At 69.0% G+C, this 56,438-nt stretch carries 48 protein-coding genes; 29 read left to right on the top strand and 19 right to left on the bottom strand.

Annotation, left to right across the window (positions count from 1 at the left end; all coding sequences use genetic code 11):
- The first annotated feature begins 210 nt into the window (after positions 1–210).
- Positions 211–969 (top strand): class I SAM-dependent methyltransferase, encoded by a 759-nt coding sequence (locus ACFYRU_RS39125; protein ID WP_387668920.1) that lies wholly within the window; start codon positions 211–213, stop codon positions 967–969.
- 16 nt (positions 970–985) lie between these two features.
- On the opposite strand, the gene ACFYRU_RS39130 is transcribed toward ACFYRU_RS39125, so the two are convergent.
- From ACFYRU_RS39130 to ACFYRU_RS39150, 5 genes are all read right to left on the bottom strand, one after another.
- Positions 986–1,636, bottom strand: coding sequence for a hypothetical protein (locus ACFYRU_RS39130; RefSeq protein WP_387668922.1), 651 nt, complete (start codon positions 1,634–1,636; stop codon positions 986–988).
- Positions 1,637–1,878: 242 nt separating this feature from the next.
- Complete coding sequence (locus ACFYRU_RS39135) at positions 1,879–4,992, bottom strand: chromosome segregation ATPase (RefSeq protein ID WP_387668925.1); 3,114 nt, start codon at positions 4,990–4,992, stop codon at positions 1,879–1,881.
- Positions 4,989–5,645, bottom strand: a complete 657-nt coding sequence (locus tag ACFYRU_RS39140) for a hypothetical protein (protein ID WP_387668927.1) — start codon at positions 5,643–5,645, stop codon at positions 4,989–4,991. The genes ACFYRU_RS39135 and ACFYRU_RS39140 overlap by 4 nt, the downstream gene beginning before the upstream one ends.
- Positions 5,638–6,264, bottom strand: a complete 627-nt coding sequence (locus ACFYRU_RS39145; RefSeq protein ID WP_387668928.1) for a hypothetical protein — start codon at positions 6,262–6,264, stop codon at positions 5,638–5,640. Before ACFYRU_RS39145 ends, ACFYRU_RS39140 begins: the two co-directional genes overlap by 8 nt.
- Positions 6,261–7,451, bottom strand: coding sequence for a hypothetical protein (locus ACFYRU_RS39150; protein WP_387668930.1), 1,191 nt, complete (start codon positions 7,449–7,451; stop codon positions 6,261–6,263). The genes ACFYRU_RS39145 and ACFYRU_RS39150 overlap by 4 nt, the downstream gene beginning before the upstream one ends.
- A 253-nt stretch (positions 7,452–7,704) precedes the next feature.
- Here ACFYRU_RS39150 and ACFYRU_RS39155 point away from each other — a divergent pair, with 253 nt between their 5' ends.
- The 3 genes from ACFYRU_RS39155 to ACFYRU_RS39165 are packed head-to-tail and all read left to right on the top strand — an operon-like array spanning position 7,705 to position 9,862.
- Positions 7,705–8,499 carry a TrmH family RNA methyltransferase gene (locus tag ACFYRU_RS39155; RefSeq protein WP_387668932.1) on the top strand — a complete coding sequence of 265 codons (795 nt, stop codon included), beginning with the start codon at positions 7,705–7,707 and terminating at the stop codon, positions 8,497–8,499.
- A gap of 36 nt (positions 8,500–8,535) precedes the next feature.
- Positions 8,536–9,522 carry an SGNH/GDSL hydrolase family protein gene (locus ACFYRU_RS39160; protein ID WP_387668935.1) on the top strand — a complete coding sequence of 329 codons (987 nt, stop codon included), beginning with the start codon at positions 8,536–8,538 and terminating at the stop codon, positions 9,520–9,522.
- Positions 9,523–9,526: 4 nt separating this feature from the next.
- Positions 9,527–9,862: an iron chaperone gene (locus ACFYRU_RS39165; protein WP_387668936.1), complete on the top strand. Its 336-nt coding sequence runs from the start codon at positions 9,527–9,529 to the stop codon at positions 9,860–9,862.
- On the opposite strand, the gene ACFYRU_RS39170 is transcribed toward ACFYRU_RS39165, so the two are convergent.
- Genes ACFYRU_RS39170 through ACFYRU_RS39180 form a run of 3 tightly spaced genes read right to left on the bottom strand, consistent with a single transcriptional unit; the run spans position 9,853 to position 14,786 of the window.
- Positions 9,853–10,749: a hypothetical protein gene (locus ACFYRU_RS39170; protein WP_387668938.1), complete on the bottom strand. Its 897-nt coding sequence runs from the start codon at positions 10,747–10,749 to the stop codon at positions 9,853–9,855. The two genes, ACFYRU_RS39165 and ACFYRU_RS39170, sit on opposite strands and share 10 nt — an antisense overlap.
- A 25-nt stretch (positions 10,750–10,774) precedes the next feature.
- Positions 10,775–11,998, bottom strand: coding sequence for an SWIM zinc finger family protein (locus ACFYRU_RS39175; RefSeq protein ID WP_387668941.1), 1,224 nt, complete (start codon positions 11,996–11,998; stop codon positions 10,775–10,777).
- Entirely contained in the window at positions 11,991–14,786 is a 2,796-nt protein-coding gene (locus ACFYRU_RS39180; RefSeq protein ID WP_387668943.1) for a DEAD/DEAH box helicase, read from the bottom strand. Before ACFYRU_RS39180 ends, ACFYRU_RS39175 begins: the two co-directional genes overlap by 8 nt.
- 92 nt (positions 14,787–14,878) lie before the next feature.
- Here ACFYRU_RS39180 and ACFYRU_RS39185 point away from each other — a divergent pair, with 92 nt between their 5' ends.
- Positions 14,879–15,859, top strand: coding sequence for a zinc-binding dehydrogenase (locus tag ACFYRU_RS39185; protein WP_387668945.1), 981 nt, complete (start codon positions 14,879–14,881; stop codon positions 15,857–15,859).
- Here the strand turns inward: ACFYRU_RS39185 and ACFYRU_RS39190 are convergent.
- Complete coding sequence (locus tag ACFYRU_RS39190; RefSeq protein WP_387668948.1) at positions 15,845–17,050, bottom strand: diguanylate cyclase; 1,206 nt, start codon at positions 17,048–17,050, stop codon at positions 15,845–15,847. The genes ACFYRU_RS39185 and ACFYRU_RS39190 overlap by 15 nt on opposite strands.
- Positions 17,051–17,278: 228 nt before the next feature.
- Between ACFYRU_RS39190 and ACFYRU_RS39195 the strand changes: the two genes are divergently transcribed.
- Positions 17,279–17,443 carry a DEAD/DEAH box helicase gene (locus tag ACFYRU_RS39195; RefSeq protein ID WP_387668949.1) on the top strand — a complete coding sequence of 55 codons (165 nt, stop codon included), beginning with the start codon at positions 17,279–17,281 and terminating at the stop codon, positions 17,441–17,443.
- 67 nt (positions 17,444–17,510) lie between these two features.
- Here ACFYRU_RS39195 and ACFYRU_RS39200 read toward each other — a convergent pair whose 3' ends face one another.
- Entirely contained in the window at positions 17,511–18,755 is a 1,245-nt protein-coding gene (locus tag ACFYRU_RS39200; protein WP_387668952.1) for an MFS transporter, read from the bottom strand.
- A gap of 414 nt (positions 18,756–19,169) precedes the next feature.
- Between ACFYRU_RS39200 and ACFYRU_RS39205 the strand changes: the two genes are divergently transcribed.
- Both ACFYRU_RS39205 and ACFYRU_RS39210 read left to right on the top strand, forming a co-directional pair.
- Positions 19,170–21,728 carry an MXAN_6230/SCO0854 family RING domain-containing protein gene (locus ACFYRU_RS39205; protein WP_387668955.1) on the top strand — a complete coding sequence of 853 codons (2,559 nt, stop codon included), beginning with the start codon at positions 19,170–19,172 and terminating at the stop codon, positions 21,726–21,728.
- A gap of 124 nt (positions 21,729–21,852) precedes the next feature.
- On the top strand, positions 21,853–22,398 hold the full coding sequence (locus ACFYRU_RS39210; RefSeq protein WP_387668958.1) for a hypothetical protein: 546 nt from the start codon (positions 21,853–21,855) through the stop codon (positions 22,396–22,398).
- On the opposite strand, the gene ACFYRU_RS39215 is transcribed toward ACFYRU_RS39210, so the two are convergent.
- The 3 genes from ACFYRU_RS39215 to ACFYRU_RS39225 are packed head-to-tail and all read right to left on the bottom strand — an operon-like array spanning position 22,399 to position 26,240.
- Entirely contained in the window at positions 22,399–23,781 is a 1,383-nt protein-coding gene (locus tag ACFYRU_RS39215) for a sensor histidine kinase (RefSeq protein ID WP_387668960.1), read from the bottom strand.
- Positions 23,781–25,430 (bottom strand): FAD-dependent oxidoreductase, encoded by a 1,650-nt coding sequence (locus ACFYRU_RS39220; protein WP_387668962.1) that lies wholly within the window; start codon positions 25,428–25,430, stop codon positions 23,781–23,783. Before ACFYRU_RS39220 ends, ACFYRU_RS39215 begins: the two co-directional genes overlap by 1 nt.
- 51 nt (positions 25,431–25,481) lie before the next feature.
- A complete protein-coding gene (locus tag ACFYRU_RS39225) occupies positions 25,482–26,240 on the bottom strand; it encodes a FadR/GntR family transcriptional regulator (protein WP_387668965.1) in 759 nt (252 codons plus the stop codon).
- Positions 26,241–26,430: 190 nt separating this feature from the next.
- On the opposite strand from ACFYRU_RS39225, the gene ACFYRU_RS39230 reads away from it, so the two are divergent.
- From ACFYRU_RS39230 to ACFYRU_RS39265, 8 genes are read left to right on the top strand one after another with little or no spacing between them, the layout of a single operon-like run.
- Entirely contained in the window at positions 26,431–27,936 is a 1,506-nt protein-coding gene (locus ACFYRU_RS39230) for an ABC transporter substrate-binding protein (RefSeq protein WP_387668967.1), read from the top strand.
- Positions 27,933–28,877: an ABC transporter permease gene (locus tag ACFYRU_RS39235; RefSeq protein ID WP_387668970.1), complete on the top strand. Its 945-nt coding sequence runs from the start codon at positions 27,933–27,935 to the stop codon at positions 28,875–28,877. Before ACFYRU_RS39230 ends, ACFYRU_RS39235 begins: the two co-directional genes overlap by 4 nt.
- On the top strand, positions 28,874–29,692 hold the full coding sequence (locus ACFYRU_RS39240) for an ABC transporter permease (protein WP_387668972.1): 819 nt from the start codon (positions 28,874–28,876) through the stop codon (positions 29,690–29,692). The genes ACFYRU_RS39235 and ACFYRU_RS39240 overlap by 4 nt, the downstream gene beginning before the upstream one ends.
- Positions 29,689–30,642 carry an ABC transporter ATP-binding protein gene (locus ACFYRU_RS39245; protein WP_387668974.1) on the top strand — a complete coding sequence of 318 codons (954 nt, stop codon included), beginning with the start codon at positions 29,689–29,691 and terminating at the stop codon, positions 30,640–30,642. Before ACFYRU_RS39240 ends, ACFYRU_RS39245 begins: the two co-directional genes overlap by 4 nt.
- A complete protein-coding gene (locus ACFYRU_RS39250) occupies positions 30,635–31,483 on the top strand; it encodes an ATP-binding cassette domain-containing protein (RefSeq protein ID WP_387668977.1) in 849 nt (282 codons plus the stop codon). The genes ACFYRU_RS39245 and ACFYRU_RS39250 overlap by 8 nt, the downstream gene beginning before the upstream one ends.
- On the top strand, positions 31,480–32,913 hold the full coding sequence (locus tag ACFYRU_RS39255) for an aldehyde dehydrogenase family protein (protein ID WP_387668979.1): 1,434 nt from the start codon (positions 31,480–31,482) through the stop codon (positions 32,911–32,913). The genes ACFYRU_RS39250 and ACFYRU_RS39255 overlap by 4 nt, the downstream gene beginning before the upstream one ends.
- 11 nt (positions 32,914–32,924) lie before the next feature.
- Positions 32,925–33,686, top strand: a complete 762-nt coding sequence (locus ACFYRU_RS39260) for an SDR family NAD(P)-dependent oxidoreductase (protein WP_387668981.1) — start codon at positions 32,925–32,927, stop codon at positions 33,684–33,686.
- A gap of 23 nt (positions 33,687–33,709) precedes the next feature.
- Complete coding sequence (locus ACFYRU_RS39265; protein ID WP_387668984.1) at positions 33,710–35,116, top strand: amidase; 1,407 nt, start codon at positions 33,710–33,712, stop codon at positions 35,114–35,116.
- Here the strand turns inward: ACFYRU_RS39265 and ACFYRU_RS39270 are convergent, their stop codons facing one another.
- Positions 35,117–36,853 carry a glycoside hydrolase gene (locus ACFYRU_RS39270; RefSeq protein ID WP_387668985.1) on the bottom strand — a complete coding sequence of 579 codons (1,737 nt, stop codon included), beginning with the start codon at positions 36,851–36,853 and terminating at the stop codon, positions 35,117–35,119.
- A 144-nt stretch (positions 36,854–36,997) separates the two neighbouring features.
- Here ACFYRU_RS39270 and ACFYRU_RS39275 point away from each other — a divergent pair, with 144 nt between their 5' ends.
- Genes ACFYRU_RS39275 through ACFYRU_RS39300 form a run of 6 tightly spaced genes read left to right on the top strand, consistent with a single transcriptional unit; the run spans position 36,998 to position 44,040 of the window.
- The gene (locus ACFYRU_RS39275) at positions 36,998–38,035 is read left to right on the top strand and encodes a LacI family DNA-binding transcriptional regulator (RefSeq protein WP_387668988.1); all 1,038 of its coding nucleotides are present in this window, start codon (positions 36,998–37,000) and stop codon (positions 38,033–38,035) included.
- The gene (locus ACFYRU_RS39280) at positions 38,032–38,973 is read left to right on the top strand and encodes a 2-hydroxyacid dehydrogenase (RefSeq protein WP_387668990.1); all 942 of its coding nucleotides are present in this window, start codon (positions 38,032–38,034) and stop codon (positions 38,971–38,973) included. The genes ACFYRU_RS39275 and ACFYRU_RS39280 overlap by 4 nt, the downstream gene beginning before the upstream one ends.
- A 1-nt stretch (position 38,974) precedes the next feature.
- Complete coding sequence (gene manD, locus ACFYRU_RS39285; protein WP_387668992.1) at positions 38,975–40,189, top strand: D-mannonate dehydratase ManD; 1,215 nt, start codon at positions 38,975–38,977, stop codon at positions 40,187–40,189.
- A gap of 5 nt (positions 40,190–40,194) precedes the next feature.
- Positions 40,195–41,652: a mannitol dehydrogenase family protein gene (locus tag ACFYRU_RS39290; protein ID WP_387668994.1), complete on the top strand. Its 1,458-nt coding sequence runs from the start codon at positions 40,195–40,197 to the stop codon at positions 41,650–41,652.
- 18 nt (positions 41,653–41,670) lie between these two features.
- Positions 41,671–43,020 carry an MFS transporter gene (locus ACFYRU_RS39295; RefSeq protein ID WP_387668997.1) on the top strand — a complete coding sequence of 450 codons (1,350 nt, stop codon included), beginning with the start codon at positions 41,671–41,673 and terminating at the stop codon, positions 43,018–43,020.
- Positions 43,021–43,029: 9 nt separating this feature from the next.
- Complete coding sequence (locus tag ACFYRU_RS39300; RefSeq protein ID WP_387668999.1) at positions 43,030–44,040, top strand: L-idonate 5-dehydrogenase; 1,011 nt, start codon at positions 43,030–43,032, stop codon at positions 44,038–44,040.
- Here ACFYRU_RS39300 and ACFYRU_RS39305 read toward each other — a convergent pair.
- A complete protein-coding gene (locus tag ACFYRU_RS39305; protein ID WP_387669001.1) occupies positions 43,943–45,187 on the bottom strand; it encodes an MFS transporter in 1,245 nt (414 codons plus the stop codon). The two genes, ACFYRU_RS39300 and ACFYRU_RS39305, sit on opposite strands and share 98 nt — an antisense overlap.
- A 79-nt stretch (positions 45,188–45,266) precedes the next feature.
- On the opposite strand from ACFYRU_RS39305, the gene ACFYRU_RS39310 reads away from it, so the two are divergent.
- Entirely contained in the window at positions 45,267–45,839 is a 573-nt protein-coding gene (locus tag ACFYRU_RS39310) for a CGNR zinc finger domain-containing protein (RefSeq protein ID WP_387669004.1), read from the top strand.
- Here the strand turns inward: ACFYRU_RS39310 and ACFYRU_RS39315 are convergent.
- The gene (locus tag ACFYRU_RS39315; RefSeq protein WP_387669006.1) at positions 45,829–46,836 is read right to left on the bottom strand and encodes a LacI family DNA-binding transcriptional regulator; all 1,008 of its coding nucleotides are present in this window, start codon (positions 46,834–46,836) and stop codon (positions 45,829–45,831) included. The two genes, ACFYRU_RS39310 and ACFYRU_RS39315, sit on opposite strands and share 11 nt — an antisense overlap.
- A 109-nt stretch (positions 46,837–46,945) precedes the next feature.
- Here ACFYRU_RS39315 and ACFYRU_RS39320 point away from each other — a divergent pair, with 109 nt between their 5' ends.
- From ACFYRU_RS39320 to ACFYRU_RS39345, 6 genes are read left to right on the top strand one after another with little or no spacing between them, the layout of a single operon-like run.
- Positions 46,946–48,292 carry an ABC transporter substrate-binding protein gene (locus tag ACFYRU_RS39320; RefSeq protein WP_387669009.1) on the top strand — a complete coding sequence of 449 codons (1,347 nt, stop codon included), beginning with the start codon at positions 46,946–46,948 and terminating at the stop codon, positions 48,290–48,292.
- Positions 48,293–49,204, top strand: coding sequence for a carbohydrate ABC transporter permease (locus ACFYRU_RS39325; protein WP_387669011.1), 912 nt, complete (start codon positions 48,293–48,295; stop codon positions 49,202–49,204).
- A complete protein-coding gene (locus ACFYRU_RS39330) occupies positions 49,201–50,034 on the top strand; it encodes a carbohydrate ABC transporter permease (RefSeq protein WP_387669013.1) in 834 nt (277 codons plus the stop codon). The genes ACFYRU_RS39325 and ACFYRU_RS39330 overlap by 4 nt, the downstream gene beginning before the upstream one ends.
- 3 nt (positions 50,035–50,037) lie before the next feature.
- Entirely contained in the window at positions 50,038–51,942 is a 1,905-nt protein-coding gene (locus ACFYRU_RS39335; RefSeq protein WP_387669015.1) for a glycoside hydrolase family 2 protein, read from the top strand.
- 43 nt (positions 51,943–51,985) lie between these two features.
- Positions 51,986–54,022: a ricin-type beta-trefoil lectin domain protein gene (locus ACFYRU_RS39340; RefSeq protein WP_387669018.1), complete on the top strand. Its 2,037-nt coding sequence runs from the start codon at positions 51,986–51,988 to the stop codon at positions 54,020–54,022.
- 36 nt (positions 54,023–54,058) lie between these two features.
- Complete coding sequence (locus ACFYRU_RS39345) at positions 54,059–54,304, top strand: hypothetical protein (protein WP_387669020.1); 246 nt, start codon at positions 54,059–54,061, stop codon at positions 54,302–54,304.
- Between the two features lie 5 nt (positions 54,305–54,309).
- Here the strand turns inward: ACFYRU_RS39345 and ACFYRU_RS39350 are convergent, their stop codons facing one another.
- The 3 genes from ACFYRU_RS39350 to ACFYRU_RS39360 all read right to left on the bottom strand — a co-directional run bounded on the left by ACFYRU_RS39350 (position 54,310) and on the right by ACFYRU_RS39360 (position 56,212).
- Positions 54,310–54,978, bottom strand: coding sequence for a hypothetical protein (locus ACFYRU_RS39350; protein ID WP_387669022.1), 669 nt, complete (start codon positions 54,976–54,978; stop codon positions 54,310–54,312).
- Positions 54,979–55,746, bottom strand: coding sequence for a L,D-transpeptidase family protein (locus ACFYRU_RS39355; protein WP_387669025.1), 768 nt, complete (start codon positions 55,744–55,746; stop codon positions 54,979–54,981).
- A gap of 100 nt (positions 55,747–55,846) precedes the next feature.
- A complete protein-coding gene (locus ACFYRU_RS39360) occupies positions 55,847–56,212 on the bottom strand; it encodes a GNAT family N-acetyltransferase (protein ID WP_387669027.1) in 366 nt (121 codons plus the stop codon).
- Between the last annotated feature and the right edge of the window lie 226 nt (positions 56,213–56,438).

The raw sequence follows: 56,438 nt of genomic DNA on the forward strand, positions 1-56,438 counted from the left end.
AAGTTAAGCCCTTCAGCGCCGATGGTACTGCGACCGGGAGGTCGTGGGAGAGTAGGACGCCGCCGGACATTCACACTGTTAAGGGCCACCCCCACGGGGGTGGCCCTTAACATTTGCCTCCAAGCACGCCTTCGCGCGAGGACGTAACCGGAGCGCGTGGGCGGACTTTCTGCCATAAGCTTTGCGGTTGTGAGTGAGAGTTTTGATCCCGTGGCGTACAACCGGGCTGCGTGGGACCGCGAGGTGGAGAACAGTAACGAGTGGACCAAGCCGGCTGGGCCGGAGGTCATTGCGCGGGCGCGGGCCGGTGATTGGTCTGTTGTGCTGATCGGGTACGAGGCGGTGCCGCGCGCGTGGTTTCCGGATGAGATGGCGGGTGCGGAGGTACTGTGCCTTGCTTCCGGCGGAGGGCAGCAGGGGCCGGTGCTCGCGGCGGCCGGCGCGGACGTGACGGTGCTGGACAACTCGCCGCGGCAGTTGGACCGCGATCGAGAGGTCGCCACCCGCGAGGGACTCGCTGTCCGTACCGTGCTCGGTGACATGCGCGACCTGAGCGTATTTCCCGATGCCAGCTTCGATGTCGTGTTCAACCCGGTGTCCAACGTGTTCTGCCCGGATCTGGCTCCGGTCTGGCGGGAGTCGTTTCGCGTGTTGCGGCCGGGCGGAATCTTGATGGCCGGGTTCCTGAACCCTGACATCTTCATTTTCGACGTCGCGGCAATGGATGAACGGGGTGAGCTCGTAGTGCGCCACAAGCTCCCGTTCAGCAGCCTTGATCTCCCGGAGTCCGAGCGCCAGCGGTCGTACGGGACCGGGCCGATCGAATACAGTCACACGCTCAGCGGGCAGATCGGTGGACAGCTCGCGGCGGGCTTCACGCTGACTCATTTCGACGAAGCCCCGCACCACGCGGATGCCACCGCCCAGTACATGCCTGGCTACTTCGCCACCCGGGCGATCAAGCCTTAACTGGACTCCCAGGCAGCTATGCCTCGGGGGCGATGCCGACCAGGGCGGCCGCGGCGCAGATGTGTACCGGGGTCAGGTCGATGGGGGAGACCGGTGCCTGGAGGAGCGTGCCGCGTTCGTACGGCGTCAGGGTGATGTCGATACCCGGGGCGCCGGCGACCATGCCGCGGACGTACGTCAGCCAGCCCATCATCGGGATCCCGCGGCGGAATACACCCGCTGCGGCGGCGAGTTCCGTGTCGGCGATGCTGGCCCACTGCGGCTCCCAGATCGTCACGACCGCGCGGAGGACCTGCGCGAACCGCTCCGACTGCTGCAGCGCGTCCTCGTCGCTCCAGTGCAGGGTGAGCTGGTCCGAGACGGTCGTCATGGTGCCGCCCATGGACAGATCGAACAGCCAGGGCAGCTCGCCGGTGCTCTGCAGGTGCAGCCGGGTGGTGCTCGTGCCGTTGGCGAGTACCTTCGTCGTGGCCTCGACCATCTCCTGAAGCGGCGTCGAGCCGTCGGCCTCGAGTACGTGGAATCCCCAGCGCTCGTCCTGTGTCCAGTTGTGGACGTCGGGGAAGGCGACGGCGACGGCCGTCAGCGTGCGACCGACGCGGAGGGCGCGGTGCTCGACGGACTCGTCACGGTGTGACCATTGGGCGCGGAGCAGCCAGGATGCCATTCACGCCCTCCGATCATGAGGCGGCCGATTCGGCGGAGGTGCCGTTGTGTCAGTGCGTGACATGCCGGATGCAGGTGACGGTACGCCGTGATGCGACCGCTTGACCAGAGTTCCGGTCCCTCGCTGCGAGCGGGTACGGCGGCTCTCCGGAAAAGTCACCGCACCATACTGCTGCACTCCCGGGTCCTAGGTCTGCACCGGGGTCCTCTTTTGGTAAGCACGTGTCGAAATCTGGACAAGTGTCAAGCCGTGAGGGTCGGCGACGCCAGCTCGAGGGTCGGGGTGGAGCCGCGGTACGAGGTCATCCACTCGCGGAGCAGTTCGACCCGGGCCGAGTTGTCCTCGTTGCCCTTCACCACGGGCGCCTGGTTGTACGGCATGGTGTCCGAGCTCCGGCGGAGCTTCACGTACAACCGGGAGGAGGCGAGGGCGTACCGCTCCATGTCGTCCTGGAGCGCGCCGATCACGGTGATGTTCCGGTCGCGGCCGATCTGCTCGAATAGCGCCACCGCCTCGCGCCGGTGCTGCGAGCCCAGGTTGCGCCCGAGCTCGTCGAGGATCAGCAGCAGCGGACGATCCGACCCGCCGGCGAGCGCGGCCGCGCACACCAGCTTCACGGCCTTCTCGTCCATCTGGGCGGTGTTGCCCTTCACGTTGAACGCCGAGAACGGGCCGCCCTCGGATCGCCGCCACTTCGGCGTGACCGTCCAGCGCCACGGCTTGTCGGGCTCCGCGGGCGGGTCCGGCTCCGGGAACTCGAGCTTCGCGCCGTACCCGCCGTACTGCTGGTCGAGACGGTCGAACTCCTGCGACACGAGCCGCAGCCGCGCCTTGATTCCGTCGGCGAGCGAGGCGCGGTGGGCGCGGGCAGTGCTCTCCGCCTCGTCGAGGCCCTCGCGGGCGCGTTCGAGGGCAGCGTTCCGCTCGGCGCGCTGGCTGGCGATCTGTTGCTGCTGGAGGCTGTCAAACGTCTCGTGCTGCGCGAGGTGGCTGCTCAGCGTCCGATGCAGTGCCGGGACCAGGCCGACACGATCGCTGAGAGTGCCGTTCGTCCAGCCGTCAGGGCCGTTCAGGATCTCCCACAGCTCGGCCGGGATCTCTTCACGTGAGCGTGCGCTCGGGAAGCAGCGGCGAATGACGTCGTCGAGCTGCGTGCAGGCCTGGTGGTTCCAGTCGGACGTCGTGCGACGTTGCGCGTCGTCGGGGAGCGCGAGCAGGAACTCCTCCGCCTCCGCGGGGGTGCCGCCCCAGGCGGACGTCCGGGTGGTGAGGTCGAGCGCACTCTGCTCCTCGCGCAGTGCGAGCCGGCGTGCGGTGAGCTCGTCGAGGATGCGGTTGTGGTCGCGGCGGGTCGCCTCGAGGTTCTTCAGGCGTTCGTCGCGGACGAGCTGCTGCCCGGCGGCCGCCTCGGCGGACTCCTTCGCGGCCTGCAGTTGCGGTGCGAGCGAGTCGCGGTCGGTCTCGTGCCGGTCGACTGTCTCGCGGAGCGCGAGGATCTGCTCCTGTACGGATTCGGCGTCGGCGAGCGCGCGGGCGGCCGCCGTACGGCGTTCTGCCTGCTCGACCCGCGAACGGGCCTGCTCCAGCGCGGCCAAGGCAATCGTACGGGCCTCGACCGCAGCCTCGACGCGGCGCCGGGCCGCCTCGATCCGGGCCGTCCGGCCGGTGATCGGTTCGTCGAACTGGCCGACCGCGACCACGCCGGCGACGTCGTCGATGTTGTCCTTGGTCGCCCGCTCGCCGATCGCGGCGAAGAACGCGTCCAGTACGAAGCGCTTGTCCGCCGACTTCGGTCCATGGTTCCGGGAGGCACCGGGCCGATTTGCCAGCACCAGCAGGAAACCGGAGTACCCCGCGTCGGCCAGCGCACTCGCGGCGACGGTCGCATCGCCGAAGTCGATGACAACGGCTTCGCGGTACGGCGCCAGTCGCGGCTCCCACTCCGCCCGGTCGGAGGCGGGCAACTCGGTGATGTCCGTAAGCGCCCCGCACTCGATCCCGGCGTTCTCCAGGACCTGCTGCTGCGGCGCCGATACCGTCTGACCGCTCTCGGCCTCACGCAGCTCGGCCGTCGCGGCGTCCACCGCGGAACGCGCAGCGTGGTCGCGACCGATGTGCTCCTCGAGCACAGCGCGGGCCTCGTCCTGTTCCTCGCCGGCCGCCGCCAGGTCCCGGCCGTCGGCCGATCGGCCCGCGTCCAGCAAACGGCGGTGTTCCTGACCGAGCCGCTCCAACTGCTCCCGCACCGAACGCTGCGCGAGGTCGAGCTCGCGGTCGCGGGCGTCCAACTTGTCGCGCTCCTGGCGGGTCAGCTGGACGTCCCGGAGCAGGTTCTCCTCGTTGCCGAAGGCATCGATCTCGGTGGCGATCGCCTCCTTGCGGGCCTCCTGCTCGGCGACCCGCTCGTCGAGCGCGGCCAGCTCCTGGAGGATGTCGGTGTTCCGCGCGGAGCCGTCGATCAGGTGCCGGGCGGACCGCGCCTGCCAGGACTCCTTCGCCGCGGCCAGGGCCTCGCGGGCGGCGGCCCGCTGCAGGATGCCGGCCTCGACGGTCGCCATCTCCTGCTCCCAGCGCTGCAGGTCGGTCGTCGCCTGCTTGGTCGCCTCGCGCTGTGTGTGCTCGGCCGAGCGATGCGCCTGCTCCTGCTCGAGCTCGTGATCAAGACCGGTGAGCGTCGCGATCGCGTTGAAGATGCGGGCCGGGCCGAGCTCGTTGAGCGGCTCGGCCAGCAGGTTCGCGGTCGGGCTCGATCGCACGGACGTCGACAGGAACGAGACGCACCGGACCTGTCCGCCGTACAGCACCTGGGAGAGCTTGTTCGCGTGGAAGTCGGTACGGCCGTTCGAGTGCGGGAGAGCGGCCCACAACGCGTCGGCGCCCGCGGCACGCTCGGCCTCGGTCGCGCCGTACGGGATGTGCAGGCCGTGCTTCCAGCGGAGGTCGATGTACGACGCCTTGCGGTTGATGCGGATCCACACCGTGACCGCGGCCGCCTCGATCTCGTCGAGGTCGGTCAGATCGGCGTCGGAGAACACGCCGACGATGTAGCCGCGGTCGACGTTCGACCAGTTGCCTTCCTGGCCGGCGGCCTCGGCGGTGAACAGCAACTCGGCCGCGCCCGGCGCGCCGCTGGTCAACCGCCACTGGTCGTCCGCGTGCAGCAGGCTGAGGGCGGCGATCCACGACGACTTGCCCGCGCCGTTGGAGTCGGTGGGGCCCTGGCCGGCCACCGTGATCAGGCCGCGGCCGATCATCGGGATCGGGTGGGTGGACAGCCGGGACAGGTCCACGACCTGTACGCCCAGCAGAACCTTCGACCCCAGGATGTCGAACGGCCCGTCCTCAGCGGCGCTCATGTTTCATCTCCCACTTCCAAAGGGACGCCGTGACGGGCGCGGATGGCTTCGGCGATCGGGCTGGCCGGGGCGGCGGCGAGGATGAGCTGGTCCTGCAGACGACGACGCGCGGCCGGTGTGAGCCGCTGCAACTGCGGACCAGGGATGTACGACGGCCCGCCGGAGTGATCGCCCGACAGTTGGATCAACCCGGCGGCACGCAACCGCTGCAGCGCGAGCCGGCGTTCCTCGCCGCTGATCCTGGTTGTGCGCAGTTCGTCGACCGTGGTGGGCCGTGCTGACTTCCAGCTGTCGCCGGTCAGGATGCCCTCGCTGCGGGGGATCGCGACCGAGTGGATCAGCACCAGCACGAGCACCGCGCGGTCGATCACCGACAGCGGTTGCCAGCCTTGCGCGGCGAGGCTCGCGGCGATGTCGTCGTCGTACCCAGCGGTCCAGTGGGTGCCGTCGACGTGGACGAGCGTGCGGCCGATGAGCTTCAGCATCCGCTGCACCTGACGGCGAAGCGTGACGTCGCGCAGACCTGCCATCTGTACTTCGGCGACCGGGTGCGCGGCGTACTGCACCGCGCTGAAGGCCGCGAGCACCTCGTCCCGCGAACGATCGCTGAGGTCCTGCAGCAGGGGGTCGAACAACGCGTGTTGGTCAGTCATCCGACGCCTCCGAATCAGGCTCGTCGGGGAGGGCATCGTCTGCTGAAGGCTCGGCAGGCTCGGCAGGCTCGGTAGGCAGCACTGCCGGCGGCGGCTCCGGCAGGTGACGGCACAGGTCGCGAAGTGTGGAGAGATCCGCGGCGGTCCACGTGATGACACGCGGGCCGAGGCGGACCTCGGCGGACTTCTCGTCCCACAGGAGCCAATGGGTGGCGTGCAGGCGGCGCAGGCTGCCGATGATCAGCGTCAGGTCGCTCGGCTGCTCCGCGCGGCCGCGCATTCCGGCGTACACGGACCTGATCTGCGCGAGCGTCCCGGTCGTGCCGGGCCAGGCCGGCGCGCTGCGGTCCGTCCAGCAGCACGCGACGCAGATCGCGAGCAGCCGGGCCGTTTCGTTGGGGAGCTCGACCGGGACCGGCGCAGCGCCGAGCTCCTCGAGTACGCCGTGACCGGCACCGGAGGGCAGCGTCGGCACCAGCCAGACCGTGTCGCCCGATGTCGCCCGGGTCAGTCCCGCGACCGCAGGAGTGTCCGGATCGACGACGATCGGCCCGGTGGACTGCACCTTCGCCCACCAGAGCGCGTTGTACAGCCGCCGCTCGACGGCCTCCGTACTCACGACACCACCCGGCGGAACACGCCCTCGGTCGCCCATGGCGTTCCCGCGGACGGGTCGATGCGCATCCCGTCCGACCAGACCAGCTCGTACTCCAGTTCGTCGTGCAGGTGCGCCGCGGTCAGCTCGGCGAGGACGCGCCGGGCCGTGATCCAGTCGCCCGCCTCGTCCACCACCTCGACGATGTCGACCGACGTACGCCCGGCCAGCACCCGTTCCGCCTCGCGGCGCAGGTCCTCCCGATCAGTCGCCGCGGCTGACTCGGGCGCGTCCTGATCCGCGGTCGGGCGTGGCGGCGCCATCCGGGCCGTCCCGCTGCGGCGGCCCGTCTCGACCGCCTCGACCATCGTCTGCGCGGAGAAGTCCGGCGCGGCCGCGTCGAACAACAGCCCGTCGAGTACGGCGGCCAGCGTCTCCGGCGCGCTGCCCCGCGTAAAGGTCAGCCACGTCTCGATCGGCAGCAACCCCAGCGCCCGCGTCGTACCCGCGCGCTCGACCAGACGGCCGGCCGCCAGTTGGACGGCGTCGGCGTACGCGGCCAGGGCCATGCGGAGCGACGTACAGTCCCGATGCAGCGTCGGCCAGCGGTCCAGGACCAGGCGGTGCACCTTCTCCGCCTGCTCGATCAGGCGCTCGTTGCCCCACGCGAGCTGCGCGTTCTCGCGGAGCTGGGCCGTGGTGCTCGTCGAGACCAGGATCGCCAGCTCGTTGCCGAGCAGGCGGAACACCTTCGTCAGCCGCTCGACCGACGCCTTGCCGTCGTCGGCCGTCGCCTGCGGGTCGCTGACGCTGTGCGCCTCGAGCGTGAGCAGCTGGTGCAGTTCCGCCTGACCGCCCTGGACGGACATCCGGCGCAGGAACATCAGCATCACGTACGGCGCGAAGGCGGCACGGTGGCGCAGCTCGTTCGGCCGGTCGACGAGTTTGGTGATCGCGCCGTACTGCCGCAGCACGTCGAAGCGGCGGACGATCACATCGTGCGGATACGCCCGGCAGGCGAGCGTGGCCTGCTCCACGGTCAGCCCGTCGCTGCCGGCCTCCGCGAACGCGTCCAGGATCGCCTGGTCGACGTCCAGCAGGTCGGGATCGACGATCATCGCGCCGGACTCGCGGGCCAGCACCGCGAAGACCTGACGGTAGACGCGCAGCACAGCCGCTTCGGCCTCGGCATCGAGCAGTGTCGCGTCCATCCGTACTCCCTCCCGTGAGAAAAGGACTCTAACCACCCGCACCGACAGACCAAAACCCACCCGCCAGCAGCCTGTGGAAAACCGGATGACGGCGGCCGTACGGCTGCCTACCATCCGGAGTGTGATGAGAATCCTTGGCTGACGCGGTCGGGAAGGCCGCGTCAGTACCACGGCACCCACGGGTGTCGCCCCGCCGGAGTGGACCGTCGTGTCCCCGGCGCGCTTGTTGATTCTCTCCGTACGGAGCCTGCACATGACTGTGCATCCTTCTGCCCGCCCCATCGGCGCGCAGCACCCCCGTGTCCGTGACCTGCTCGCCCTGCGCAAGGACGGTTCGCCCGGCCGGATCATGGTCGAAGGAACGTGGGAACACGACCGCCTGCTGACCACGTCCGCCACCATCGAGGCGCTCTTCTGGTGCCCGGAGGCCGGTCCGCCGGACATCACGAACCTCGCCGGACGGGCCACGGAGGTGTACCGCATCTCCGCGAAGCTGCTCTCCCGGATGGCCCGCAAGACCCGTCCCGAGGGCCTGATCTCGATCGCCCGGCTGCCCGAATGGCGGCCGCAGGCGTTCCGGTTCACGAACCGGTCCCTCGTCCTGGTCGCCGACGGTGTCGAGTACGCCGGCAACCTCGGCACGCTGATCCGTACGGCCGACGCCGCGAACGCGGACTGCCTCGTCCTGACCAGCCGCCGCGCCCGCCCGACCCATCCGGCCGTGTACTCCGCGAGCCGCGGCACCGTCCTGTCCACGCCGATCGTCGAGTTCGGCGACATCCCGGCTGCGGCGGCGTGGTTGCGCAGCCACGCGTTCCGCGTCCACCTCGCCGACCCGGCGGCGACCGGGACGTACCGAGTCCCGCAGTACGACGGTCCGACCGCGTTCGTCGTCGGCTCGGAAGGCTCGGGGCTGTCGCGGGCGTGGCACGACGAGGGGTTCGACGCGGTGTCGATCCCTATGCTCGGGCAGGCGGACTCGCTGAACGTCGCGCTGTCCGCGGGCATCCTGCTGTTCGAGGCGCGGGCTCGGAAGGAAGGGTGGTGACGCACAATAGATGCGCCGACAACAGAAGGAGTGCCCGTGACGTTCGAGCCTGGCCAGGTCGTCGCCCCGTCCGACCCGCGCATCGTGTTGGAGGGCCAGTGGGGCCACCAGCCCGGCGTCGCGATCACGGTCAACTCCGGTTCGCGGATCTCGTTCTGGTACGCCGGGGAGCGGCTCCAACTGCTCTTCGACACCGACGGTCTCACGGTCGCGCCGCACCTCTGGGTCACTGTCGACGACCGTGAGCCGGAGCTGCACGTGGTCGACGGGCCGGTGATCGAACTGTCGGAGCCCGAGGGCCAGCACCGGGTGACGGTGGTGGTCAAGGACGTCAACGAGCACGTCAACCGCTGGAACCCGCCGTTCGAATGCGCGGTCGTGTTCGCCGGTCTCGTGCTCGACGCCCGGTCCGTACTGCGGCTGATCGGGCGGCCGGGTGGTCCGCGGCTGGAGTTCTACGGCGACTCGATCACGCAGGGCGTGCTGTCGCTGAGCAACCACCCGGAGTCGGACGGCGCAGACGGTACGACCTCGTACGCATACCTGACCGCGCGGGCGTTCGGCGCCACGTCGTACCAGGTCGGGTTCGGCCGGCAGGGGATCAGCAGGCCGGGGAACGGCGAGGTGCCGCCGGGGCTCGAGTCGTTCGGGTGGAACTTCGCGGGCTCGCCGGCCGAGCGGGTCGAGGCGCCGGACGTGGTCGTGATCAACCTCGGCGTGAACGACCTGACGCTGGACGTCGAGGAGTACGCGGAGTACGTACGGCGGGTGCGCGCGGCGTACCCGTCGACGACGATCGTGTCGGTGACGCCGTTCAGCGGGAAGCACGCGGACACGATCCAGGCTGCGGTGAAGACCCTCGACGACCCGAACGTGGTCCTCGTCGACTCGACCGGCTGGATCACCGAGGACGACTGCACCGACCAGGTCCACCCGACCGTCACCGGCCACGCGAAGATCGCCGAACACCTGGTCGCAGCCCTCGAGGAACACACAGCGCTGCGGCGTCCCGCGGCAGGATAGTCAGATGGAGACCGTGGACGAGTACATCGCGACGTTCCCTCCCGAGGTACGCGAGGTGCTGGAGAACGTCCGCCGGACCATCCACGCGGCCGTCCCCGGCGCCGGCGAAAAGATCAGCTACCAGATCCCGACCATCACCCTCGACGGCACCTCCCTACTGCACTTCTCCGCCTGGAAGTCCCACCTCGCCCTCTACCCGATCCCACCCATCGACGAGGACCTAACCCCGTACCGCTCCGGCAAAGGCACCCTCAAGTTCCCCTTCGACAAACCCATCCCGTACGACCTGATCACCCGCATCTCTCAGGCATTCGTTGCCGCCCGCAACGTTCAGGAGTAGGCGGGCGCGATCGCCCGCGCCAGCATCACGATCGGGACCGGCCGCATCTCCTGGTAGGGGAGAGAGACGACCGTTACGTACTGGTCCGTTCTGCTCCTGAAGATCAGGAATCCATCGTCCTGTTGCCAGCCTTCAACGCCCACGGTCACGCGATGGGCCCAGGGCTGCCCGCCGGTCGCGCCGTCCTTGATATAGCCGAAGTCGATCCTGCTGTCGCCGCCGGCGTAGGTTGCGACGGAGCGCATCGCAGACGCCCAGCGGCACGAGAGATGCTTGTCGACCAGGGCATCTCGCCGGAGCACGGATTTCGTACCGAGGATTCGTTCTGCCGCCGCGGTACCACCGGCGCATTCCGGCCGGGTGATCATGGCAGGAGCAGCGGGCAGGCCACCGGCCAGCGCCATGATGGATCGGGCGATCGATCGAAGCTCATCCATCGTGCCGGCGCCTGCGTTCGCGACACTGAGCCGGACCTGACGACCGCCGGTGCGGAAGACGACCCATGGTGCGGCCGCCGCTGGATCGAGCGCCCACGAACCGTTGCCCAGTCCACCGTCGCTGACCTTCGCGGCGTAGTTACCTGCAGCCGCCGATGCCTCGTCGTCCTTACGGAGCTTGGCGGCCTGCGTGTCGGTGACCGGGAGGATGGAGAGGAGCACCCGGATCCGGTGTGCGGCTTGATCACGATCAACCAGCGTGCAGACGTCCGAGAGCGGTGCTGCGACACCGGGTTCGCCGTCCTCGGTGGTCCAGTTGCCGGGGAGTGTCGGGCGTACGCGCTCGCACAGGTTGCCGGTTGGGGTTGGAGCGGCTTGTTTGGTGGTGTGGGGGTCGCAGCCGAGCAATGCAAGCAGTAGGACAGCGGTGATCGTCGCTCGGCGGCGCATTGTGGTTCCTCCCCAGGAAAGTGTTCTAGAGGAGGGTATTAGGGTCCGCTGCGGGTTCGCGGGTGAGGGTCCAGTCGTTGAAGTGGTTGTCGAAGCGGTACCAGAGGTTGTCTTGGCCTAGGCGGAGTTGGAGCTTGCCGGCGGTGATGCGGTTCGCTTCGGCAACTGCCTGGGGGAGGACTGCGAGGGCGTCGGTGAGGGCGTCGGGGGGTGGATCGTACGGGTCGTCGATCGTGACAGCTAGGCCGCCGGGGCCGGCGTGGTGCCACGCGGTGGCCCAGGTGGTCAGTTCGCGGGCGGAGACTCCGGCGCGGTGTGCGAGGTCGGCCAGTTGTGGCGTGCCGAGGAGCGTGGCGGCTCGGCGGGCCAGGTCTTCCTCGTAGGTGAGTGGAAAGTTGGTGTCGCCCGACGCCAGTTCCCAGGCTCGGCGGGCAACGTCGGTGGCCAGTGCGATGAGGTCGCGTACGTCGACTCCAGATGAGCGCGGCGGGTCCAGCACCTTCACGGCGGCTGGTACGCCGGGCGCCGCGAGCGGTCGCGGCGGCGTCGGAATCTGCACGGCCGCCGATCGGGCATTGAAGGCGGCGATGGCTGGGATGCCTGCGGGTGCAGGGGTGCGAGGCGGCGTCGGTGGAGCCGCCGATCCGCCGCGGCGGGCTCGGAGGGCTTCGAGGAGTTCATCCTTGCGGCGGCCGCGGAGGAGGAGTAGGGCGAACGGGTCGTCGTCGAGGGCGTCGGCGACCAGGTAGCAGACTGCGGCGGAGTGCTTGCACGGTACGGCGAAGTCGGGGCAGCTGCAGTTCGTCAGGACCTCGCCGGCGCCGGGCAGGAGGTCCAGCCCGGTCGCGCGTACGTCGTCCACGACCTCAGGCGGAAGCTCCCCGTCGAGGAGCGCCGCCACCCGCCCGATCTGCGCCGACACGACGTCGAGTACGGCGTCCCATTCGTCTGCCGAGAACGCGCGGATCCGCACGGTCACCTGGTACGGCGTGACGCGGCTGCCCTGCACAACGGCCTCGACCTCGCCCGGGCTGACCGTCAGCTCGAGCACGCTCCCGCGCCGCGCGTACGACCGCCCGCGCGACAACCGCCCCGGGTCGAGCCGGGCCCGCTGCTCCAGCGCCTCCAACCACGCGCGCCCCCACCAGGTCGCGCCGAACGAACGCCTGCTGCCCGGCCCGCGCGCAGCGGGCAGTCCGGCGTCCTCCTCCTTCGACCGCCACCACTGCCGCCGCTCGTCGTCAGGCATCGGATTTCCCCACCGCGGAAGGGTTGTACGCACTCGCCGACCCGGACTTGGCCGGCCCTGTCGACAGCTCCACCAGTTCGGTCAACTCCGCGTCCGACAGCTCGCTCAACCACGCCTCACCCGATCCCACCACAGCATCGGCAAGATCGCGCTTGCTGTTGATGACCGTCGCGATCCGGTCCTCCAACGTGTTCTCGGTGACGAGCCGGTGCACCTGTACGGGCTGATCCTGGCCGATCCGGTATGCCCGGTCGGTCGCCTGATCCTCCACCGCCGGATTCCACCAGCGGTCGTAGTGCACGACATGCGTGGCTCGCGTCAGCGTCAGCCCGACCCCGCCCGCCTTCAACGACAGCAGGAACACCGGCGCCACGCCGGCCTGGAACTGCTCCACCATCTCCGAGCGTTTCCGTACCCCGATGCCACCATGCAGGAACAACGTCCGCACCTGCCGCGCGGCCAGATGCGCCTCGATCAGCCGGCACATCTCGACGTACTGACTGAAGATCAGCACCGACTCGCCCTCGGCCAGGATCACGTCGAGCAGCTCGTCGAGGGCCGCGAGCTTCCCGGACCGCCGCTCCAGCGGACCGGGCTCGTGCAGGAACTGTGCCGGATGGTTGCACACCTGCTTCAACTGCGTGAGCAGACTCAGTACGAGCCCGCGCCGCGCGATCCCCGACGCTTCCTCGATCTTGGCGAGCGTCTCCTTCGCGACGGCCTGGTACAACGTGGCCTGCTCGGTGGTCAGCGGTACGACGACGTCGTGCTCGGTCTTCTGCGGGAGCTCCGGCGCGATCCCGGGATCACTCTTCTTCCGGCGCAGCAGGAACGGCCGCGTCACCCGGGCGAGCCGCGCCGTCGCCTCCTCGTCGTGGAACCGCTCGACCGGTACGGCGACGTCGTGGCGGAACCGGTCGAGCGTGCCGAGCAGCCCGGGCGCCGACCAGTCGAGGATCGACCACAGCTCGGACAGCCGGTTCTCCACCGGCGTCCCGGTCAGCGCGATTCTGGTTGCCGACGGCAACGTCCGCAACGCGCGGGCAGTACGCGACAGCGGGTTCTTCGCGTGCTGTGCCTCGTCCGCGACGGTCAGGCCCCAGGCGATCTCCCCGAGCTGGTGGTGATCCTGGCGGACCACGCCGTACGTCGTGAGCACGACCTCGTCCGGAGCGAGATCGCTCAGGGTCCGACCGGGGCCGTGGTAGCGACGCGTCGGTACGTCGGGGGCGAACCGTTCGAACTCGCGCTCCCAGTTGCCGAGCAGCGTCGACGGACACACCACGACCGTCGGGCCGCGGCCCTTCAACTGCAGGTGGAGCGCGATCACCTGGATCGTCTTGCCGAGACCCATGTCGTCGGCGAGACAGCCACCGAGGCCCAGGTTGGCGAGCTGCGCCATCCACGCCACACCACGGCGCTGGTAGTCGCGCAGGGTCGCCCGAAGGCCGGCGGGTTCGGCGTACGGCGCCGGCTCGTCGGCAGCGCGCAGCCGGGAGAGCATCTGCGCGAGCGAGCCGTCGGCGTCGAACGGGACGAGCTCACCGTCGACGTCGATCGTCCCGGTCAGCGCGGCTCCGAGCGCCTCGGCGCCGGTCAGCTTGCGGGCCGAGCCGTTGCTGCGCAGGCGCCGGACGAGATCGTGATCGACGCGCATCCAGCGCCCGCGCATCCGGATCATCGGGCGCTTGGCCTCCGCGAGTGCGGCGACCTCGGCCTCGGTCAGCTCCTGGTCGTCGAGGGTCGGGCGCCAGCGGAACGCCACCAGGTCGTTGAGGCTGAAGTCAGGCCCGGTGACCGCGCCCGGCGTCGGCGTTCCGGCGGTGGCGCGGAGGGCGAGTTGTCCGGCGAACAGCTCGGTCGGCCAGAGCACCTCGATCCCGGCGCCCTCCAGCTCGGGACTGCCTTCGGCGAGTTCTTCGAGCGCGGCGTCGTCGATCGGGATCTCTTCCGGCGCGGCGTCCTGGAGCGCGGAACCGAGCGGCGGCCAGACCCGAGCACCTCGCCGCAGCGCCAGCAGCAGGTCGGTCTCGGCGCGTTCCCCGAGCGCGGTCAGTACGGCGGCGGGCGCGTTCCACATGTCCGCGACATCCACGAGCAGACTCGGATCCACCCCACTCCGCAACTGCAGCACCGCGCGGAAGTCCTCCTCGGACTCGGGCGGCTCGACACGCAGCACGAGGCGTGTGCCTGCCTGCTCGGCCAGCGCCGTCTCGTCCAGCCAAGCCGTCGGGCCGGGGAGCGCAGTAGGTTCGAGCGCGGCGAACGGCGCTGCCCCTGGACGCGTCGCCACCGCGGCCGCCGGCGTCCGGACCAGGGTGTCCGCGAGCGCGTCCCAGAACGCCCGGATCAGGTGCTCCGGCTCGATCAGGCGTACCGGCCGCGTGTTCTCCAACGGGAGCGCATGCCCGTACGCCGGCATCGCGGCGCTGAGGTTCCGCAGCCAGGCGCGGTCGATCGGATCCAGCGGGGCGACCCGCCACGCGCCGTACCCGTCCGCGCTCCGGTCCGGCACCAGCCGCCCGCGGCCGATCAACACCAACCCCGCCAGGCCGGCAGCCCGCCAAGCGGCCCAGCTGCCGGCCGCAGGCTCCTCCGGCGCGGTCAGCCGCGCGAGGACCTCGTCGATCGTGAGCAGCCGCGCGGGCACGGTCGTCCGGCGTACCGACGTACCGCGGGGGAGGACCAGGTCGACCGTCCCGTCGGCCGCCTCCCCGGTGAGGTCGCCGTACAACGCCAGCCGGCCCGCGCGCGGCGGGTCGGCGGGGACGAAGACGGCGTCGAACATGACCCGCAGAGTACGCCGCGCCGCCGACAGAAACTTGACCTGAACCAACGTTGAGGTTGCACGCTGGAACTTCCCAACCCGTAAGGACGGACATGCGTGCAGCTGTGGTGACCGCGTTCGGCGGCCCGGAAGTGATCGAGACCCGCGACGTACCCGACCCGGTCCCCGGCGAGGGCCAGGTGCTGGTCGAGGTGCAGGTCGCCGACGTGATCTTCGTCGAGACCGCGATCCGCCGCGGCGGTCACGGCAAGTTCTTCGACGTCGAGCCGCCGTACGTCGCCGGCAGCAACCTCGGCGGCCGGGTCCGCGCCGTCGGCCCCGGCGTCGGCACCGACTGGATCGGCAGGACCGTCGTCGGCCGCCCGGCGAACTTCGGTGGCCACGCCGAGCTCGCCCTGCTCACCCCCGACGTCGAGGTCCCGCCGGAACTCGATCTGCAGACCGCGGTCGCGGTGTACGGCGACGGTTTCACCGCGCTGATGCTCGAGGAACTCGCCCCGTCGATGGTCGGTCAGGACGTACTGATCACCGCGTCCGCCGGCGGCATGGGTCTGCTCCTCATCCAGCTCGCCCACCGGACCGGCGCGCACGTGATCGCGGCCGCCCGCGGCGACGAGAAGCTAGCCCTGAGCAAGGCCCAGGGTGCCGACGTACTGATCGACTACGGCAAACCGTCCTGGGAAAAACTGGTGCTGGAGGCAACGAACGGCAAGGGCGCCGGCATCGTCTTCGACGGCGCCGGCGGCGAACTCGGTGCCACCGCCTTCACCGTCACGAAGGACGGCGGGTGGTTCTCCGCCCACGGCGCGCCGTCCGGCAACTTCGCGCCCATCGACCCGGCCGAAGCGGACCGCCGCAACATCACGGTCAAGGGCATCATGGACCTCCGAGCCGATTCGACGACCACGAAGGTCACCGCCGGCGACGTCCTGACCCGAGCAGCCGCCGGCGACCTGAAACCCGTTGTGGACAAGGTCTATGACCTCGACCACGTGGCCGACGCCCACCGGGCCTTGGAGAACCGGACCCTCCGCGGCAAGGCGCTGATCCGGATCTCCTCAGCCGGAGACTGATTCGGTATTGCCGGGCGGGCTGGGGCGAGCGGCGACGATGCGGTTGCGGCCGTCGCGTTTCGCGCTGAGCAAGGCGTCGTCGGCGGCGAGGATCAGCTGGTCCATGGTCTCGGCGACGTCCGGGTAGACCGCGGCGCCGATCGACGCCGGTACGCCCGTGATCACAGCGTTCTTCACGTTGGTGGACTCCACCGCCACGCTCAGTGCGCTCAGCCGGTCCCGGATCCGCCCGGCCACTTCGAGTACCTCGCTCTCGGACGCACCGGGCAGCAGTACCGCGAGTTCGTCGCCGCCGACGCGCGCAACCAGGTCACCCTGGCGGACCTCGGCGCGGATGCTCTCGCCGACCGCGCGCAGCGCCTGGTCTCCGGCCGGGTGCCCGTACGTGTCGTTGATCTCTTTGAACTTGTCGAGGTCCAGCATCAGCAGGCCGACGCTGCTGCGCAGGGACTGCGCGCGGGCGAGCTCCGCGGGCACAGCATTGGCCCAGTACGCCGGTGTGGCGAGGCCGGTCTTCACATCGGTCCCTGCGGCGCGCTGGAACTGCGGTAGCAGCAGGTCGCGGTGCAGGGTCAGCACGGTCACCATCAGGATCGGAACGACCCAGGGGTACGACGCCTGCAGCGCCGCGACGGCCACGCCCAGGCCGAGGCCCGCGACCACCACGAGCTGATCCGACAGATCGCCCAGCGCGCTCCGCGCGGTCGTGTCCGGCGACGACAGCAGGATCGCGCCGATCACGAGCGCGAAGTTCACCAGCCACCACATCGTCGTGGCGCCGATCACCACCACGAGCTCCCACGGGCCGGTCGGCACGCGCGGTTCGGTGAGCAGGCCGCCGGCCCGCAAGGTGGCCGCGGCGGCCGCGCTGGCCAGGATGAACGTACTGGCCGAGAACACCTTGCGGTGCGCGATCGTCCGTCCGTAGACCCGGAGCCAGGAGTAGCTGTACGAGATCACGATCAGCGCGACCACCAGGCTGAGCGGGAGCAGCAGCAGGCCGGCGAACACCCAGAGGCTCTTCAGGTTCGTGTACGGCGAGGTGTTCGCGGCCATCTCGCGTCGGCGCTCGATTCCGCGGGCAGACTCCAGGTGCAGGATCGACGCGGCGGTCAGGACGCCGAACGCGAGCCACTCGGCGTGACCGACGCCGCCGGAGACCGTCGAAGCGACCGACAAGGCGGTGATCATGAGCGCGACAGCATCGACCCCGAGCACGTAACACAGCGCGGGACGAGGTAGCGACCAGAGCTTCCACCGGCGGGGTGGCACCCAATTGCTCCGACCGATCAGAATCATTGTGGCCTCACCCGGATAGACCTGAACGGTTATTCCTGAATAGTAACTGCACGGACACGCGAGGTCAGCACCGGCCCGCGTTTTGTTCCATCCCCTGGGATGGCGACGGAAGGATGCACCATGGCGAAGATCAACACCGGCAACGAGTGGTTCAACGGCGGCAACGAGTGGTTCACCGGCGCTGGGAACGAGTGGTTCCATGGGGGCAACGAGTGGTTCACCGGGGGTAACGAGTGGTTCCGCGGGACCGGCAACGAATGGCTGGTCAGCGGCAACGAGTGGTAATACCGGAAATTCTTTACCGGCATTTTACGAAGCCGATCGGGAGATCATTGCGCGGATCTCCGGCGGCTCATCCGGTACGCATTTCCGAAGCGCCGGTCCCGGCCCGGCGGGCACGTGCCCAGGCACTGCCCGCCAGGAGGGCCGCGCAGGTTCCGGCGGCCCCCATCGTGCCCAGCGCGACGGTCGGCGACCAGCGGTCGGCGAGCAGTCCGGCCAGCAGGATGCCGAGGCCCTGACTGGTCTTCAGTGCGGTACTCGCGACCCCGAAGGCCTGGCCGCGCCGCCCGTCCGGGATCGCCTGGACGAAGGCCGCACTCGTCGGCAGGTGGTACGCCGAGGCGAGGCCGGACAGCGCCCAGAGCGCCACGGTGGCGACGAGGCCCGGCGCGCCGAAGCTGAAGACGAGCGGTACGCAGGCCAGGACTGCCAGCGGACCCAACAGGCGCATGCGTTGCGTGGGTGCCCACTTCGTGATCAGCCACATGCCCACGACGGCCCCGGCAGGGCTCGCGGCGAGCAGGAGGCCCGCTGCGGTGGTGCCGTGGCCGATTTCGTGCGCGTACGGGACGGCGAGACCCTCCACGGTGACGTAGAAGCCGGCGATCGTCGCGAGCAGCACGAGTGACCGCAGTTCTGGCGTCCGGGCGACGAGCGACACGCCGTCGGCGAGGTCGCGGAAATAGCTCGACCGTGGCGCATCCGTGCCAGCTCGTGGTACCGGCCTGCGGTTCACGCCGTAGCTGACGAGCGCGGCCGACAACAGGAACGTCGCCGCGTCCAGCAGCAGGCCGCCGGACGTCCCGACGGCGACCACGACCGCGCCGCCGAAGCCGAAGCCGAGGACCTGGCTGAACTGGACGACCATGTCGTTCGCGGCCTTGCCGAGGACGTAGTGATCACCTGGCAGTACGGCGGGGAGGGTCGCGGCCCGGGCCGCGTTGAACGGTGATCCGAAGGCCTGGAGCGCCAGCAGCAGTACGATCACGACGATCAGCGGCAGGGCCTGAATCGCCATGCAGGCAACGAGAATCGCTCTGGCGACATCCGTGACGATCATCACACCGCGGCGGGGGTAGCGGTCGGCGATGCCGGCCAGCAACGGGCCGAAGAGGAGATCGGGGATGTACGTGAGGGCGTAGGTCAACGCCGTGAGGCCGGCCGAGTCCGTGCGCTCGAAGACCAGTACCGACAGGGCCACGCGGGCGATCTGGTCGCCGGCCACGGACAGGACTCCGGCCACGAACAAGGCCCGGAACTCGGCGTGCCCGAACACGTCTCGCCAGCGCGCACGCTGGACCACCTCACTGGCCATACCTTGAACGGTAACCACTATCCGTGGTCCGACACCTCCTGAACGTGATCAAATCCGTGACTCAAGGGTTTGCCTGCGGCGCATCAGTGCCAGATCTTGCTCAGATGGGGGACCCGGTGGCGCGAGATTTGGATGAGCGTTCTACTCTGGAGATCTCCGGTGGCGGGGTCTGGGCGGGGCGGCCCCGACCCTGCCACCGGAGCTCTTCTTTGTCGGGGCCCTTCACATGGGCAGCCGGAACCTGACCGGGGCGGTGGGGCGGGGAACGCGTTCAAAACTGTCGATGGCTGCCGGTAGCGTTCTCGGTGCCAGGGGCGGCTCCTGGACGTGCTTCCTTCTCCTTCACCAGGCAAGTAGCGCGTCCACTCTCCGCCCCTGGCGCCTTCATCGTGACGCTCACCCGGGGGGACGCCCATGCCGGATCAACCAGCGGCTGTGCTGTTGCGTCGCCGGCGGCTGGTCGACGCGACCGCGCTGACTCCGCCGGTACGGCGCTCTGCCTGGCAGTGGTTGCGCCGTCCGTTGACGATCCAGGCCGGGCTGTCCGCACTGCAGGCTGACCTGATCCAGCGTGGCCTGCTGCTCTCCGTCGGCCTCTATCGACACTGCGCTTCGCTGTCAGCTCCTGCTCTGGCCGGCTTCGGTCAAGCGCTGCTCGACTTGCTGGACGCAGAGTCCGGGTTCGACGCCGAGCACACACCGTTGTTCCGTGGCTTCCCAGAGAGCGTGCCTGGCGACACCGAGAGCTTCTACGTGAACAGGGTCTTCGCACGGCTGCTGCAAGAGCCGGAGCAGCCGTGTGTGCTTTGCGGCGATACCACCTCTGTGCACGCGGTGTCCCCGTGCGCGCACCTCGTCTGCCGGACGTGCTGGGACGGCTCAGACTTCAGCGCGTGTCCGCTGTGCCTGCAGCGCATCGACCCCGACGACCCGTTCCTGAAGCCGTCCGTCGAGGAGGACCAGCCGGCGCACGTACGCTCCGACCGGTTGCGGCTACTTGCACTGGCCACGGCCGACTCGGTGCCGCAGACGATCGAATCACTGGTCGCCCGACGAGCCCCGCTGTCCGCCAGGGATCGTGCGGATCTGCAGGTCCTGCTCACCGGCGCCAGTTCGGCCTGGCTGCCCGACGACATTCCGGTCCGCGAGACGAAGGCGCTCGTCGTCGCGCACTTCCTCGCCGACGATCCGGAGTTGATCGATCGGGCTGAGACCGCGACCGACGTGCTGCGGCTCAGCTACGCGTTGATGGACGCCGACCCCGGCCTGCGGACGCCGCCGGTCCACCGGAAGTCGTTGCCTCGGGCAACGCGACGGTTGCTGCTGCAGCGGCTCGACCGGATGCCGGTGGAGCTCCTCGTTGAGGACCTGTTCCGGCACGAGCGCGCCTGGAAGCGGATCGCGGAGAACCTGCACCCGTTCGAGTTCGCGAGCCGGTTCCCGGTCGCCGCGCTGGCGTTCGCGATCCTTCGCGGCACCGATCTCGACGTCGGGACCGCCGCCGGGCGTGCGGTGGCGGGTGAGGCGTCGCGGCATCCGCTGGTACGCGTCGAGCAGGGGCGGCTGGTGCTGACCACGTACGGCTCGCGCGTCGAGAGTTCTTTCGTACAAGGACGTCCGGACCAGGCGCTCGAGCTGCTGCGCCAGCGTCCGGGCGAGTTGGTACGCCGCTTGGTCCAGCTGGCGCGGGCGCTCGAGCCGGAGCACCACGCCGTGCTCGTCGAGGCGTTGACGACCGCTGTCTCGGACGTCTCACCGGCCGTGATCACCGCGGCGCTCGGGCAGGTGCGGACCCCGCCGGGCGATCTGCGGTTGTTCTTCCCGCGCGGCGGTACGGCCCGGATCTGGACGTCGGTCGACGACCGCGAACCGCTGCCGGCGGAGCTTGCCGCCGAGTTGGCCGCCGTCCTCACCCGCGAAATGTTGCGTAGGGCAACGGGCCTGCCGCGCTGGCGGCGGGCGTTCCTGGACGAGGAGCTGGTCCGGCTGGCCGCGCCCGGTTCGGAGCGGAGTACGTCGGCGAGCCTGCTGCGGATGACGCGGGGAAGTGCGGTGCCGATCCCGCAGGACGAGTTGCTGCGGTTGTTCCTGCACTGGGTGCAGCCGGGCGAGCGGCGGATCGATCTGGACCTGTCGGTCGCGGTGTTCGACGAGGAGTGGGGCTTCGTCGGGCTGTGCGACTACACGCGGCTGAGGTTCGACGAGGACGCGCTGGTGCACTCCGGTGACCTCACGTCCGCGCCGGGGCCGGGTGGTTCGACGGAGTTCGTCGACGTCGACCTGCGGGCCGTGCGCCGGGTCGGCGGGCGGTACTTGCTGCCGGTCGTGTTCAGCTACAACGACGTGCCGTTCGACCAGCTCGAACGTGGATTCGTCGGGGTGATGCGGCAACCGTCCGGGCTGTTCGACCCCGCCGCGGTGGAGGACCGGTTCGACCTGGCCGGGCCGGCGAAGATCCTGCTGCCGTTCGGCGTCGACCTGCACACCAAGGAACTCCGCTGGTACGACGTGAACCTCGGCGCGGCAGGGTACGGCCACAGCATCCGTCGGTACGCCGGTCAGCTCGGGCTGATGTCCGCGACGCTCGAGGAGGTGCACGGATCGGGCGACCGCGCCAGCCTGTGGGAGATCTGCTGCTGGCACGCGGCGGCACGGACGGACGAAATCGCGGTCCGCTGCGCCGACGGTTCCGTCGTCGGCTACCGGCGTGCCGCGGGAGAGGAACTCGCGGCGTACGCGCGTCGCGTGACCGCGCGGCTGGAGCCGGATCGGACCTGGGACGAGGACGCGGCGGCCGGTGCGGATTTCGTTGCCGTGCTCTCCGGAGATGTCGCGGCGCGTCCGGGGGCGGAAGTGTACGCCTTGCATCCGCGCCTGTTGGACCGTGCGAGTGTCGCGCTGATCGATGCGCCGCACCTGCTCGCGGTGCTGGCCCCCGACAGCCGGGCACGCGCCGGCGTGCGTGTTTCCTGACCTTCGTTCGGGCGTGTCTGGCAGGAGCCTGAGAGGTTTTTGACAATTCCGTGACGGACGCGCGCCCCAAGCTTTGGTGCGCTCCCGGCCAGGAGTACAACGGAATTGGCGAAGGGAGCCACGAATGACGTACGACGTGGTGGTGCTCATCGAGCGGGAGATGAGCGAGGGCGACGCGCGCCGCGTTGCCGCCCTGCACGCGAAGCGCGAGGAATCCGTCGAGTACCACCTGCTGGTCTCCAGTCATCCGGAGAGCGGTCTGGCGGGTCCGATGGCGTTGCTCGGCTCGACGTTCGCGGACGTGGCCGGGCTGACCGGCTCCGCGGCAGTGGTCGGATCGGCGACGGCACCGTCGGCGCGGATCGGTCCGCCGTCCGTGAGCCGAACACCGACGGCGACCCTCGCGGATCCCGCTGTCGATCTCGCTTCCGTGATCGAGCACAGCTCACGTCAGCTCCGGGCCGCCAGCGGTTACCCGGTCCACGTGTCCATCACGCACGGTGAGGTGCTGCTCGCGCTGATGCAGATGGTGAAGACCACCGGCAGCCAGGAGGTCGTGGTGGTCGCCTGGCCGGAGACCGCGGCCGCGTTCATCTGCTCCGACTGGACCACGAAGGCCCGCAAACTGCTCAAGGTTCCGCGGGTCCGCATCCTCGAGCACGACATCTGATCAGCCCGCCGGCTGCCGCGGCAGCCGGACCTGGAGGGTGGTTTCGCCTGGGCGGGACGTGATGCCGATCGTCCCGCCGTGGTGTTCGGCGACGATCCGTTGCGCGATGTCGAGGCCGAGTCCGGTGCCTTTGCCGACGTCCTTGGTCGTGTAGAACGGCTCGAACGCACGGGCCGCGACCTCCGCCGGCATCCCGGCACCGGAGTCGGTGAACTCGACGACGATCCGGTCGCCGTCGGTCCGGGTGCTGATCCGCAGCGTGCCGGCGCCGTCCATCGCATCGACCGCGTTGTCGATGAGGTTCGTCCACACCTGGTTCAGTTCACCGGCGTACGCGTCGATCCGCGGTACGTCGCCGTACGCCCGGATCACCTCGACGCCGTCGCGGAGCTTGTGGCCGAGCATCACGAGCGTGCTCTCGATGCCCTCGGTGACGTCGATCGTCTGGATCGAACCGCGGTCCAGTTGCGAGTACGACCGGACCGCTGCGACCAGTTCGGTGATCCGCCGGGTCGACTCCTTGACCTCGCCGATCAGCGTCGACGCGGCGAGCGTGCTGGCGACCCATTCCAGGCCGGGGCCGAGCGCGGTTCCGAGGACGGCGGCCGCGCGTTCGCACCACTCGACACCGGCACCGGCCGCGGCGAGCGGTGGCGCGATGAACCAGGACCGGTCGACGTCGTGGTCGTCGAGCCAGTCCGCGATCGTGTTCTCGTGGTCGGCCAGGTCGACCGGATCCGGTGCCGCCGTACCGTGGCCGAGCTCGAGCCGCAGCTCGTCGAGCGCACTGAACTGAGCGGCCCGTACGTCGCCCTCGGCCAGCCCGCGCAGCGCCGACAGCAGCGTGACGCACGCGGTGTCGAGCGCACTGACCGAACGCGCCGCGGCCGCTGCGGGGTTGTTGATCTCGTGCGCGAGCCCGGCCGCGAGCGTGCCGAGCGTGATCAGCGATTCCCGCTGCCGCGCGGTGGACTCGATCGCCCGCGCGGTCCCGTACACGCCCTTGATCAGGTGGCCGGCGAGCGGGAACCAGTCGTCGATCCGGTCCCGCAGTACGTCGGCTGGTACCCGGAGGACCCGTCCGGCGGCGAGGCCGCGGCCGCTGGCGAGGTACAGCCCGTGTTCGTCCCAGGCGCGGAACCCACCGGCCCAGCGGCCCGGGACGTCCATCTTGCCCATCACGGTGTCCTCGCGGCCGATCTTGCGGTGCAGCGTGATCGCGCCGTCGACGAGTACCCACCAGAAGTCGGCGGGCTCGCCCTCGTGGAACAGGTCGGCGCCGGGCTCGATCGGTACCTCGGTGCTGCCCGCGATCAGCTCCTCGAGTTGCTCGTCGCTGACCCCGGTGAACAGCGGGAGGTCGCGCAGGTCGCCGGCGTCCATCAGACGGTCGCTAGGTAGCGGTGGACGAGATAGATCGACATGGCGCCTTCACCGACCGCGGAGGCGACGCGTTTCATCGAGTCGAGTCGTACGTCACCGGCCGCGAACACACCCGGCACGCTGGTCTCCAATGCGTACGGCGGCCGGGGCAGCGGCCAGCGTTGCTGTACGACAGGGTCCGGCCCGGTCACCACGAAACCCAACGCGTCACGGACGACCGAGTCGCCGAGCCATTCGGTCCGCGGGATCGCGCCGACGAAGATGAACAGCCAACTGGCCTGCACCTCCTCGACCCGGCCGGACGTACGGTCGGCCAGCGTCAGCGCCTCGAGGTGGCCCTCGCCGCGGCAGCCGACGACCTCGGTCCGGCACCGGACCTCGATGTTGGCGGCCTTGGTGATCTTGTCGACGAGGTACCGCGACATCGAGTTCTCGAGCCGTTCGCCGCGGACCAGCAGGACGACACGCTTCGCGTACCGGGCCAGGTTGAGCGCCGCCTGGCCGGCCGAGTTCGCGGCGCCGACGATGTACACCTCGTCGTCCTGCACCTGGCTCGCCTCGCTCGCGGTGGCGCCGTAGTACACGCCGCGGCCGGTGAGGTCGGCGAGTCCTTCGACGTCGAGGCTGCGGTACGAGACGCCGGTCGCGACGATCAGGGCGCGCGCCTCGATCTCACCGGAACCCTCGAGCAGTACGGCGTGCACGGGACCGCGCGACTCGAGCCCCACCACCGAACGCGCGAGCACCATCTCGGCGCCGAACCGGGACGCCTGCGCAACGGCACGCTGGGCGAGATCGGAACCGGTCAGGCCGCGCGGGAAGCCGAGGTAGTTCTCGATCGCGGCGCTCAATCCGGCCTGACCACCAGGTGCCTCGCGTTCGACGATGACAGTGGTCAGGCCTTCGGACGCGGCGTAGACACCGGCGGCGAGGCCGGCAGGTCCGCCGCCGACGATGCATACGTCGTACAGCGGCTGCTCGGCGCGGGTACGCAGACCGAGCGCGGACGCCAGGTCGAGCGCGGTGGGGGAGCGCAGCGTGTCGCCGTCAGGTACCAGTACCAGCGGGAGGTCGGCGTCGGATGCTCCGGCGAGCTCCTGCAGGCGCTGGCCTTCGGCGTCGCGTTCGACGTCGTACCAGCGGTACGGGACGTGGTTGCGGGCCAGGAACGTCTTGATCTCGTGGGCGCGGTCGGACCAGCGGTTGCCGACGACCCGTACATCCGAGCTGTGTTCGGGGTTCGCGTGTTGCCAGTCCTCGAGCAGGTCGTCGATCACCGGGAAGAGCTGGTCCTCCGGCGGGTCCCACGGTTTCAGCAGGTAGTAGTCGAGGCCGATGTCGTTGATCGCCCGGATCGCGACGTCGGTGTCGGCGTACGCGGTCAGCAGCAGGTACTTCGCGCCCGCGGCGTGTGCGCGGGCACGTTCGAGCAGCTCGATGCCGGTCATCCCGGGCATCCGCTGGTCGGTCGCGATCAGCGCGATCGGCTGGTTGCGCAGCGCAAGCTTGGTCAGCGCGGCGAGCGCCTGGTCACCCGACGTGGCGCGGACGACCAGGTAGTCGTCGCCGTAGCGGCGGCGTAGATCGCGCGAGATCGCAGCCGAAACCATCGGGTCGTCGTCGACCGTGAGAATCGCAGGTTTGCTCACGCGGTGCCCCCCACCAGGGAACCGATCCCGTCAGAATGCCACGGGAAACTCTCACTCCTCTACGAGTGCACGCAACGTTTCCTGCTCGGAGTCGGGCACGTACCCGGCGTAGTAGTCGAACATGTTCTGCCGGGCGATCCGGGCCGCGGCGTGGCCGTTGCCGGCCCGGATCGCGTCCACCACCTCGGCATGGTGGTGCAGCGATTCGAGCATCAGTGCGCGGCTGTTCGGGGCGTGCGCGATCTTGTCCGAGATCAGGCCGAGCACGACGCCGCGGACGACCTCGTTGCAGGTCTGGATCAGCGAGTTCCGGCTGATCGTCGCGATCAGTTCGTGGAAGGCCAGGTCCGCCTCGCTGAACGCGTCGAAGTCGACCTCGATCGCGTCCCGCATCGCGACCAGCGTCTCCTCCAGCTCGTCCAACTGCTCGGCGGTGCGCAGCCGGGACGCGACCTGGATCGCGGCGCCGTCCATGATCATCCGGAACCCGATCAGCTCGCTCAGGCTCAGCTCGTCGACGCGGGCCAGCCGGGCGACCTGTTTGCGCAGCGCGGCCGACGAGAACGGCAGGATCTCCGGACCGTTCGGGTCGCCCGGCCGGGACCGGACCACGCCGTTGCTCTCCAGGACGCGCAGCGCCTCGCGGACCGTCGACCGGCTGACCGCGAACTGTGCGACCAGGTCCCGCTCGCTCGGGAGTCGCTGCCCGGGCGCCAGGTCGCCGCGCGCCAGCGCGTCCTCGACCTGTTCGACGATCCGCTGGTAGGCGCGCACGGGTTGTACCGGCTGGAACTGCGGCCCTTTTGTCATCTCATGCACCCCAATCGTCTTGACAGGGCGGTGTGCTGCGACAAACCTAGTGCCCCACTGATACCTAGTCCACTGGTCTGACCAGTCACAGCCGGACGGCGAAGTCTCCCGTACCGGCGTGGCCGCGGGCAGCCCTGGACGTGGCGGCGGTCAGAATGCGGCGACAGTTCGAGGCACTGGAGGAGTTCTCGTGAAGTTTCCAACCCGTGCGGTCGCACTCGCTGCTGCGGCGCTGCTTGCCGTGACCGCCTGCTCGGCCGGATCCAGTACGTCGTCCGGCAGTTCGCCGGGCGGCGGGCAGAACCTGGCGATCGGCCTGGTCGCGGAGCCGGCCAGCCTGGACTTCACCACCACCGACGGCGCCGCGATCCCGCAGGCGCTGCTCGGCAACGTGTACGAGACGCTGGTCAAGCAGGACGACTCCGGCAAGATCGTGCCGTCGCTGGCCAAGTCGTGGCAGGTGTCGCCGGACCGCAAGACGTACACGTTCGACCTGGTCGACAACGCGAAGTTCACCAACGGCAAGCAGTTCACCGCGAGCGACGCGGTGTTCAGCATCAACCGGGTGAAGACCGCGTGGACGATCTCGCTGAAGAGCGCGATGGACGTGGTCGCCGACGCCAAGGCGCTGTCGCCGACCCAGCTGCAGGTCACGCTGGCCAAGCCCAGCAACGACTGGCTGTTCCGGATGACGACGCGGATCGGCGCGATGTTCTCCGAGAGCGGTGTCAGCGCACTCGCCACCGACCCGGTCGGCACCGGGCCGTTCAAGTTCTCGAAGTGGAACCGCGGCGACTCGATCGTGCTGGTCCGCAACGACGGCTACTGGGGCACGAAGCCGAACTTCGCGCAGATCACGCTGAAGTACTTCAAGGACGCCACCGCGCTGAACAACGCCTTGCTGACCAGCACGATCAACGTGATCGGCACGGTGCAGGCGCCCGAGGCGCTGAGCCAGTTCACCAGCAACTCGAAGTACCAGGTGATCGAGGGCACGACGAACGGCGAGGTGCTGCTGTCGTTCAACAACTCGCGGCCGGTGTTCAAGGACATCCGGACCCGGCAGGCGATCCGGATGGCGATCGACCACAAGGCGCTGCTCGACACCTGCTGGGCCGGGCGCGGCAAGCTGATCGGCAGCATGGTCCCGCCGACCGACCCGTGGTACGAGGACCTGACCGGGGTCGCGCCGTACGACCTGGCCAAGGCGAAGTCGTTGCTGCAGGCATCCGGCGCGGCCGGCAAGACACTCCGGCTCCGGCTCCCGACGTTGCCGTACGCAACGTCCTGCGGCCAGGTGGTGAAGAGCGACCTGGAGCAGGCCGGCCTGAAGGTGCAGATCGACCAGCTCGAGTTCCCGGCGGCCTGGCTGACCACGGTGTTCAAGAACGCCGACTACGACATGTCGATCATCGCGCACGTCGAGCCGCGCGACCTCGGCGCCGTGTTCGGGAACCCGAAGTACTACACGCGGTACGACGATCCGACGCTGCAGGCCGACCTGGCCGCGGCCGACGCGGGCGACGAGGCGACGCAGGTCGCGGACCTGAAGAAGGCGGCGCGGCGGATCTCGGAGCAGGCCGCGGGCGACTGGCTGTTCCTGCTGCCGAACCTGATGGTCGCGGACAAGGACATCAAGGGGCTGCCGACCAACGCGATCACCGAGGCCTTCGACCTGTCCCAGCTCAGCCGATGATCCTCCGCCTGATCGAGCGCACCGCCGTGTTCTTGGTCAGCCTCGCGGTCAGCACGGTGCTGGTCTTCGCGTTCATGGCGATCCTGCCCGGCGACCCGGCCCGGGTCGCGCTCGGCGTGAACGCCTCCGACGAGGCGGTGGCCGAACTGCGGCGGCAGTTCGGCCTCGACCGCCCGCTGCCGACGCAGTACTTCGACTGGGTCGGCGGGCTGCTGCACGGCGACCTCGGTACGTCGTACGTCTCGAAGGTCGCGATCGGGCCGCAGGTGTTCGACCGGTTGCAGGTCACGCTGTGGCTGGTCGTGGCCGGCATGATCGTCGCGCTGCTCGTCGCCGCACCGGCCGGCACGGTGATGGCGGCGCGCCACCGCCAGGTCTCCGGGCTGGCACTGTCGGCGGTCTCTCAGTTGGGCGTCGCGGTCCCGGCGTTCCTCGCGGGCATCCTGCTGATCGTGGTGTTCGCGGTCAAACTCGGCTGGCTCCCCGCGAACGGCTGGACCCCACCCGCCCAGGATCCGGCCATGTTCCTCAAACAACTGGTCCTCCCCGCCCTGTCCCTGGGCCTCGTCCAAGGCGCAGTCCTCACGCGCTACATCCGCAGTGCAGTACTGGACGTGTTGCGCGAGGACTACCTGAGAACAGCCCGCGCCAAAGGCCTCCGCCCCTTCCAAGCCCTGTGGAGACACGGCCTACGCAATGCCGCTGTTCCCGTCGTAACAGTCCTGGGTCTCCAGTTGGCCACCCTTCTCATCGGCGCAGTCGTCGTCGAACGCGTCTTCGTGATCCCCGGCCTCGGCAGCCTCCTCCTCGACGGTGTGTCGAACCGCGATCTACTACTGGTCCAGGACGTGGTGATGGTGCTGGTGCTCGCAGTACTCCTGGTCAACTTCCTGGTAGACGTCCTGTACGTCGCCCTCGACCCCCGGCTGAGGACGACATGAGGCGCCGCAACCCGAGCCTGATCGCCGGCACCGTGATCGTCGGCGTGATCGTGCTGATGGCGCTGGTCTCGTTCGTCTGGACGCCGTACGACGCTACGCTCGTGACCCCGGCGGCACGGCTGCTGAAGCCGTCCTGGTCGCACTGGTTCGGCACCGACAAGTTCGGCCGCGACGTGCTCAGCCAGATCATGGTCGGTTCCCGGACGACGTTGTTCGTCGGCGTCGTCGCGGTCGGTGTCGCGGCGGTGATCGGCGTACCGCTCGGGATCCTCGCGGCGATGACGCGCCGGTGGGCTTCGGAGGTTGTGATGCGCGCCAACGACCTGCTGCTCGCGTTCCCCGCGTTGCTGCTGGCCATCATGTTCGGCGCGGTCTTCGGCGCCAGCACGCTGACCGCGATGGTTGCCATCGGCATCGCTTCGGTACCGAGCTTCGCGCGCGTGATCCGCAGCGGTGCGCTGCAGGTGATGCGGACGGAGTACGTACTCGCGGCCCGCGCGGCGGGGCGCCGGCCGTGGCCGATCGCCGTACGGCACGTCCTGCCCAACGTCACGAGCTTGATCACGGTGCAGGCGTCGGTGTCGTTCGCGATCGCGGTGCTGGCGGAGGCCGCGCTGTCGTTCCTCGGGTACGGCACACCGCCGCCGACGCCGTCGTGGGGGCGGATGCTGCAGGAGAGCCAGGAGTTCCTGTTCAGCGCGCCGCGGCTGGCGATCTTCCCGGGGGTGGCGATCGCGATCGCGGTGCTCGGGTTCAACTTGTTGGGCGACGGTCTGCGCGACCGCTTCGATCCGAAGCTGGAGGACCGCCGATGAGCGATGTACTGACAGTGCGCGGGCTGTCCGTGTCTGTCCGGGACACGACGTTGGTGTCGGACGTGGACCTGACGGTCGGCGCGGGGGAGCGGGTGGGACTGATCGGGGAGTCCGGGTCGGGCAAGTCGCTGACCGCGCTGAGCATTCTCGGACTGCTGCCGGAGGACGTCCGGGCGGGCGGATCGGTACGGCTCGACGGCGTCGACCACGAACTCGTCGGCGCGGACGAACGGCGGATGTCCCGGGTACGCGGCCGCGACATCGCCATGGTGTTCCAGGAGCCGATGACCGCGCTGAACCCGACGATGCGGATCGGCGACCAGCTCACCGAGGCGATGCTGATCCACAAGACGTTGGCCAAACCAGCAGCTCGTACCGCGGCGGCCGAGCTGCTGGAGCGGGTCCAGCTGCCGGCGGACACGCTCCGCGCGTACCCGCATCAGCTGTCCGGTGGCCAACGGCAACGAGTCGTCCTGGCGCTTGCCCTTGCCAACGATCCGGCGTTGCTGATCTGCGACGAACCGACGACCGCGCTCGACGTCACGGTCCAGGCGCTCGTCCTCGATCTGATCGTGCGCGGCGTCGTCGATCGCTCGTCCGCGCTGCTGTTCATCACGCATGACCTCGCCGTCGTCGCGACCGTTTGCGAACGGGTGCTTGTCATGTACGGCGGGCGTGTCGTGGAGGCGGGTCCGGTCGCGGAGGTGTTCACGCGGCCGCGGCACCGGTACACGGAAGGTCTGCTCGCTGCCTCGGACCTGGAGACCACCGATCGTCGGCTGACCACGATCCCGGGCAACGTCCCGCCCGCGGGGAAGTTCCCGTCCGGCTGCGTCTTCCGTACCCGCTGCGCACACGCCACCGCCCTGTGCGAGGAGACGCCGGCCTGGACGGGCGCCGACGACCAAGGGTTCGCCTGTCACCACCCGGCAGGAGGCGGGGATGCCTGAACCTGAAACCCCGACCGCGATCCAGGTTGTCGACGTCGTCCGCGACTACGCACGGCCGCGGACTTCACTGGTCAGACCAGCGCCCGTCGTACACGCGCTGCGTGGCGTCAGCCTCGAGGTCAAGCAGGGCGAGCGGTTCGGCATCGTCGGCGAGTCCGGCTGCGGCAAGTCCACCCTGCTCCGGATCATCGCGGCCCTCGACCGCGCCACCTCCGGCCACGTGATCGTCGAAGGCACCGACATCACCCACCTCCCGGAGCGCCGCCTGCGCCCGCTCCGCGAGAACCTGCAGCTCGTCTTCCAGGACCCGATGAGCTCGCTCGACCCACGTATGCGGGTCCGCGACATCATTGCCGAACCCCTCGTCGTCCAAGGGCATCCGGCCTCCGGCCAGCGCGTCCGCGAACTCCTCGAAGCCGTCGGCCTGTCCGCCGACGCCGGCGACCGCTACCCGCACCAGTTCTCCGGCGGGCAACGGCAGCGCATCTCGATCGCCCGCGCGCTTGCCCCACGCCCGCGGATCCTGATCGCCGACGAACCGGTCAGCGCCCTCGACGTCTCCGTCCGCGCCCAGGTCCTGAACCTGATCTCGGACCTCGTCGACGAACTCGACCTGACGCTGGTGTTCGTCTCGCACGACCTGTCCGTCGTCAAACACGTCTGCGACCGGGTCGCCGTGATGAACGCCGGCGAGATCGTCGAGACCGGCTACACCGGCGACGTGTACGCCGCACCGCAGCATCCCTACACGCAGCGCCTGGTGTCGGCGATCCCGACCCTGCAGCGCGCGCTGTCCGGCGCGACCACGTCCGACCTGCTCGCGAAGGGAGATCCCGCATGAAGTTCCCAGCAGGCTTGCCGATCGGCGAGTCGTGGATCGAGGCACCGGCCACGGCGCCGGTGATCTTCCCGTACGACGGTTCGACGGTGGCGGACGCGCCGGTCGGTGACGTCGCTATCGCGCAGACGGCCCTCGACAGTGCGCTGGCCGTACGAGAGGCGGTCGGGCGGCTCCCGTCGTACGTACGCCGGAAAGTCCTGCAGAACGTTCATTCGGCCGTACTCGCCGAGCGGGACGCGTTCGTCGATCTGCTCGTACTGGAGACCGGCAAGCCGCTCGTCGACTGCCGGGTGGAGATCGACCGGACGCTGCTCACATTGGAGACCTCGGCGGAGGAGGTCGCGCGGCTGCACGGCGAGACGGTGCCGCTGGACCTGTTGCCCAGCGGCGAGGGACTGCAGGGGTTCTGGGTCCGGAAGCCGATCGGGGTGGTGGTCGGGATCACCGGGTTCAACTATCCGTTGTTGCTCGCGGCCCACAAGATCGCGCCGGCCTTCGCGGCGGGTTGCCCGATCATCGTCAAGCCGGCGCCGCAGACGCCACTCGCGACGCTTTGGCTCGCGCATCTGATGCGGTCGGCGTTGGCCGATGCGAGTGCACCTTCGAGCGCCTTGCAGGTCGTCACGGGCGGGCCGGAGGTCGGGGCGACGCTGACCACGGACTCGCGGATCGGTGCAGTGTCGTTCACCGGATCGGCCGCGGTCGGGCATCGGATCGCGCGGGACGCGGCGCCGACGAAGGTACTGCTCGAGCTCGGGTCCAACTCGGCACTGGTCGTTGCCGCGGACGCCGACCTGGACGCGGCCGCGGACGCGATCGTGCGCGGCGGGTACTACGCGTCCGGTCAGGCCTGTATCTCCGTACAGCGGGTGATCGCGGTCGAGTCGATTCGGTCGCAGTTGCTGGAGAAACTGGGGGCGCGGCTTCCTGGTGTGGTGGTCGGCGATCCGCGGGATCCGGAGACGCGGGTGTCCGCGTTGATCAACCCGGCGTCGACGGAGCGGGTCCGGCAGTGGGTCGGGGACGCGGTGCACGCGGGTGCCGGGATCGCGTACGACGGGGGCGCGGACGTACTCGGGCCGATCGTGCTGACCGACGTACCGGACGGTCTGCAGGTGTGGGACGAGGAGATCTTCGGGCCGGTGATCGCGGTTCGGTCGGTGCCCGATGTGGACAGTGCGCTGCGGGCCGTGAACGAGACGCGGTACGGGCTGCACGCGAGCGTTTTCACGTCGTCGCTCGACACCGCGTTCGCCGCGATCGACCGGCTCGACGTCGGGGGAGTGGTCATCAACGACGTACCCGGGTTCCGTTCGGACGTGATGCCGTACGGCGGCGTCAAGGACTCCGGCACCGGCCGCGAAGGCCCGCGCTTCGCGATCGAGGAACTGACCACGACCCGGATGGCGATCATCCGCCCGCGCCCATGACAGGTGACCCGATGGACTACGCCAACCTCTTCCGCCTGGACGGCAAACACGCCCTGGTAATCGGCGCCGGCAGCGGCATAGGCCGCGAAAGCGCCCTCGCCCTAGCAGCCCACGGCGCCCGAGTAACCTGCGCCGACCGCGACCTGACCGCCGCGCGTCAGACGGCCGGTTCCGAGTTGAGTGCGTACGAACTGGACGTGCTCGACGATGCGGCGATCGAGCGGGCTGTGGTGGAGCTGGATCCTGTTGATGTGTTGGTGTTCACGGCGGCGACGAACGTGCGGAAGCGGATTGTCGACTACACCGGGGAAGAGTTCGATCGGGTGGTCTCGCTCAATCTGCGGGCCTCGTTCCAGTTGGTGCGGGCGTTCGGTCGCACGATGGCGGAGCGGGGGAGCGGCAGCATCATCGGGTTCAGCTCGATTCGCGGTACGACGGTGGAGCCCGGCCAATCGGTGTACGCGGCAACCAAAGCCGGACTCGTCCAACTCCTCCGCACCGCCGCGGCCGAACTCGGCCCGTCCGGGGTCCGCGCGAACGCAATCGCGCCAGGCGTCGTGGAAACCCCGCTGACCGCGCAGATCAAGGCCGACCCGGCGTGGTACGACGCGTACGCGCAGAAGGGCGCGCTCGGTCGCTGGGCGCGTCCGGACGAACTCGCCGGCGCGGTCGTGTACCTCGCGTCGGACGCGGCGAGCTTCGTGACCGGAAGCGTCCTCGCGGTCGACGGCGGCTGGACCGCGGTCGACGGCCGCTTCGAACCACCGAACTGATTCGCTGACCGGATGGAGCGCAGATGAGTCTCGCCGACCTGACCGCAACCGAGCTGCTGGCGAAGTACCGTGACGGTTCGGTGTCACCAGTCGAGGTCATCGCCGACGTCCTCGACCGGGTCGCCGCTCTCGAACCGCAGCTGTGCGCCCTGTACGCGTTGGACGCCGACGGTGCGCGCGCGGCGGCGCACGAGTCGGAGCAGCGATGGCGGAACGGTACGGCGGGCGCGCTGGACGGCGTACCGGTCACAGTCAAGGAGAACATCGCGACGCGCGGAACTCCCGTACCGCAAGGAACTGCGGCGACCGCGCTCGTTCCGGCGACGGAGGACGCACCCGCGGCGGCACGGCTGCGGGCGGCCGGTGCGGTGATCTTCAGCAAGACGACGATGCCGGAGTACGGGATGTTGTCGTCGGGGGTGTCGACGTTCCATCGGTTGACGCGCAACCCGTGGGACCTGTCGAAGACAGCCGGCGGTTCGAGCGCGGGCGCGGCCGCGGCGGCCGCGGCAGGGTACGGCCCGATCCACGTCGGGACGGACATCGGCGGATCGATTCGCCTGCCTGCTGGGTGGTGCGGGCTGGTCGGACTCAAGCCCACCCACGGCCGCATCGCCGTCGGCAACCCGTACGCCGGTCGCGCGATCGGCCCACTGACCCGTACGGCGGGCGACGCGGCGCTGGCGTTGACGGTGATGCAGGGCTACGACCCGCGCGACCACACGTCGATCCCGCCGGCGTCGGACGTGTTCGACGTACAGGTTCGAGGCCTGCGGGTCGCCCTGCTGTTGGACGCCGGCGTGGGCCTACCGGTGGACCCCGAGGTCACCGCCGCCGTCTCGTCCACGGCCGCACGTCTCGAACAGGACGGTGCGATCGTCGAGCCGATCGGCCCCATCATCACCCGGGAGATGCTCGACGGCCTCGACCGCTTCTGGCGGATCCGCTCCGCCACCGACATCGCCGCCCTTCCGGAAGAACGCCGGGCAAAGGTCCTGCCCCAGATCCGCCAATGGGTCTCCACCGCTACCGACCTGACCGCATCCGACGTCTTCCACGGCTACACCCAGATGGGCGCAATGGCCGCCGCCGTCACCCAGGTCTTCACGCGGTACGACGTCATCCTGTCGCCAGTAGCCCCCATCACAGCCTTCCCCGCCGAACTCGCCTACCCCACCGACGACCCGTCCCGCCCGTTCGAACACATAGCCTTCACCGTCCCGTACAACATGTCCCACCACCCGGCAACGACTGTCCACGCGGGCTTCTCGACCGCCGGCCTACCCATCGGCGCCCAACTAGCCACACCCCACCACCAGGACCTGCAAGCCCTCGCCCTCGCGGCGTACCTCGCGACTCGTCTGGACCTTTCCGGAAACAATCCGTCGCCAGACGCCGAATATGTTCCGGAAACCGCCGAGGAGCGATAACTAGCCAGCCGTGACCGAAACTCCCACGGTGTCGAGGATCAGCAACGATGCTGACGGCAACGGTAGAGTGGTGTCGAGAGTCAGGTCGCCGGATACGGTGAGGTTGCGCTCGGCATCGATCTCTTCGAGGCCTTGGCGCTCGTGGATCGTGGTCAGCTCGGCCGTGGTTGGGTCCTGCGGCGAACCGAGGCCTTGCCAGGCGGTGAAGGAGTTGCTGTGGTCGGTGTCGATGCGCAGGTGCCGCAGCCGGTACTCTCCGGGCGGCAGGTTTCGTAGGACGACCGTGACCGGGGTTTCGGCGTCGCTGGTCTGGTATTGGTCGTCGGTGTGGCGCCAGATCAGGATGGTGACGGTGCCGTCGTCGGCGCGGGAGGCTAGGGCGTCTACTTCCTCGGGCATGCTGCTGCCGTCGGTGTGGTCCAGTTCGGCGATGTTCCAGGCCGCGTCGGAGGTCGTTCGGACGCGGTCCGGGCCGAGGAGCGACAGCATCCGGTAGGCGTTGAGCAGCGGCTTCTCGATGCCGCCCGCGGTCAGGAAGGAGCGGGTGCCTTCGAAGTAGCGCTCGGCCTCGAAGTAGAAGCTCCAACTGGTGGCGTACGCGATCTGGGCGGTCTCGGTGGCGTTCAGGTCGAGGATCTTCTTCATCAGCTTCGCCTGGAACACCGGGTAGTACTCGGTGTTCTGGAAGCTGTAGTTGCGGTTGTCGTAGCGCCCGAAGTGCGCCGGTACGGCGGCGTCGCACTCGTCGACGATCACCGGCAGCCCGGCGTACGCGTCGTACGAGCCGATCAGCCGGTTGAACTCGCGCAGGTCGTACAGCATCTTCGTCGAGGACGGGCTGAGCTGCTCGTCCGCAGGTTCCGCGAAGGGTTTGTAGTCGCGGGTGGGGAAGTGGCAGCCCTTGGTGTGGTACGAGATGAAGTCCAGCGGCTCGTTGTGCGCCGAGGTGTAGTCGAGGAAGCCCTTGAGGAAGTCCAGGCCGCCGCTGGTGACGGCTGGTCCGCCGACCTTGGCCTCGGGGAGTACGGCGCGGATCGCTTCTACGGTGGCGGTGTAGAGCTCGTTGTACTGATCGAGGGTGCCGCGCCAGTAGTCGATGTCCGGCTCGTTCCACAGTTCCCACAACCAGGTCTTCACCTCGGCCTCGCCGTACCGCTCGACGCAGTGCGCGACAGTCGCACTGATCAGCCCGGCCCACTTGCCGTAGTCGTTCGGGGGGTAACCCCAGGCGCCGGCCTCGTAGTTGGTGTAGGCGGTCGGACTGCTGACGACGGTCAGCTCGGCGGCCTCGGGCGGGAGCAGGTCGCGCGGGGTGAAGCCGAGCTCGACCAGCAGGTGATGCCGATTGTCGACGATCGCGTCGTACGCCTGGTCGAGCAGCGTGAAGTCGTAGTACGGATTGCCGTTGGCGTCCTCGTGGTAGACGTTGCCGGAGCCCCAGTGCGGGAGGGCGAAACCGCTGCCGGAGCAGTACATGTAATGCGGGCGGACGAAGTACCCACCGCCGGAGAACTCGGTGAAGGTCTTCAGCAGGCGCTTGCCGGTCGGCATGTACGTCCAGTTGAACTCGTCGTACCCGAAGCTCTCCCACACGCGGGTCAACGGGCCTTGGACATCCGCAGCGTCGACGTCGATCGTCGCCGCGGTGACGTGCGGGGCGTCGGGAACTCGGGGCGCCCCCGCCGGAAACGGGCCAAGCGCTGTACGTCCGGTGTGAACCGCTGACTCGGTGGTCATCACGATGACCTCTCTGCTCAGTGGGGCACCGAGTCTGCTTCGGCCTTCGGATGCTGTCAATCTGCACCTGGGCCGAGCTCTTGACAGGGTTGCGCAAGTTGCCGCAATGTTGGGGAAACATTGGTGCAACCTTCGGGAGCTGTCGTGAACCCCACCCTGACCGACGTCGCGCAGCGCGCGGGTGTGTCGTTGTCGACTGCGTCCCGGGCGTTCAGCGACCCGGACCGGATCGGCCGGGACACCTTGCGGCGGATCGTCACGGCGGCGGAGGAGATCGGGTACGTCGCCTCGGCGGGCCGGCGGTCGCGGGCCGGCGGCCTGCCGACGCGGTCCGCGACGGTCGCGATGATCGTGCCGGACATCGGCAACCCGGTGTTCGCGAGCTTCGTGAAGGCGGCCCAGGCGCACGGGTGGAACCGGCGCCAGACCGTCGTACTCACCGACACCGACGGCAGCCCCGATCGGGAGCGGGAGATCATCGGTGAGCTCCAGGAGCGCGTCGACGGCTTCATCGTCTGCTCGCCGCGCCTTCCTGCCCACGACATCGCCGAGCTGTGCGGCGACACGCCGCTCGTGCTGGTCAACCGGACCAGCGACGAGACGAACAGCGTCGTACCGGACGCCGCGGACGGACTCCGGCAGGCGCTGGAGTACCTGCGCGTTCTCGGTCACGAGCACGTCGCCTACGCACAGGGCTCACCTCTGTCCTGGTCGAACCAGAATCGTGTCGACGCGATCAAGCAGCTCGCCGACCGGTCGGACATCGAGCTCGAACTGATCGGCTGGCAGGCCGAGACCGTGGCGGGCGGACAGGCGGCCGCCGCGAGTGTCGTGGCGTCGGGCGCGACCGCAGTGATCGCGCACAACGACCTGATGGCGCTGGGCATCATCGCCGGCGCAACCGCGCTGGGCATCGAGGTCCCCGGCGACCTGAGCGTGATCGGTATCGACGACACGCCGCTCGCGGAGGTCGCCCGGCCGACGCTGACCAGCATCCAGGTACCGATGTCGCGGGCGGGTGTGATGAGTGTCGACATGTTGCACCAGCAACTCACGGCGGAGCTCGGTCAGCCGGCGGTCGAGCCGCGGGTGGTCACGCTGCCGACGCAGCTCGTCGTCCGCCAGAGCACCGGCCCGGTGGCCGGCTGGACGCCCGCCCGCCGCGAGCGGAGCGACGGATGAGAGTCGTCGTCACGGACCCGAACCTGCTGCCGCTGCGGGACGAGTTCGAAGATTTGCTGCCCAAGGCCACCGAAGTCACCTGGTTGCCCGCCGACCTGCTGGACGCACTGCGCACAGCGGACGTACTGGTCGGACCAGTGTTCACGCAGGAGCTGGCCGGCGCGGCCCAGCAACTGCGGCTGGTCCAGGTCGCCGGCGCCGGGACGGACCGGATCGAGGCGTCCGGCGTACCGGTCGCGAACACGTACCACCACGAGGACTCGATCGCGGAGTACATCGTGTGGGCGCTGATCGGCCTGCGCCGCGACCTGCCCGCCGCCGACGCCGCCCTGCGCCGGAACCAGTGGCGGTCGAATGTCTACGATCCAGCGATCCCGCAACCGGACACGCTCGGCAGTGCGCGGGTCGGTTTCCTCGGGTTCGGCCACATCGGCCGCGCCACCTGGCGTCTCCTGGAGGCGTTCGGCGCGCAGGGGCAGGCGGTCACCGCGAGCGGGAAGGCCGACGGCCTCAGCTGGGCGGGCGACGTGAGTCAGCTCGACCGATTGCTGGACGAGTCCGACACGCTCGTCGTCTCCGCCCCGCTGACCGGCACCACCCGCGGCATCATCGGCGCCGCCGAACTCGAACGTCTCGGACCCGACGGCGTACTCGTGAACGTCGCCCGCGGTCCGCTGGTCCAGCAGCAACCGCTGTACGACGCCTTGCAGAACAGGACGATCCGCGCCGCCGCCCTCGACGTCTGGTACTCGTACCCCGCGACCGGCGACCAGACCGCTCCGGCCGACGTGCCGTTCGGCGAGCTCGACAACGTCCTGCTCACGCCGCACCTGTCCGGGATCACCCGGCAGACGTTCCGCGGCCGGATCGAGGACATCGCCGCCAACATCCACGCCCTTGCCAACGGCAACGAACTGCGCAACGTAGTGAGGCTCTGACATGACCGACCGCATCATCGCCGCCGACGTCATCCTGACCAGCCCCGGCCGCAACTACGTCACGCTCAAACTCCGGACCGCCGACGGTCTCACCGGGTACGGCGACGCCACCGTCAACGGCCGCGAACTCGCCGCCGCGAGCTACCTGCGCGACCACGTCGCCCCGCTGCTGATCGGACTCGACCCGGCGCGGATCGAGGACACCTGGCAGTACCTTTACCGCGGTGCGTACTGGCGGCGTGGCCCGATCACGATGGCCGCCATCAGCGCCGTCGACCTCGCCCTGTGGGACATCAAGGGCAAGACCGCCGGCCTGCCCGTCTACCAGCTCCTCGGCGGCGCCGTCCGCGACCGGGTCCTGTCCTACACCCACGCGTCCGCCTGGGAACTGCCCGAGCTGCTCGACGCGATCGACGCGCGCCGCGCCGACGGCTTCAAGGCTGTGCGCGCGCAGTCCGGCGTACCAGGGCTGGAGACCGTGTACGGCGTGCACGCCGGCGGCGGATACGAGCCCGCCAAGCGGGGCGCCGTGCCGGTCACCGAGTCGTGGGACACCGACGCGTACCTGCGGCATGTCCCCGACGTTCTCAACGCTGTCCGTGAGCACGTCGGCCCCGAGTTGGCCCTCCTGCACGACGCGCATCACCGGCTCACGCCGCAGCAGGCCGCGCGGCTCGGGAGGTCTCTCGAACCCGCCAACCTGTTCTGGCTGGAGGACGTGACCCCGGCCGAGAACCAGGAAGCGCTCCGACTGGTCCGGCAGCACACGACCACGCCGCTCGCGATCGGTGAGGTCTTCAACTCGATCTACGACTGCAAGGACCTGATCACCGGCCAGCTGATCGACTACATCCGGGTTGCGGTCGCGCACGCCGGCGGGATCAGCCACCTGCGCAACATCTTCGCGCTCGCCGACCTGTACCAGGTGAAGGCCGCACCACACGGGCCGTCGGACGTGTCACCGGTCTCGTTCGGCGCGAGCGTGCACGTCGGATTGTCGACAATCAACTTCGGCATCCAGGAGTACATGGGGTACGACGCCCTCGCACACGAGGTGTTCCCGCACTCGTGGTCGTTCGCCGACGGCTACCTGCACCCGGGGGACGCGCCCGGCCTCGGGGTCGAGGTCGACGAAGCGCTGGCCGCGAAGTTCCCGTACGAACCCGCGTATCTTCCCGTCGCGCGCCGTCTCGACGGAAGCATGACGGACTGGTGACCGCGATGAAACGAACCACCGTCGCCAAGCAGCTGCTGACCGACGGTCCGGTCAGCACGGGCATCGTGCACCTGGGCCTCGGGAATTTCCACCGCGCGCACCAGGCCGTCTACACCGCACAGGCGGGCGACGGCTGGGGAATCCTCGGCGTCGCGAGCCGTTCGACCGCGGTCGCGGACGCCATGAACGCCCAGGACGGTCTCTACTCGGTACTGGAACTGTCGCCCGCGGGATCGTCGATCAGTGTCCCCGGCGTACACACCGGCGCGATCGTTGCTGCCGGCAACCCGGCGGCCGTGGTCGACGCGATCGCGGCCGAACCGACCCGGATCGTCTCCGCCACGGTCACCGAACACGGCTACTGCATGGATCCCGGCACCCACCGCCTCGACCTGGACCGGGTCGCCGAAGACCTGCACGCGACCCCGCGCACCGTCATCGGTCAGCTCGCTCGCGCCCTGGAACGCCGCGCGACCACGCATCAAGCCCCGATCACCGTCCTGAACTGCGACAACATGCAGTCGAACGGAACCCAGACCCACAGCCTGGTCCTGGAGTTCCTGCAGGCGGCCGGATCGACCGCGGTCGACTGGGTCGCCGAGCACGTGACCTTCCCGAACTCGATGGTCGACCGGATCGTCCCCGCGACCACGGACGCGTACCGGAACACGGCGGCCGAGCTGCTCGGCGTTCGCGATCGCATCCCGGTCCCCGCCGAGCCGTTCACGATGTGGGTGATGGAGGACCGCTTCGCGGCCGGCCGCCCCGCCTGGGAACGGGGCGGCGCAATCTTCTCCGCCGAGGTCGAGGCGTACGAACTGCTCAAGCTGCGGCTGCTCAACGGCACCCATTCACTGATCGCCTACCTCGGCGCCCTCGACGGCCGCGCGACGATCCCCGAATCCCGGGGCGCCGACTTCATCGAGTCCGCCGCGCGTGCGGTGCTCGAGGACGACTACCTGCCGACCGTGACGCTGCCACAGGGCTTCGAACTGAAGCCATATGTCGACTCGCTGTTCGATCGTTGGTCGAACCATGCATTAGGCCACCGCACCCAGCAGGTCGGCAGCGACGGTTCGGTGAAACTCCCGCAACGGGTTCCCGAGCCGGCCCTCCAGTTGCTCAACCAGGGCGTGATGCCCGAGCATCTCGCGCTCACCGTCGCGGCCTGGATCTGTTGCGTCGTACCGCTGTCCGGCTTCGACCCCGGGCCGCATGCCCAGGCGATGGTCGACCCCGCCCGCAAGCGACTCGGGGCGCTCGCAGCGCAGTCCCGCAGTACCGAGGACCTCGTCCGCGCCGTCCTCACCCAGGTGTTCCCCACTGAACTTGCCGAGAGCAACGACTTTGCCCGGCGTGTTGCCGAGTACGTCGCCGTCGTCACCCGCGACGGCGTCCGCGCCGCGGCCCGCGTGGCCGCGCGCTCCCGAACGTCCCGGCCGCAAGCCTCGCCCGCGGCCTGAGACCCCGAAGGATCCGCCATGGAAACGAGCGAACCATCCCGCCAGGAAGTCCGTAGGGCCGCGCTGGCCGGCCTGATCGGCACCGCCCTCGAACAGTACGACTTCGTCATCTACGGGACCGCGTCGGCGCTGGTCTTCAGCCATCTGTTCTTCCCGAACATCTCGGCGACGGCCGGCCTGCTCGCCAGCTTCAGCGCCTACGCGGTCGGGTTCTGCGCCCGTCCGCTCGGCGGCTTCTTCTTCTCGCGGTACGGCGATCGCCTCGGGCGCAAGTGGATCCTGGTGGCCACCTTGACCCTGATGGGCGTCGCGACGATGGCGATCGGCGTGCTGCCGACGTACGAGTCGGTGGGCGTCTGGGCGCCGATCCTGCTCGTGCTGAGCCGCTTCCTGCAGGGCTTCGGCGCCGGTGCGGAACAGTCCGGTGGCGCGACGCTGCTCACCGAGACCGCGGCCCGGGGCAAGCGTGGGCGGCTCGCGGCGCTGGTCATGACCGGTGCGGCGGCCGGTACGGCGCTCGGTGCCGGGGCGTGGGCGCTCGTCCAGTTGCTGCCCGACGACCAGTTGATGTCGTGGGGCTGGCGCGTGGTGTTCCTGAGTAGTGCCTTCGTCACGATCGCGGCGTACATCCTGCGCCGGCGGTTGAAGGAGACGCCGGTGTTCACCGAAATCAAGGCCGAGCGCGCGGCCGCTGCCGCGCCGGTTCGTGAGGTGTTCCGGAACGGGAAGAAGGCCGTTGCCCTGGTCACCTTGATGACGGTCGGTCTGAGCGTGCAGTCGTACACATACCAGGTGTTCATGGCGTCGTACCTCAAGGGCACGGTGAAGATCGACGCGCAGACCGTACCGGAGATCCTGCTGGTGGGCGCGATCTTCGGCGGTATCGGCGCGATCGTGCTCGGATACCTGTCGGACCTGTTCGGGCGGCGGCCGGTCTTCCTCGGCATCACCGGACTGCTGCTCCTGCTGCCTGCTCCGACGTTCATTGCCCTGAGCACCGGAAACCTCACGATCATCTACCTGGCCATGATCGTCGGCTTCGTCTTCGCCTGCCAGGGCGGGGTCGCGGTGACGATGAGCTACTTCCCGGAGCTGTTCGGCAGCCGGTACCGGTACGCCGGTGTCACGCTCGGCCGCGAGTTCGCCGCCGTCCTAGGTGGTGGCTTCGCGCCGCTGATCGCGGTCGCGCTGATGGGTGCGTTCGACTCGTGGGTACCGGTCGCGATCTACATGACGGTCGCGATGGCGATCACCTTCGGCGCCGGGCTGTTCGCGCCGGAGACGAAGGACCGCGACCTGCTCGCACCCGAGAACGCCAACGACGGCACGCTGGTGACCCGTCCGGCGACCGCAACCGCGACGGCCTGAAGGAGAACCATGAAGGCGATCGTCATCCAGGGCAAGCTCGAACTCGTCGAGGTCGAGCTGCCCACGCCGGAACCGCAGGCCGGCGAGGTGCGGCTCCGGATGGCGTACGGCGGGATCTGCGGATCTGACCTGCACTACTACCACGAGGGCGCCAACGGCTCGTTCGTCGTCCGCGAGCCGTTGGTGCCGGGACACGAGCTGTCCGGCACCGTCGACCTCGACCCGTCCGGCGCTCTGGCACCGGGTACGCCGGTCACGATCCACCCCGCGACGTTCGGAACACCCTTGCGCGGGATCGAGGACCGGCCGCACCTGTGGCCGGACGGCGCCTACTTGGGGAGTGCGTCCACCTGGCCGCACACCCAGGGCGGGATGAGCGAGTTCGTTGTCGTGCGCAACGACATGGTGCGCGCACTGCCGGCTTCCTTGCCGCTTCGCCGCGCGGCCCTGGCGGAGCCGCTGGCCGTCGCGCTGCATGCCATCGAGATCGCGGGAGGTGTTCGCGGCCGGCGGGTACTGGTCTCCGGATCGGGTGCGATCGGATTGTTGACAGTCGCCGCAGCCGTCCTGGCGGGCGCGATCGAGGTGGTGGCGACGGACGTACTGCCCGGACCGTTGCAGCGAGCCGGCCGGCTCGGCGCCCATCGCACTGTTCAGGTCGGTACGGACGAGATCCCGTCCGAGTACTTCGACACCGTCTTCGAGTGCACCGCCGTCCCGGCCGCCATGTCCGCCGGCCTGGCGGCGGCCCGCCGCGGCGCGGTCGTCGTCCTGGTCGGCATCCCGGCCGACGAAGCACGTCCGGTGAACCTGGCACCGCTGGTCTCTCGCGAACTACAGCTCCGCGGCACCCTGCGTTTCAACAACGAGATCGACCACGCGGTCGAGTTGCTGGCCGCACACCCACATCTCGAGCAGATCGTCACCCACGAGTACCCAGCCGATCAGGCTGTCGACGCATTCGCGACCGCTTCTGATTCCGACGCTTCCGGGAAGGTACTGCTCTCGCTCTGGCTGTAGACCGCCAGGCGTGCAGCAGGGCGATGAGCGTTGCCACGGTGATGAGTACCGGAATACTCAGCCAGCCGAAGTGGAGGTAGGCATGGACGCCGAGCCAGGAGCCGGCTGTTCCACCGAGGAACGCGACAGTCATGTACGCCGTGTTGAGTCGGCTGCGCATCTCGGGGCGTAACGCGAAGATCCGCGCCTGGTTCGCCACCTGGCCGGACTGGACCGCGACATCGAGCAGAAGCATGCCGAGGGCAACGGCAATCAGGCCGCCGACGCCACCGGTGACCGCCGCGGTCAGCACGGCGGCAGCGACGATCGCCCCGAGGAAGCTCGCGAGGCTGACCGCGTCCGGCCCACGACGGTCGGCCTGGCGTCCGGCCCAGGCGGTGGCGAACGCGCTCGCGGCGCCGACCAAGGCGATCAGCCCGACGGCGCTTGCGCTCAGTCCGTACGTGGGCCCGGTGATCAGCAGCGTGAGGCTCGTCCAACCAGCGGTGAACCCGCCGAACATCAACCCCTGGTACAGACACGACCGCCGCAACTCCGGCTCCTTCAAGAACAGCCGCACCGGCGAACCGATCAGCGCCAAGTAGCTGTCACGTGATGCCGGTTCGGTCACCGGCAACGCCCGGGCAAGTACGACCGCCAGCGTCGCGGCCAGCAATGCGCTGACGAGGTACGGCGCTCGCCACCCGAGCCAATCGCCGAGCAACCCGCCGAACGCGCGAGCCAGCAGGATTCCCGAGAGCAGCCCGGACAGCAGCAACCCCGTCACCGCGCCGCGACGATCCGGTGCCACAAGCGTCGCAGCGAACGGCAGCAGCACCTGCGGTACGACGGTGGCCATCCCGACCACGACCGCGGCTCCAAGGAGTACCGGCAGACTCGGCGCCACGCCGGCGACGATCAGAGCGAGCGTTGTCACGGTAAGCAGCGCGGCCACGAAACGACGGTGCACGAGCCGGTCTCCGAGCGGTACGAGCAGCGCGATGCCCGCGGCGTACCCGAACTGTGTTGCCGTCGGCACCAATGCCGCCGTCGCCGTGCCGACGGCCAGGCCGCGCGCGATCAGCGGTGTGATCGCCTGCGGGAAGTACACGTTGGCGACGGCCGCACCGCACGCGGTCGCGAGCAGGACGAGGAGAGACCTACGCATGACGCACCTCTTTGCGGAACCGGTTTGACTGGTTCCAGAACGGTACCAGTAAAACCGGTTCCAGGGGTACAGTGGAGTTATGGAGCAACGTTTCCGGCAGGGCGCCGGCCGGCTGTGCCTGGACTTCGTCCGTACATTGCGGCTGCGCGGAACGCCGGAGGTCGCGGAAGAACTGACCGACGGCGCGGCGCTGGCCGCCTGGGTGACGCAGCTCGGCCCGATCCCGGCGAAGGCCGTCCGCGTTCCGGCGCAGACGCGGGTCGGTCAGGCGCAGGCGTTGCGGGAGAGCGTGTACGAACTACTCGCCGCGGCCCGCACGACCGGTGTCGCGAGCGCTTCCCAGGTAGCCCGCAACCGGGTCAACCGGGCGGCGGCCGAGCCGGTGCCGCAGCCTCGGCTGGACTCGGCCGGCGAGCTGCAGTGGCAGGCCGACGACCCGGTCACCGCGGTGCTCGCGCTGGTCGCCCGCGACGTCCTCGACCTGGTCACGTCCCCGGCCGCGCTGGCTCGGATCCGCGACTGCGCCAACCCCGACTGTGGCGCCGTCTTCCTCGACAACTCCCGCCCCGGCACCCGCCGCTGGTGCTCGATGGACACCTGCGGCAACCTCTCCAAGAAGGCTGCATTCCGCAGCCGCCACGTCAGCCCGTAGTGCTTTCGCGGATCTGCAGGGTGTAGTCCGCGGGGAGTTCGGCCGGCGCGGAGCGGTCGCCGTCGAGGCGGTTGAGGAGGAGCCGTACGGCGTTCTTGGCGATCTGGGTCTTGTCGGGGCTGATCGTGGTGAGGCTTGGGGTGCTGTAGCGGCCGTCCTCGATGTCGTCGAAGCCGACCAGTGCGATGTCGTCAGGTACGCGAAGGCCGCGGCTGAGGATGGTGCGGAGAGCGCCGAGCGCGAGCAGGTCGTTGTAGCAGAAGACCGCATCGGGTGGCTGGGGGAGTGCGAGCAGTTCGGCCATCGCGGTCGCGCCGTCGGCGCGGTGGAAGAACTCGGTGGGGCGTACGAGCTCCGGTACGACCTCGCGGCCGGCCGCGTGCAGCGCAGCCCGGTAGCCCTGCGTCCGTAGCCGGCCGGTCTGCCGGGTCTCGTCGAACTGGTCGCCGATCGCCGCGATCCGCTGCCGGCCGAGGTCGATCAGGTGCCGGGTGGCGAGCTCGGCGGCGCCGACGTTGTCGATCATGATGTGGTCGAGCCCGCCCTCGAGGACGCGTTCACCGAGCAGGACGACCGGCGTGGACGACGGCCGGTTCCGCAGGTCGGCGCCGCCGAGTGCGAGCGGGTTGAAGATCAGCCCGTCGAACATCGCCGCCCGGTTGCCGCGCATCACCAGTTCCCGCTCGCGGACCGGATCGCCGTCGGTCTGGTCGACCACGACCGTGTACCCGGCGGCCGCTGCCTGCTCGATGACCGCCCGGGTCAGCTCGGCGAAGTACGGAACGTCGAGCTCGGGCAGGACCAGCGCGATCAGGCCGGAGCGGCCGTTCCGCAAAGTCCGCGCGACCGCGTTCGGCTGGTAACCGAGCTCGTCGAGCGCGCGCTGCACCCGGGCCCTGGTCTCGGCCGCGACCTGTGGGAAGTCGTTGACGACGTTCGAGACCGTGCGGACCGAGACGCCGGCCCGCTCGGCGACCTCGCGGAGTGTGGCGGCCACCCTGCACCTCGATCCTCTGACCTATTGACACTTGCAACGTTGCAAGCTTAGCGTCTCCAGCACCACTTGCAACGTTGCAAGCACCGCAAATGTCATGAAGGAACGCACCATGACCACTCTCCTTTCGCGCCGCAGCCTGTTCCGTGGGGCCGGCGCCGCGCTGGTGGCCGGAGGTCTCGGCGCCTGCGCTCCGGGCGGCACCACCGGCGGCCAGTCCCTGCCGAGCAGCAGCGTGACCAAACCACCGTCCGGCGAGATCACCATCTGGGACCGCACCGGCGACCTGTACAAGGTGTTCGACAAGGCGATCGCGTCGTTCACGGCGAAGTACCCGCAGGTGAAGGTCAACCATGTGGCGGTCGACGTCAACGCCAAGCTCCCGGCGACCCTGATCAGCGGCGCCGGCGTGCCGGACGGCGCCTTCTACGACGACGCGCTGCTCACCGGCGTCGCACCGCACCTGTACGACCTGAGCGGGCTGATCGAGCAGTACAAGGCGGACATCGCGCCGTACAAGCTCGGCGTGGTGACCGTCGACGGGAAGATCGTCGCGGTGCCGTGGGACCTCGACCCCGGGCTGCTGTTCTACCGCGAGGACATCGTCACCCAGGCCGGCGTCGACATCACCGGAGTGTCGACGTTCGACAGTCTGCTCGACGCCGCGCGGACCGTCCGGGAGAAGTTCCCACACGCCAAGCCGATCCACCTCGAGAACGACCAGTTCCTGGGGCAGTTGTGGATCGAGATGTTCGCGAACCAGCAGGGCGGCGCGATGGTCGGCCCCGACGGCAAGCTCACCATCGACTCCGATCCGTACCGAAACGCGCTGACCTGGCTGGACAAGGTGCGGTCCGGGCAGTTGGGCACGCTCGCGAAGTACACCCAGCCGACTGATCTGCAGACGCAGGACAACGGCACCCAGGTGTTCGTACCGTGGGCACAGTGGTTCGTGTTCGCACCGCAGCAGTTGCTGAAGGCAAGCAAGGGGAAGTGGCGCGCGACCGCGCTGCCGGCGTGGCAGGCGGGCGGTGCGCGGGCCGGCGTGATGGGCGGCTCGTCGTTCGTGATCCCGGCCAAGGCGAAGAACCCCGAGCTGGCCTGGCGCCTGTACGAGCACATGGTCTTCAGCAAGGAGGGGTACACGACCGTCTACGGGTCGAACGACGTGTACCCGGGCGGCCTGAACACGTCGATCCCGTCGTACCTGCCCGCGCTGGACCCGAACACGCCACTGTTCAAGCCGCTCGAGGCACTCGGTGGCCAGGACCTGTGGAAGGTTGCGGTCGAGGCGGGCAAGCAGGTGCCCGGCGGCTACACCATTCCCACCTGGTGGGGGAAGGCCGTCGACTACTTCGGTGTGAACGTGCAGAAACTGCTGGCCGGCCAGATGAGTCCCGACGAGGTGCTCAAGACCTCGGCCTCGCAGATCCAGAAGAACCTGATGGGTCCGAGCTGAATGGCGACCCTCACCGAGGCGGCCACGACCCGGCGGACCGCGGAGCGGGTACGGCGGCGCCGGATCCCGGTCGCGCCGTACCTGTTCGTCGCGCCGTTCGTGGTCGTCTTCGCCGCGTTCAGCGCGTATCCGATCTTCTTCGCCCTCCAGCTGAGCTTCACCAACTGGCACGGCGCGGGCGCGCTGAAGGTCATCGGGCTCGCGAACTACCGATACCTGCTGACCAGTCCGGACTTCTGGCAGTCGATGGCGACCTCGGGTGCGCTCTGGCTGCTCGTCGTACCGGCTCAGGTGCTGCTCGCGCTGACGATCGCGGTCGCATTGCGCAAGGCAAGGTTCCGCGGCGTGTTCAGCGCTGCGCTGATCGCTCCGTTCGTGACGCCGCTGGTGGCGATGGCGCAGGTGTGGATCATCCTGTTCGACAAGGACTTCGGCGCGGTGAATCACGGCTTGTCCGCCATCGGACTGCCTGCGATCGGCTGGCTGACCACCGCCGCCGGTGCCAAGGTGACCGTGGCGCTGCTCGTGCTGTGGCGAACGACCGGGTACGCCGTCATCCTGCTGATGGCAGGATTGTCGACAATCCCCGCGGATGTCTACGAGGCGGCCACGATCGACGGCGCTGGCGCCTGGCACCAGTTCTGGTCGATCACCGTGCCGCTGGTGACGCGCACGCTGAGCTTCGTCGTCGTGATCGGCACGCTGACCGTGTTCCAGTTGTTCGCGGAGCCGTACGTCGTGACCGGCGGCGGACCGTTCAACGCGACCAGGACCGCCGGACTGTACCTCTACAAACACATCACGAACTCAGACCTCGGCCTCGGGGCCGCGAACTCGATGCTGCTCGTGGTGATGGTGCTGGCGCTGTCGCTCGCGTCGATCCGGTTGTTGCGTTCCAGGGAGGACTCATGAAACCCGGACGCTACGTCCTGCTGACGGTGGCAGGCGTCGTCAGCCTCGCGCCGCTGCTGTGGATGATGGTGTCGTCGTTGAAACCCGGCGCGGACATCATCTCGAGTCCGTTCAGCTTCGACCCGGGTCAGCTGACGCTGACGAACTTCCGGTCGATGCTGGACACGATCCCGATCGGCACCGGGTTCCGGAACACCGCGATCGTCGTGCTGGTCAAGGGCACGCTGACGATGGTCTTCTGCCCGATGGCGGGCTTCGCGTTCGCGAAGTACGCGTTCCCGGGCAAGCGGCTGCTCTTCGCGACCGTGCTGACCACGTTGATGCTGCCGACGCTCGTACTGCTGATCCCGCTGCTGCTGGAGATGAGCCAGCTCGGCTGGGTGAGTACGTTCCAGGCGCTGATCCTGCCCGGCGCGATCGACGCGTTCGGGGTGTTCTGGATGCGGCAGGTGATCCTGGCGATCCCGGACGAACTGCTCGACGCCGCGCGCGTCGACGGCGCCGGCGAGCTGCGGATCTTCGCCAGCATCGTGCTCCCGGTCATCCGGCCGGGGCTGGCGGCGCTCGGCGTACTGACCTTCATCAACATCTACAACGACTTCGTCTGGCCGGTGGTCGCGGTGAACGACGAGCAGCACCAGACCCTGCAGGTGATGCTCTCGGCGCTCGCCCAGAACATCCGCTCGGGGCAGCTCGGCGCGGACTGGACCAGCGTCTGGGGTCAGTTGCTCGCGGCAAGCACCGTGGCGGCGGTTCCGGTACTGGTCGTGTTCGTCGTACTGCAACGTCATCTGATCAAAGGCGTCATGGCCGGCAGCTTGAAAGGCTGATTCATGGAGAATCCTGTACGTTCCGAATATCCCAGGCCGCACTTCGACCGGTCGTCGCGCTGGCTGAATCTGAACGGCACGTGGGACTTCGCCCGGGAGCCCGGGCGGTTCGACGAGACCATCGTCGTCCCGTTCCCGTGGGAGCACCCCGACTCCGGCGTGGTCGCGCACTGGTTGCCGACGGCATGGTACCGGCGGCGGATCGAGCGGCCCGCGGACTGGGCGGGGGAGCGGACCATCCTGCACTTCGGTGCCGTCCACCACCAGGCGACGGTATGGGTGAACGGTGCGCTCGCCGGCTCGCATACGGGCGGTTACCTCCCGTTCGAGGCCGACATCACCGACCTGCTGGAGGACGGCGCGGGTGAGCTCGTCGTACAGGTGGAGGCGCCGACCGACAAGCGGTTCATCCCGCACGGCAAGCAGCGCAGTATGCCGGCCGACGACTACGACGGTTGTGCCTTCACTCCGTCGAGCGGGATCTGGCAGACCGTCTGGCTCGAGCCGCGGCCGGCCGAGTACATCTCGAAGCTCGAACTTCGCCCGACCGCCGACAGCATCGAGATCACGATGGCCGGCCCGTCGCCGGTGCGGATCGAGATCCCCGGCGAGCTGGTCCGGGAGTACGACGAATGGCCCGGGACCGTGACGCTGCCGATCGCCGAGCCCCGATTGTGGACTGTTGACAATCCGCATCTGTACGACGTGATCGTGACCGCCGGCTCGGACACGGTCCGTGCGTACACCGGGTTGCGGACGATCGAATGGCAGGGCAGCACGCTCGTGCTGAACGGCGTACCGACGTACGTCCGCGGCGTTCTCGACCAGGGGTTCTGGCCGGGCGGCGGGCACACCGCGCCGAGTGACGAGGCGTTGCGCCGGGACTTGGAGCTCGCGCGGGCGGCCGGCTTCAACCTGGTACGGAAGCACATCAAGCTCGAGGATCCGCGCTGGCTGTACTGGGCTGACCGGCTCGGCATGCTCGTCTGGGCCGAACCGCCGTCGACCGGGCGGTTCCGCGCCGATGCCGTCGCGGCGTTCGAGGAGGTCGCGGCCGGGATGGTCGCGCGGGACGGCAACCACCCGAGCATCGTGATCTGGGGCGGGTACAACGAGGAGTGGGGTCTGGACTGGGACGTCCCGGGCGATCCGGCGAAGCAGGACGCGGTCCGGCGGACGTACCGGATCATCAAGGACGCCGATCCGAGTCGTCCGATTGTCGACAACTCGGGGTGGGCGCACGTCGAGACCGACCTTGTGGACTGGCACTACTACGACGAGAGCGTGGGCTCGTGGGCCGCGGTTGTGGATCGGCTCGTCAACACTTCGGACGGCAGGTTCCCGGTTCGGTTGGGGCCGGAGTTCGTTGCGGAGAAGGCGATCGCGGCGCCCGGGTTCGACGGGACGGACAAGGTGCAGCTCAACGGGGAGTACGGCGCCGGGTCCACGAGCGTGGAGCGCGGGTGGCACCTGCGGTGGCAGACCCAGGAGCTTCGCCGACATCCGCGGAACGCCGGGTACATCTACACCGAGCTGTACGACATCGAGCACGAAACGGTCGGCGTCTATACGTACGACCGCCGGACGAAGGACCTCGGTGGTGTGGTCCCGTCCGACGTCAACGCCGAGACCGTGCTGATCGTCGACATCGTTCCGGAAGCGCCTGGCCGGGACCTCGTACTCACCGGCGACTCGGCCTCCCTCCCAGTGCGGGTCTCACACCACGGCCCGGAACCGTTGCTCGGCACCTTGCACTGGCCTTCCGGGTCGGCGCCGGTGGACGCCAAGCCGTTCACCGTGACCGACCCGATCGAGATCACCGTGACGAACCCCGGCCGCCTGCCGCTCTGGATCACGGACCCGGACGGCGCTGTCGTAGCCCGCACATTCGTCGACCTCACGATCTGACCCCGCACTTCTCGAGCTACCGCCCTTTGTCCGAGGAGGTTTCATGTCCATCCGCAGATTGTTGACAATCCTCACCCTGATCGTCGCCGCGCTGATAGTTGCCCCAGGCCCTGTCCCGGCCACCGCGGCGCCCCCGGGCAATGTCCTCTACAGCCCGAACCTGTCCACCTACCCGAACGCCGACGCCAGCTACCCGCGCGCGATCCGGCTCGACCACGACAGCAACGCCGGCCACACCGTGCTGGCAACCTTTGCCCGGCGCAACGAATCCGGGCCGAGCAACTTCCCGATCTTCCGCAGCACCGATGGCGGCGCGACGTTCGGCGCCAACCCGATCAGTACGATCACGTCGCACACGGCCGGCTGGGGTCTCGGCGCGCCGGTGATCTACGAAGTACCACGGACCGCGAACGGCCTGAACGCGGGCGACCTGCTCGCCGCCGGCACCGCCTGGGTGGAGGGCAACTTCACCGCGCAGAAGATCGAGGTGTTCAAGAGCACTGACCACGGCGCCAGCTGGCAGTACCTGTCCAACTGCACCCAGACCAGCGGCCTGCCGAACACCATCGGTGCCGGCATCTGGGAGCCGTGGTTCCTGCTCACCCCGAACAACACGCTGGCCTGCTTCATCTCCGACGAACGCCCGGCCGGCTCACCCACCAACAACCAGATCATCGGCCACTACACCTCGACCGACGGCGGCGCGACCTGGAGCGCGAACATCACCCCGGACGTCGCGTTCCCGGCCGACAACCTCGCCCGCCCCGGCATGTCGATCGTCACCGCCCTGCCGAACGGCCAGTTCGTCATGTCGTACGAGCTGTGCCGCGACGCGACCAACGCCGACCACGCCTGCGAGGTGTACCTCAAGACCAGCCCGGATGGTCTCAACTGGTCACCGACCGACAACCCGGGCACGCTCGCCCAGACCAGCGACGGCCGCCACCTGCTGCACACTCCGTACGTGGCCTGGATCCCCGGCGGCGGACCGAACGGCACGCTGCTGCTTTCCGGTCAACGTGTCGTCACCGGGCCGACAGGCAACAAGGCAGTGATGGCCGAGTCCGGATCGGTGCTGTTGGCAAACACCTCACTCGGTACCGGCAGCTGGACCGAGCTGGAGGCGCCGGTCAACGTCAACCCGACGGGCGGTTACGCTACGGGCGTCCCGAGCTGCCCGGGGTACAGCTCACCGATCGTGCCCTCGATCGACGGCACGTCCTTCCTGTACCTGGCAGCGACATGGCTCGGTACCGGCAACCAGTGCCAGGTCCGTTTCGGCACTGGAGTGGTGGGCGGTCCGACCGGTGCGATCACCGGACCCGCGGCTGCTGGCAAGTGCCTCGACGTCGACCACAACACAGCGGTCAACGGCAACGCGGCACAGTTGTACACCTGCAGCGGCGTACCTGGTCAACAATGGACGATGATGGCCGACGGCACCATCCGTGCGTTCGGCAAGTGCCTTGACATCGTGGGTAACGGTACGGCGAATCTCACCAAGGTCCAGCTGTGGGACTGCGGTCCGGCCGGCGGACAGCAATGGCGAGCACAAGCCAACGGCTCGCTACTGAACCCACAGTCCGGCCGTTGCCTCGACAGCCCCGGCGGCGCGGCCGCGGACGGCACCAAGCTGCAGATCTACGACTGCAACGGCCTCGACCCGCAGAAGTGGAACCTGCCCGGCTACCCGACCGGACCGATCACGGGACCTGCCGCGGCCGGCAAGTGCGTCGACGTCGACACCAACACGCCGACGAGCGGGAACGCCGTACAGCTGTGGACGTGCAACGGCGTACCCGGACAGCAGTGGACGATGTCGACCGACGGAAAGATCCGTGCCTTCGGCAAATGCCTGGACATCGTCGGCAACGGTACGGCGAACTTCACCAAGGTCCAGCTCTGGGACTGCGGCCCCGCCGGCGGCCAGATCTGGCAACCCCAGGCGAACGGCTCGCTCCTGAACCCCCAGTCCGGCCGCTGCCTCGACAGCCCCAGCGGCGCGACCGCGGACGGTACGAAGCTGCAGATCTACGACTGCAACGGGCTCGACCCGCAGAAGTGGAAGGTCCCGGTGTAGCCACTCGTTTCTTGACGACGGTGATAGGCATATGCCATGAGCCAACCGGCATCCAGCCTGCCGCCCTGTGAGAACTGCGGCGGCCAGCAAGTGGGCAACCTCGACGTGGTCAGCCAGCAAGCGGTAGGAATCCACCCCACCGGCCGATCCCTCTGGTCCCACCCACTGTCTGGCCTGTCCGCAGTCGTCTGCCTCAACTGCGGCCTCACCAAACTCTTCGCCACCCAACTCGACGCAATCCGCACCGAGTCCCAAAAGAAGCCCGAGGACTTCACCTGGTAGCGCTGTCAACCGATCGCGGCATCGAGCCGAGCGACTGCCGTCGTCAGGAATCGTATGAAGGCGGCGTCAGTGGTGAAGGTGTCGCTGTCGGCCCTGAGGGCGAGCACGGTGCCGCCTCTGACGACGTACCCCGAGTAGGTACCGGACTTCAGCGTCGGATCGTTCGGGTCGCCGAAACGCAGTGCGATCCCGTCCCGCAAACCGGGCACCGGCAACTCGCGCGCGAACAGCCGGTAGGACTCACCGTCCAAGACGCCGGCATAGGTTTTGCAGCGTGGCAACGCAGCGGCGATCTGACGAAGGAGTGACAGCTGTGGGGTCGGCCAGGACGCGATCACCTCGGTCGCGTCCTTGTCGACGTTCTGATCAGCCGCACGATGGAAGTACTGCCCGCGAATGCTGGTCGCGGGAGTCGCCCGGTCGCGGAGCGGATCCCGGAGCAGCCTGCACTCAGCCGGTGTGTAGGTGATCGGCAATCGGAGCGTCGGGATCGGATCCGGTGCTACGCCGTCGTCCCAGCCCTTCGGCAGGTCGGCCACGGTCAGGGCAGCCTTCGTTCCTTGGGCGACCGACAGCGGGACGACCGTGGGTGTCGGGCTGGGAGTCGGTGGATCGGGTTGGGCGGTGCAGGCCGTGAGGGCTAGTACGGCGACCAGGGCGAGGCGGCGGAGCACCTAGTACTCGCCGTAGATCTGGACCTTTGTGCCGATCGGGGTGTCTTCGAAGATCTGGTGGATCTCGGGGCGGAGGACTCGGACGCAGCGGTGGCTGTCCGGGTACGGCTTGACGAGGGAGTTCACGCGTGAACCGTGCAGCGCTATGCCGGGCCGATCCTTGAGGAAGTAGAGCGAGTCGTACATGTACGCGTCCTCGTACAGGCTGCTCTCATGCGCGCCGGCCCACTTGCGCCAGACCTTGCCGATGCGGTTCGGCGTCTCGTACCCGGGGCCGCCGGTCGAGATCCAGACGATCCGCTTGTAGGTCTTGCCAACGATTTGGTACAGGATCTGGCAGGTCTTGTTCACGTAGATCCCGGGCTCCCGCGTCGGCGTCGGCCTGCTGGTTGCGTTGAGCACCGAGTACGCGTCGTCGAGTGTCAGGCCCGCCCGGCTGGCCGGCATCCCGTGGGTCTCGCGCCACGCGCACAGCGCCTGCTTGGCGCGCGCGGTGATGTCGCCGTCGATGTCGCCGACCGGGTACCCGAGTTTGTCGAGCTGCCGTTCGACCCGGAGTGCGTAGTACTCGGGCTTCTGCTTCACCTTGGGCTTCGGCTTCACCGTGGGCCTGACCGTCGGGGTCGGCGTCGGTGTCGTGCTGGGGGAGGTGCTGCTGGACGCCTGCGTGGGGGAGGGCGTCGTCTCGCTCGCGGCTACGTCCGAGCAGCCGGCCAGGACGAACGACAGTACGACGGCGGCGGCAACGAGACCACGTCGACGAGACACGGATTCCCCTCTCCTCAGCGTTTTCAGCGTCGCAGAACCACGCCCGGTAAGCGTGCAGCGACCCGCCGAGACTAATCCGCAACGGTTCCTCCGCAGGGCTTTAACGGGCTCCCGTCACCGAACCGTTGCCGAGCTCGGGTTCCGGATCGTCGCGCAACCGGCTGTACAGGTACCCGTCGCGCAGCTTCCCGGCCCGGAACTCGCACCCGCGGATCACGCCCTCGAGCCGGAAACCCGCCTTCTCCAAGGCCTTCTGTTCCGCGATGTTCTCCGGATGCGTCGCGGCCTGGATCCGCTGCACCGGCGTGTGCTCGAACAGGTACGTCGTCAACACCGCCTGCGCCCGCCACCCGATCCCACGCCCGCGATACTCCGGCAACAACGCAATCCCGATCTCCCAGTAAGGCGTCCGCCCATCAAACGACCCAGCCCGCCAACTAACAAACCCCACAGTCTCAAACCCCACCGCCTCGGCCCCTGCCGCATCAAGCCGCGCGACCTCAGCCCCTGCCGTATCAAGCCGCGCGACCTCGGCCCTCGCGACCCCAGCCCCCGCGACCTCGGATCCTGCAGCTCCGGATCCTGCGACCCCAGACCCTGCGACCCCAGACCCTGCGACCCCAGACCCTGCGACCCCAGACCCTGCGACCCCAGACCCTGCGACCCCAGACCCTGCGACCCCAGACCCTGCG

The sequence above is a fragment of the Kribbella sp. NPDC004536 genome (assembly GCF_042873835.1).
Lineage (GTDB): Bacteria > Actinomycetota > Actinomycetes > Propionibacteriales > Kribbellaceae > Kribbella.

Bases quoted from the DNA above. Each gene is read 5' to 3' on its own strand.
- ACFYRU_RS39130 (WP_387668922.1), bottom strand. From the start codon at position 1,636: ATGGCATCCTGGCTGCTCCGCGCCCAATGGTCACACCGTGACGAGTCC.
- ACFYRU_RS39135 (WP_387668925.1), bottom strand. From the start codon at position 4,992: ATGAGCGCCGCTGAGGACGGGCCGTTCGACATCCTGGGGTCGAAGGTT.
- ACFYRU_RS39140 (WP_387668927.1), bottom strand. From the start codon at position 5,645: ATGACTGACCAACACGCGTTGTTCGACCCCCTGCTGCAGGACCTCAGC.
- ACFYRU_RS39150 (WP_387668930.1), bottom strand. From the start codon at position 7,451: ATGGACGCGACACTGCTCGATGCCGAGGCCGAAGCGGCTGTGCTGCGC.
- ACFYRU_RS39155 (WP_387668932.1), top strand. From the start codon at position 7,705: ATGACTGTGCATCCTTCTGCCCGCCCCATCGGCGCGCAGCACCCCCGT.
- ACFYRU_RS39165 (WP_387668936.1), top strand. From the start codon at position 9,527: ATGGAGACCGTGGACGAGTACATCGCGACGTTCCCTCCCGAGGTACGC.
- ACFYRU_RS39170 (WP_387668938.1), bottom strand. From the start codon at position 10,749: ATGCGCCGCCGAGCGACGATCACCGCTGTCCTACTGCTTGCATTGCTC.
- ACFYRU_RS39175 (WP_387668941.1), bottom strand. From the start codon at position 11,998: ATGCCTGACGACGAGCGGCGGCAGTGGTGGCGGTCGAAGGAGGAGGAC.
- ACFYRU_RS39180 (WP_387668943.1), bottom strand. From the start codon at position 14,786: ATGTTCGACGCCGTCTTCGTCCCCGCCGACCCGCCGCGCGCGGGCCGG.
- ACFYRU_RS39185 (WP_387668945.1), top strand. From the start codon at position 14,879: ATGCGTGCAGCTGTGGTGACCGCGTTCGGCGGCCCGGAAGTGATCGAG.
- ACFYRU_RS39190 (WP_387668948.1), bottom strand. From the start codon at position 17,050: ATGATCACCGCCTTGTCGGTCGCTTCGACGGTCTCCGGCGGCGTCGGT.
- ACFYRU_RS39195 (WP_387668949.1), top strand. From the start codon at position 17,279: ATGGCGAAGATCAACACCGGCAACGAGTGGTTCAACGGCGGCAACGAG.
- ACFYRU_RS39200 (WP_387668952.1), bottom strand. From the start codon at position 18,755: ATGGCCAGTGAGGTGGTCCAGCGTGCGCGCTGGCGAGACGTGTTCGGG.
- ACFYRU_RS39205 (WP_387668955.1), top strand. From the start codon at position 19,170: ATGCCGGATCAACCAGCGGCTGTGCTGTTGCGTCGCCGGCGGCTGGTC.
- ACFYRU_RS39210 (WP_387668958.1), top strand. From the start codon at position 21,853: ATGACGTACGACGTGGTGGTGCTCATCGAGCGGGAGATGAGCGAGGGC.
- ACFYRU_RS39215 (WP_387668960.1), bottom strand. From the start codon at position 23,781: ATGGACGCCGGCGACCTGCGCGACCTCCCGCTGTTCACCGGGGTCAGC.
- ACFYRU_RS39225 (WP_387668965.1), bottom strand. From the start codon at position 26,240: ATGACAAAAGGGCCGCAGTTCCAGCCGGTACAACCCGTGCGCGCCTAC.
- ACFYRU_RS39235 (WP_387668970.1), top strand. From the start codon at position 27,933: ATGATCCTCCGCCTGATCGAGCGCACCGCCGTGTTCTTGGTCAGCCTC.
- ACFYRU_RS39240 (WP_387668972.1), top strand. From the start codon at position 28,874: ATGAGGCGCCGCAACCCGAGCCTGATCGCCGGCACCGTGATCGTCGGC.
- ACFYRU_RS39245 (WP_387668974.1), top strand. From the start codon at position 29,689: ATGAGCGATGTACTGACAGTGCGCGGGCTGTCCGTGTCTGTCCGGGAC.
- ACFYRU_RS39250 (WP_387668977.1), top strand. From the start codon at position 30,635: ATGCCTGAACCTGAAACCCCGACCGCGATCCAGGTTGTCGACGTCGTC.
- ACFYRU_RS39255 (WP_387668979.1), top strand. From the start codon at position 31,480: ATGAAGTTCCCAGCAGGCTTGCCGATCGGCGAGTCGTGGATCGAGGCA.
- ACFYRU_RS39260 (WP_387668981.1), top strand. From the start codon at position 32,925: ATGGACTACGCCAACCTCTTCCGCCTGGACGGCAAACACGCCCTGGTA.
- ACFYRU_RS39265 (WP_387668984.1), top strand. From the start codon at position 33,710: ATGAGTCTCGCCGACCTGACCGCAACCGAGCTGCTGGCGAAGTACCGT.
- ACFYRU_RS39270 (WP_387668985.1), bottom strand. From the start codon at position 36,853: ATGACCACCGAGTCAGCGGTTCACACCGGACGTACAGCGCTTGGCCCG.
- ACFYRU_RS39280 (WP_387668990.1), top strand. From the start codon at position 38,032: ATGAGAGTCGTCGTCACGGACCCGAACCTGCTGCCGCTGCGGGACGAG.
- manD (WP_387668992.1), top strand. From the start codon at position 38,975: ATGACCGACCGCATCATCGCCGCCGACGTCATCCTGACCAGCCCCGGC.
- ACFYRU_RS39290 (WP_387668994.1), top strand. From the start codon at position 40,195: ATGAAACGAACCACCGTCGCCAAGCAGCTGCTGACCGACGGTCCGGTC.
- ACFYRU_RS39295 (WP_387668997.1), top strand. From the start codon at position 41,671: ATGGAAACGAGCGAACCATCCCGCCAGGAAGTCCGTAGGGCCGCGCTG.
- ACFYRU_RS39300 (WP_387668999.1), top strand. From the start codon at position 43,030: ATGAAGGCGATCGTCATCCAGGGCAAGCTCGAACTCGTCGAGGTCGAG.
- ACFYRU_RS39305 (WP_387669001.1), bottom strand. From the start codon at position 45,187: ATGCGTAGGTCTCTCCTCGTCCTGCTCGCGACCGCGTGCGGTGCGGCC.
- ACFYRU_RS39310 (WP_387669004.1), top strand. From the start codon at position 45,267: ATGGAGCAACGTTTCCGGCAGGGCGCCGGCCGGCTGTGCCTGGACTTC.
- ACFYRU_RS39320 (WP_387669009.1), top strand. From the start codon at position 46,946: ATGACCACTCTCCTTTCGCGCCGCAGCCTGTTCCGTGGGGCCGGCGCC.
- ACFYRU_RS39325 (WP_387669011.1), top strand. From the start codon at position 48,293: ATGGCGACCCTCACCGAGGCGGCCACGACCCGGCGGACCGCGGAGCGG.
- ACFYRU_RS39330 (WP_387669013.1), top strand. From the start codon at position 49,201: ATGAAACCCGGACGCTACGTCCTGCTGACGGTGGCAGGCGTCGTCAGC.
- ACFYRU_RS39335 (WP_387669015.1), top strand. From the start codon at position 50,038: ATGGAGAATCCTGTACGTTCCGAATATCCCAGGCCGCACTTCGACCGG.
- ACFYRU_RS39340 (WP_387669018.1), top strand. From the start codon at position 51,986: ATGTCCATCCGCAGATTGTTGACAATCCTCACCCTGATCGTCGCCGCG.
- ACFYRU_RS39345 (WP_387669020.1), top strand. From the start codon at position 54,059: ATGAGCCAACCGGCATCCAGCCTGCCGCCCTGTGAGAACTGCGGCGGC.